The organism is Nesterenkonia sp. (assembly GCF_029265375.1).
Lineage (GTDB): Bacteria > Actinomycetota > Actinomycetes > Actinomycetales > Micrococcaceae > Nesterenkonia.
This window is the reverse complement of the sequence record NZ_JAJUJJ010000006.1, coordinates 55,896-112,694: the sequence shown is the minus strand read 5'-3', so window position 1 is coordinate 112,694 and position 56,799 is coordinate 55,896. Positions and strand designations below refer to the sequence as shown.

The window sequence follows — 56,799 nt, the reverse complement described above, 5'->3', positions numbered from 1 at the left end:
GAGAGCAGCACGATGGCCTCGGCGTCCTCCTCCAGCAGCACCGGGTAGTGGCTGGCCACCAAGCCGTGCTCAGGCACGTGGCTGATGAAGGTGGCCCAGGAATTGTCCCGGATGAGCTGCTTGACCGCCTCGGCGTCGTCGACCGCGAAGCTGGGATTGTCGCGCATGGATCCCACTATGGCACGGCAGGCCGGGGGTTGCAGTCAGCTCTGGGTGCGCAGCCGCTGGGCCAGCTGGTGGAAGGCGGGGCTGGGGTTGCCGAAGCGGTGCAGCGTCATAGACACTGCCTGCTCCTTGACCCAGTAGCGCAGCTCCACGCGTCCGGAGGCGGTGACCGGGTCGTCCAGCAGCGCGATCTCCGGATGCGGAGCCGCTGCAGCGAACAGCTGGGAAGAGGCGGTGCCCAGCACCCGGATCCGGGCGCTGCCACGGTGGGTGAACTCCCCTGCAGAGAGCTTCTCCGCGAAGGTCTCCTCGCTGTGGCGTCCGGTGCGTTCGGCCAGCTGGCCGGCGAGCTTGGCCGCCTTGGCTGTGGTTTTCTCCGCGTCCGGGTCAAGCGAGAGGTCGAAGGTGGTGCCTGCCCGCTGAGCCGCCAGCACGGCCCGGATCACATCGCGGGCCCGCGCATCGGCGCTGACCCGAAGCAGCACGTGCTGGGGGAGATAGCGGAAGATGTTGGCCTCGGCCTTCAGCCTTGTGTGGTCGGCTGGGCGTCCGAACTCGGCGTCCCACCAGGTGTCATCAGACCGGGAGGCGGTCTTCAGCCAGGCGTAGTCCTGCTGGGAGATCCACCCTTTCTCCAGGGCGGTGTCCATGATCCGGCGAGCCGTGCTTCCCTCCTCCGGCGGGGCGCTCTGAGCGGCCTGAGCGATGTCCAGCTGGTCCTCCCAGGTGCCGAAGAGCATCACGTAGTTGGGTCCGCCGGCCTTGGACCCGAGGCCCACAGAGGACTTCTTCCATCCGCCGAAGGACTGCCGCTGAACGATCGCACCGGTGATGCCCCGGTTGACGTAGGCGTTGCCGACCTCTACCTGCTCAAGCCACTGCTCCACTTCAGCGGCCTGCAGAGAGTGGATGCCTCCGGTGAGGCCGTAGTCCACCTGGTTCTGCAGCTCGATGGCCTCCTGAAGGTTCTTTGCCTGCATCAGTCCCAGCACCGGGCCGAAAACTTCGGTGAGGTGGAAGAAGCTTCCCGGGGCGACCCCGGTCTTGATGCCGGGGCTCCACAGGCGTCCGGTGTCGTCGAGCTGCCGGGGCTCCAGCAGCCAGGACTCGCCGGGCTCCAGGGTGGTCAGGGCCCGGCGCAGCTTCTCACTGGGCGGTTCGGTCAGCGGCCCCACGGTGGCTGAGAGGTTCTGCGGCCAGTCCACCACCAGCGACTTCGCAGCATCCACCAGCTGGCGGCGGAAGCGCTCGGATTCGTAGACGCTGCCCACCAGGATTCCCAAGGAGGCGGCTGAGCACTTCTGGCCAGCGTGCCCGAAGGCGGACTGCACCAGGTCTGCCACGGCCAGGTCCCGGTCGGCGGAGGGGGTCACCACCAGCGCGTTCTTACCGGAGGTCTCAGCGTTGATGGTCAGCTCCGGCTTCCAGGAGCGGAACAGCGCGGCGGTCTCGGAGGCCCCGGTGAGGATGACTCGGTCGATGCCGGGATGGGCGACGAGCTTCTTTCCTGCCTCCCCCTCGAAGGGGTAGACGCCGTGCAGCACCTCACGCGGCACTCCGGCATCCCACAGGGCCTGCAGAATGCCCATAGAGCAGTGCGGGGTGGGCTGGGAGGGTTTGTGGATGACGGAGGCTCCGGCGGCCAGGGCGGCGAAGGTGCCTCCGGCCGGGATCGCCAGCGGGAAGTTCCACGGCGGGGTGATCAGCACCAGCCGGTCGGGGGTGAACCGGGCGTGGCCCACCTCCTCCAGGCGCAGGGCGCTGTGAGCGTAGTAGCGGGCGAAGTCAATCGCCTCAGAAACCTCAGGGTCGCTCTGCTGGATGGATTTTCCCGCCTCGGCCGCCGCCAGCGAGATGAGGTGACCGCGCCGGGCGGCGAGCAGGTCGGCCGCGCGGTAGAGGATCGCGGCGCGCTCAGCTGCCGGGCGGGCGGCCCATTCTTCTGCGGCGTCGCGGGCCTGGGCGATCAGCGGATCCAGCTGCTCTACGGTGACAGTCTCAGGCACCGGCTGGCCCTCCAGCCAGTCCTCGGTGGCCCGTTCGATGACCTGCTCGGCCCAGCGCTGATTGGGCTCCAGCGCCGGATTGGTGTCCGGCTCGTTGCGGAACTCAGGCAGCTGATCTGCCGCGTAGTCGTCGTCGGGGTCGGCATCGGCGTCGGCATCCTCTTCGGCGAGCCGGTCCTGCCGGTGGTTGGGGCCCGGCGGGGTCTCGCCGTGTTCGGCCAAGATTTGCTGGAGGGTCTCCACAGAGGCGCGGAAGCGTGCCTCTTCGAGCCGGAAGGTCTCCCCGCCGTCGGTGAGGTCGAAGATTCCGGACATGAAGTTCTCCCGGTGGGCGTTCTCCTCCAGCCGGCGCACCAGATAGGAGATGGCCACGTCGAACTCTTCGGGACGCACCGCCGGCACGTAGAGCAGCAGCTGGCCGACATCGCCCCGGACGGCCTCGGCCTGCTCGACGGCCATGCCCTGGAGCATCTCGAACTCCAAGCGTTCGGTGTGCTCGGTGTTGTGCACGCCGCGTTCGATGCCCAGCAGGTGGGCGAAGGCGATGTCGAACAGATTGTGGCCGGCCACCCCGAGCCGCACCCCGCGCATCCGCTCTTCGGTGAGCAGCCAGTGCAGCACTCGCTTGTAGTTGGCATCGGTGGCCTGCTTGGACTCGCAGGTGACTACCGGCCAGCCGTGGATCTCCGCGTGGACCTGCTCCATGGCGAGGTTGGCGCCCTTGACCAGCCGGATCTTGATTCCGGCTCCGCCGGCGTCGACGCGGGCGTTGGCGAATTCGGTGAGCTCCTGGACCGCTGCCAGCGCATCCGGAAGATAGGCCTGAACCACGATGCCGGCCTCGTAGTTCTTCATCTCCGGCATCGACAGCAGCCGTTTGAACACGGCGATGGTCAGCCGCAGGTCGCGGTACTCCTCCATGTCCAGGTTGATGAGCTTGGTTCCGGCCGGGGCCGCTGCGGCCTCGGTGTAGAGGGGCACCAGCCGCTGCACCACATAGTCGACCGTCTCCTCGAAGCCCCACATGGAGATCTGGCTGGCGATCGAGCTGCCCTTGATGGAGACGTAGTCGACGTCGTCGCGACGCAGCAGGCGCAGAGTGTCCTCAAGGTGCTTGTCGGCCTCATCTTCGCCCAGGACGGCCTCGCCCAGCAGGTTGATGTTCAGCCGATTCCCCTGCTTGCGGATGGTCTGGACCGCTTTGCCGAACTGCTTGTCGCGGGCATCGACCACCATATGGCCGACCATCTGGCGCATGCGCCGGCGGGCGGCGGGGACCACGACGTCGGGCAGCATCCGGCCCAGCGCGGAGCCAGCCTGGATCTGAGCCAGATCCAGTGCCGCCAGAGTGTCCGGGGCCAGATCTCCCAGCTCGTGCAGGGCCGCGGCGGCGGCTTTGGTGTCTTCGGTGCGGATCACGCGGTCGACGAATCCCACGGTGAAGTCCAGTCCGGTGGGGTGGGACAGCACTGCGGAGAGCCGTTCGGCGGCCTTGCCGGCAGAGCCGCGACGGCGCGCGGGGGCCTGCTCGGTCTGCTGCAGCCATGCCGAGACCTGCTCCACGGCGGCGTCGGCGAGACGGTCCAGGTCTGCCTCGCCGGTGGTACGGCCGGTCGGTGCAGCGGTGGTGCTCTCAGTCATCGTCCTGCTCCTTCAGCGGTGGTCTGCGGTGCGGCGGCTGCGCGGCGGCTCCTCAGTGCCGGGCGGGCCTGCCCACGATCTGCCACCAGTGTGTGACCTTCGGCACGTCGGGGAGAAGCCCGTCAAGGTCTCTGACCGACGCGGTTGAGTCAAAATGCCATACTGGGGGGATGTCCCAGACTCCCCGCGGTCGCCCGCGTATGCAGGAGACCGCCGATGACATTGTGGCCAGCGTGCTGGCCACCGCCGGAGCCCGGGTGAGCACCGGGGACTTCTCGACCCGCCGGATCGCACAGCTGACGGGGCTGAGTCAGACCCTGGTCTCCCGGGCGGTCCGGCGTATCCGGGGCGGAGGAGCTCCGCAGCCCCCCGTCGGTGGCGGCAGCACGGTCCGGAGGCAGCTGGTGCGGCTGCGGGTGGAGTATCCGCGGATCGTGCTGGCTGCGGCTCCGGAGCCGATGAGCGGCGCGATGACCGGGGAGTCCCCGCACGCGGCAGGGCCCCGGCATGCTGTGCAGCGCCGGGCAGCCGCGGTGATGGCTGCTCTGTGGGTATCCGGTGCCGCGGCCTGGCGGGCTGAGGCCCAGGATGCTTCCCCGGAGCCGCTGAGACCGCCGACCCCGGGGGCCGCGCAGGTGGTCTGGGATCCGGCCGCTGGTCAGTGGGAGGACTTCTTGGCCGCAGCGGCAGAGCTGCTCCGGGACTGCACGTTCAGTGCTGAGGCGATCCCCGGGCAGCTGCTGGACCTGCTGGCGCGGCGTGCCGGACAGGGACTGCACGGCGTGGACTTCATCCGCAGCAGTGCGCAGCCGGGACGCTATGAGCAGGTTTTTGACTCACATCCTCTGGCGGTGGCGGAGTATCCGGCCCCCGGTCGCTCCGCGGCCAGCCGCTGGCTTCCGCGCACCGCGCTCTCTGCCACCGAGCAGATCGCGGTGGCGCTGCGCAAGGAGATGATCAGCCAGGGGTTCGGGGCCGGTGACCGGATTGTGCCGGCTCATTTCGCCCGGCGGCTGCGGCTGCCGGCGGGCGCGGTCCGCACCGCTATGCGTCAGCTCGCCGATGACGGCCTGCTGGACTCCTCCGGGTCTGGGTTCCGGGTTCCCAGCCTCTCCGGAACGGATGTGGTGGACCTCTATGCGGCGCGGCTGCAGGTCGGCACGGTGATCCTGCGCGGCTGTGCGGCTCAGCCGCGGCACCGGCTGCTGCCTGCCAGGCTGGCGCTGGGGGCGTTGGAAGCAGCCGCGCGGCAGGGCAGCCGGGCGGATGTGGGAGAGGCGGATCTGCGGTTCCAGCAGGAGCTGGCGGACGCGTCCGGTCTGCAGCAGTCGGCGCGCAGCTTCCACGCGCTGACGCTGCGGCTGCGCATGTTCATCTCAGTGCTGCAGCTGGACTACTCCCCTGCGGTGGACCGGCTGGTCGGCGACGGCAGACGGCTGCTGAGCGCGGTGCTGGAGCAGCGCGGGGAGGACGCGGTCAGGATCTGGCGCAGCAAGCTCGACGACGCGGTGCGGCACATGTCAGCCCTGGCCCCGGACACCTTCGACGCGGCGCTGTGGGCCCGGCTCACCCGCTGACCCGTGAGGCGGCCCAGGCTCCGGCGATGATCAGCCCGCAGCCGGCGAGCTGCCACACGGTGGGGATCTGTCCCAGCAGGGCAGCTCCCAGGATCAGCGCAAACACTGCGGTGAGCAGCTGCAGCGCACTGGTGAGGTTCTCCGGCAGAGACGTCATCGCAATGTTGAAGCACAGATAGGTGATCACCTGTCCGATCAGCGCAATCGCGGCGAACCACGCCAGGTCGGTGAGATTCTCCGGCGCCTGCAGCCGTCCGCTGAGCAGCGCGGCAACCAGGGTGGTCAGTCCTGCTGACAGGCAGACCAGTGTGAGCACCGCGCAGGGTGCCGGCCGTACCGCGGTGGGGGCCGATCGGCGGATGATGCTCAGGTAGAGCGCGTACCCCACCCCGGCGGCCAGGCCGGCGAGCACTCCGCCCCACTGCAGCGGTCCGGGGTCGAAGGCTCCGCCGGCCAGCGCAACACCCAGCAGCATCGCCGGAGCCACTGCGAGCATCAGCTTCGGCGGCCGGGTCCCTTCGATCAGCCACGCCAGCAGCGGGACCACCACAATCTGGATATTGATCAGCACCGTAGCCAGTCCCGCCCCGATGAGCAGGATGGAGGTGTTGTAGAACCCGTAGTCCACCCCCAAGGCCGTCCCGGCCAACACAGCCAGGATCACTGTGCGCGGCGGAAGTGCGGCGCGCACTTCGGTGCGGCGCAGCTCCCACACCACCACCGGGGCCAGCATGGGCACCGCCAGCAGGCACCGCCAAGCCGCGGTGCTCAGCGGGTCTGCTCCGAAGGCTGAGATCATCAGGGCCGCCGCGGCCAGGCTGAAGGTGCCCAGCAGCATCAGCGCTGTTCCGCGGGCGGAGGTGGTCACCCGCTCATCGTAGGACGCTGCCCGGGGCGCCGTCCCGGAATGCTGCTGTTAGTCTCACGGTATGGATATCCGGATCGCCGCCTACGCCGTGATCACCGATGAGGCCGGCAGAATGCTGCTGCCGCACTGGCGTGCGGAGGGAATCGGCGGCTGGACGCTGCCCGGCGGCGGACTCGACCCCGGAGAGGACCCGGCCGACGCGGTGGTGCGGGAGGTGTTCGAAGAGTCCGGATACCGGTGCCGGGTGGTTGAGCTGCTGGGGATCGACAATCTGGTGATTCCCGGGCACCGGCGGCTCGGCTCCTCAGGCCGGCAGGGTGTGGCCCTGCAGAATCTGCGCATCCTCTACCGGGCGGAGGTCACCGGCGGCAGTCTCCGGGTGGAGCAGGACGGCTCCACCGACGACGTCGGCTGGTTCACCGCTGATGAGATCGAGGATCTGCACCGAGTCTCCTTGGTCGATCTCGGCCGCCGGCTGGCCGGTCTGCTGCCTGCGCCCGCCTCCGCCCATACCGCCTGATCACCCGGACTGATCCAGCAGCGGCAGAATCGAGTCCAGGATCTCTGCGAGCACCGGCAGCAGGGAGACCACCAGCAGCGCGGCCATCACCAGATTGAAGATGCGCAGCTGCCGCGGTGTGGAGAGGAACCGGCCGGCACCGACTCCCAGCATCACCCACGTCAGGGTGCAGGGAAGCCCGACGGCGGCCGCCACGGCGGCGATGGTCAGCACCTCGGCCAGAAACGAGCTCCAGAATCCGGTGTAGGCGGTCAGGGCGGCGATCGCCAGTGTCCACGCCTTGGGGTTGACCAGTTGGAAGAACGCCATCTGCAGCACACCCGGGGGCCTGCCCTCCCGGCGAGCTTTCAGGTCGGTGGGGCCGGTGGCGATCTTCCACGCCAGCCAGAGCAGATAGGCCGCACCTACTGGCCGCAGCGCGTCCAGCACCCAGGGCCACTGGGCCAGCAGCCCGCCCAGACCCAGGCCGACCACCACAATCATGAGCGGAAACCCGGTGTTGATCCCGGCCACCGCCGGCAGGGTGCGCCGAAATCCGAAGGCGGCACCGGAGGCCAGCACAATGGTGTTGTTCGGCCCGGGAGTGCCGGAGCCGGCGATGATGAACAGGATCAGCGAGAGTATCGGCACAGTGTGAACCTACTCCTGAAGGCCCTCTGAGCGTGAAACGGCCCGCCATATGGACAGGGCCGTGGCCCCGAGCAGAGTCGCTGATTACGATGGCGGCATGAGGATCACACATCTGGGACATGCATGTCTGCTGGTGGAGGCCGCGGGCACGCGGGTGCTGATCGATCCTGGCAGCTTCAGCGACCAGTGGCACCGGCTGCAGCAGCTCGACGGCATCCTGATCACTCATCAGCATCCCGACCATGTGGATCCGGAGCATGCTCCGGCACTTGTGGAGGCCAATCCTGGTGCCCAGGTGGTCACCGCGGAGGATGTTCACCAGGCGGTGGAGCTGCCCGGCGCCCAGGCTCTGGGTCCCGGAGAGCAGTTCACGCTGGGCAGCTTCGAGGTGGAGACTGTCGGGGGCCAGCACGCGGTGATCCATGACGACATCCCGCGCATCCGGAACCTGGGCTATCTGCTGCGCGCCGCAGGCGAACCGGTGCTCTTCCACCCCGGGGATGCGCTGGATGCTGCCCCTGAGGGGGTGGATGTGCTGGCTCTTCCCCTGATGGGGCCGTGGGCGGCGATGAAGGAGCACGTGGATTTCGTCCGTGCGCTGCAGGTTCCCCCGCACAGCATCCCGATCCATGATGAGCTGCTCTCTGACCGGGGCCGGGGGCTGCTGAGCCGGCAGATCGCCCAGCTGACCGGAACCGAGATCGTCTCCCAGCGCGGAGGGGCGAGCCGGGAATTCTGAACCAGAACCCCGCTCAGCTGCGCGCTGCGGCGTCGGCCCTGCTGTGCCCGAAGCGGCGCAGGCGCAGCGAGTTCGCCACCACGCTCAGTGAGCTGAGCACCATGGCCGCTCCGGCGAGCATCGGGTTGAGCAGCCCCAGCGCTGCCAGCGGTATGGCAGCGGTGTTGTAGAGAAAAGCCCAGAAGAGATTCTCCCGGATGGTGCCCAAGGTGCGCCGGGCAAGCCGCAGCGCCTGGGGGACACTGCGCAGATCCCCTCGGATGATGGTGATGTCGGCGGCTTCGATGGCCACATCGGTGCCGGTGCCCATGGCGATGCCCAGATCGGCCTGGGCCAGGGCGGCGGCATCGTTGACGCCGTCACCCACCATTGCCACGGCTTTCCCCTCGGCCTGGAGCTGCTGGATGGCGGCGACCTTGTCCTGCGGCAGCGCCTCGGCGATGACCTCGGTGATTCCCACCGCTGCGGCCACCCGGTGGGCGGCCCCCGTGTTGTCCCCGGTCAGCAGCACCGGGGTCAGGCCCATCCGGCGCAGCTGGGCCACAGCCTCCCCTGAGGATTCTTTGACCGTGTCTCCGGCGATCAGCACGCCGGCGAAGTCGCCGTCGACTGCCACCAGAACCGGAGTGCTGCCCTGACGCTCTGCTCTGCTGAGCAGCGGTTCGATGTCGGCTGGGAGCTCAACTTCGAGCATCTGCAGCAGACCGCGGCGGCCTACGGCGACCTGGTGGCCCTCCACCACCCCGGTGACTCCGCGGCCCTGGTGGTTGGTGAACTCAGACGGCGTCGGCAGTGTGCCCCGGCGTGAACCCAGGGACTCACGCGCTGCGTTGGTGATGGACCGGGCCACCGGATGTTCGGAGGCTGATTCCAGGGCCCCGGCCAGTCGCAGCAGCTGCTCGTCCCGGTGGGTGTCCGTGATCGCCCAGGAGCGGGCCGAGTGGACTGCCGCCAGCTGCATCGCTCCGGTAGTCACCGTGCCGGTCTTGTCCAGCAGCACAGTGTCGATGCCGCGCGAGGACTCCAGCACCTCGGGTCCGCGGATAAGGATGCCCTGCTGCGCACCGCGGCCGGTGCCCACCAGCAGTGCGGTGGGCGTGGCCAGGCCCAGCGCGCAGGGGCAGGCGATGATCAGCACCGCAACGGCCGCGGTGAACGCGGACTCGGCCGGCGCTCCGGACAGCAGCCACACGCACAGGGTGACCAGTGCAATGACCAGCACAGCGGGCACAAAGACGGAGGAGATTCGGTCCGCCAGACGCTGCACCTCGGCCTTGCCGGACTGCGCCTGCTCCACCAGGGCCGCCATCTGCGCCAGCTGGGTATCGGCTCCGATGCGGGTCGCGCGGACTACCAGCCGTCCGGAGGTGTTGATGGTGGCTCCGGTCACCGCATCGCCGACGGCCACTTCGACAGGCACCGACTCCCCGGTGAGCATGGATACATCGACGGCCGATGCTCCGGAGACCACCACGCCGTCGGTGGCGATCTTCTCCCCGGGGCGGACCAGGAACTCGTCTCCGACTCTCAGTTCGGCGATGGCAACGCTGCGCTCTTCTCCCCCGCTGAGCACAGTGGCCTCCTTGGCGCCCATGCTCAGCAGGGAGCGCAGGGCCCGGCCGGCCGATGCTTTGGAGCGCTTCTCGAAGAACCGGCCCAGCAGCAGGAAGCTGGTCACCGCCGTGGCCACCTCGAAGTACACATTGGCCGTGCCGCTGCTGGTTCCGCCGAGCCAGTAGGGTTCGGAGAACAGGCTGAAGGCGTGCCGCATCTGGGGGTCTCCGGCCGGGCCGGTCAGCAGCGCGTAGACCGACCAGCCCAGGGCTGCGAGGGTCCCCAAAGAGATCAGGGTGTCCATAGTGGCGGTGCCGTGACGGGCGTTGAGCACCGCTGCACGGTGAAAGGGCCACCCGGCCCACAGCACCACCGGCAGGCTCAGCGCCAGGGACACCCACGTCCAGTAGTCGAACTGGGCAGCCGGCACCATGGCCCACAGCACCACCGGGACGGACAGGACCGCGGCGATGATGAGGCGTCGGCGCAGCAGCACCAGATCATGGTCGGCCTGCTCCTGGGAAGCCTCGGCCTGCGGGATCTCCGCCCGGTAGCCGGTCTTCTCCACAGTGGCGATCAGCTGCTCGACCAGCTGCTGACGGTCGGCCACGTCCTGCGCAGAGATCCATGCTTTCTCCGTGGCGTAGTTGACGGTGGCGCTGACCCCCTCAAGGCGGTTGAGCTTCTTCTCCACCCGCTGGGCGCAGGCGGCGCAGGTCATTCCGCCGATCTGCAACTCGAGGCGCTCGTCTGTGGGCCGCGCGGCGCGGGTCATGAGCGAGGCTGGGCCTGGTAGCCGGCTTCGTCCACCGCGGCGAGCACATCCGCCTCAGACACTGTCGCGCCGTCGGCGAGGGTGAGGACCAGACTGCCGTCGTCGGCGCTGACGGAGACCTCGGTGACACCCGGCAGCACCGAGACCTCCTCTCGGACGGCCGCTTCGCAGTGGGAGCAGGACATTCCGGTCACGGTGTAGTGCAGTGTCTGAGTCATAGCTGTGCGCCTTCGGTCATAAGGGTGCGGTGTGTGCGGCTTTCAACCGCCTGCGCACCACTATACCCCCATAGGGTATATTTCTGTCTATGGACTCCTCCCATGGCTATATGAGCGATAAGGACAAGTACCTGGCCCGCCTGCGCCGCATCGAGGGCCAGGCCCGTGGTGTGCACCGCATGGTGGATGAGGACGCCTACTGCATCGACATCCTGACCCAGATCAGCGCTATGACCTCCGCACTGGAGAATGTGGCGCTGGCACTGCTGGACGATCACCTCAAGCACTGTGTCGCCAACGCGGTCAGCAGCGGCGGTGAGGAGGCCGAGCAGAAGATCCGCGAGGCCAGCGCGGCCGTTCAGCGGCTGGTCAAGTCCTGAGGGGTCGGCCGGCAGGCGACCCTTGCCGCGCACAGACGATCAGTGGTTGTGGTCATCCTCGTGGTCGTGGCGGGACTCTTCGCAAGGGGGCCGCAGCAAGCGCGCTGCGACTACCAACCGATCCCCTCCTCGAGCTTCTGCCGCTGGGCGGTGAGCATCTCCTCCAGCTCTGCGGAGTCCACTTCCCCCTCGGCAATGATGAAGAGGTGGTGGTGCTGGTAGCTCTGCCCGCCCATGTGGATGTGCTGGCTCTGCCCGAACTGGCTCAGCACCACGCTGAAGCCTTGGATCGCCTCAATGGGGGTGAAGTCCATACGCATGCCCAGATTCTCCACGGAGGTGCCGCACTCCTGGATCACGGTGTCATAGTTGCTGCCGAAGAGGTCCTTCTCCTCCTCCGTGCTGGCCAGCGCCAGATTCACCGTGGCATCCCCCGCCGCCAGGGGGCTGACCACCATCCAGTCGACACTCTCCTGGCTGCCGTCGAATTCGGCGACGGCGGCCTCGCATTCGGGGCTGGAGTCAAAGCCGTCCATGGTCAGATTCTGGGAGATATAGCCGTCACCGGCGGGCCCGATGATGCCCACGCCCTCCTCGGTGATCTCATAGCCCTCCGCCCCATCGCCTGCCTCGGGGAACATGGCCTCGACCTGGCCGGCGTCCACTTCCCAGCCCTGCGGGAGTTCCTCGGCGGTGAGGATCAGCTGGCTCAGCTGCTCGCCCTCAAGCGGCTCGCTGAGCGGTTCGGCCTCTGCGGCATCCTCCCCGGTGGAGCCGGCCTGGGCATCTGGCGTGCCGGAGTCGTCGTCGAGCACGAAGGCGGCCCCTAACCCCAGCAGAATGATCAGACCGGCAGCAGCGGCACCTCCGGCAACCAGGACCAGCGCCCGGCGGCCGAAGCGCGGCCCGACTCTCACCGGCGGCTGGGCTGGAGCCGGCGCCTCAGAGTGCTGATGAGGCTCATGCCCAGCAGGCGGCTGGTGCGACGGCTGGGCCGGCCGTTGAGACTCGCCGTATCCAGCGGCTCCGCCGGGCTGCTGCGGGGGGCGATAGTGCTGCGGAGGCCCGGTCTGCGAATGTGCCTGCTGGGGATCCTGCGGGAGTCCCTGCGCACCGGGGTCCTGCGGGTTCGGCTGCTGGGGGTCGCTCATGACCTGTCACCCTTCCATGGTGTTTGCTTCTGCAAATGGTTATGGCGCCACAGTAGCGCTTAATGTTTGCAATTGCAACCCTTGGTGGAGTGTGGAAGGGAGAATATTGCGCCCCGTGTCAGCCGCCGTGGGAGCGGGGCGAGCGCGACTCTAGAATCGCCACCATGCTCAGTGCAGCCCAGCAGACCCTGTGGAATCCCGGGGACTATCTGAATTTCGCCTCCGAACGGACCCAGCCGTTCATCGACCTGCTCTCCCGCCTCCAGCTCCCTGATGTCCGGCGCATCGTGGATCTCGGCTGCGGCCCGGGGAACGGGATGCCGGTGCTGCGGGCGCTGTGGCCGCAGGCGGAGATCCTGGGTGTCGACTCCAGCGAGCAGATGCTGCAGCAGGCCGCGCGCACCACTGCCTCAGATACCGGCATCACCTACCTGCATGCCGACATCCGAGACCTCCAGCTGGATGAACCCGCCGATCTGATCGTCTCCAATGCGGCGCTGCAGTGGATTCCGGAGCACCGTCAGGTGCTGCCGCGGATTCAGCAGTTCGTCGCCGACGGCGGCGCCCTGGCGGTTCAGCTGCCGGGGAACTTCTCTGCTCCGAGCCATCGCCTGCTGGCCGAATTTGCCGGCGCTGAGCCCTACCGGGCGCATATTGACCCCCACTCACTGCTGCAGCCGACCGCGGAGGTCAGCGACTATATGCTCGATGTGGCAGGCGAAGGCTGGGATGTCACCGGCTGGGAGACGCGCTACCACCATGTGCTCAGCGGTGAGGATCCCGTCTTCGACTGGATCGCCTCCGCAGGCGCGCGTCCGGTGCTGCAGGCTCTGCCGGAGCCGCTGCTGAGCCGGTTCGTCCGTGAGTACAAGGCGGCGCTGCGTCAGGCCTATCCGCCCACTGAGATCGGTACCATTCTGCCGTTCCGCCGTCTGTTCTTCATCGCCGCACGCACCGGCTGAGGCCGAGGCGGTTCAGGGCCGGCGCAGGAACGTCAGGTCGAAGATCCGGCGTCCGGCCTGCAGGGCCTTGCGCTCAAAGTCGGTCTCCACCCGGGCGGCGAATCGCGGAGCCCAGCCGCCCTCAGCATCCAGGGCCTCGGCCAGCGGCAGCGGGCGGGCCTCCTTGCCCAGGCTGGCCGCATCCAGGTCTCCCAGGCGCACCTGCGTCAGCGGGGACTGCTCCCCGACCCGCTGCCCGGCGTGCGGATTCCAGAATTCCTCCGCTGCGCCGATGACCTCCCGCATCTGCACCGCGTAGTCAGACCAGTCGGTGGCCAGGCGCCACACTCCGGTGGGCGCAATGACCCGGGCGGCCCGCTGCACGAAGGGCGGCTGGATGAGCCGCCGCTTGGTGTGCTTCTTCTTATGCCACGGGTCGGGGAAGAACACCCAGAGCTCGGAGACGGAGCCTGAGGGCAGCAGCTTGTCCAGCACCTCCACGGCGTCCAGGCAGGCGATGCGCACATTGCTCAGCCCCTCGCGACGCACCCGGGCGGCCAGCTGCGCGGCTCCGGGCCGGTAGACCTCAATGGCCAGAAAGTCGGCGTCGGGGTTGCTGGCCGCCGCATGAGCCACTGCCTCGCCAGAGCCCGAGCCGATCTCCACGATCAGCGGCGCGGTGCGGCCGTACTCCTTCTCCCAGTCGATCTGGAAGCCTTCGGCCACTGAAGTGTCCCGCTCCCCGGTGGGAACGTCGAGCAGCTCCTGCCCCAGCGCCGCGTCCCAGGCGCGCTGGTAGCTGGGCTTGAGCCGGTTGCTGCGCCGCACGAAGGACAGCGGCTTGCGCAGGTGCTTTGCAGTCTCAGACACGGTGGCCCATCCTACCGGGGAGCGGGCCTCAGCCGTCCAGAATCTCCTGGGCGCCGGTGAGGAACTCGTGGAGCAGCGGGCCGTTGGTGGATCCGCCGAACTCGCCCTCCTCGAGGAAGATGGCCACAGCCAGGTCCCCCTGCAGAGCTATCACCCAGGTATGGGCGTAGACGTCGTCGCCGTCTCCGGCTTCTGCCGTGCCGGTCTTGGCGTAGACCGGGTCTCCCGGCACCGGCGCCATGGACTCCAGGGTGCCGTACTGCACGGTGCCCGCCATCAGCTCTCGCAGGTCCTCGGCCTCTTCTGCGGTGAGATCGCCCTCGTCGGCCCATTCGGGCTCTTCGTCCAGGGCGACGAGCCGGGGGTGGACGGTCTCCCCGGCACCGATGGAGGCAGCCACAGTGGCCATGCCCAACACGGAGGTCTCCACCACACCCTGGCCGAAGAGGTTGGCCGCGTGCAGGTTCAGCTCCGCCTCTTCCGGGACGGAGGCCTTCATCGCGTGCAGGCCGATGCCGATCTCATTGTTCAGTCCGAGGTCCAGCGCCGCCTGACGCAGATCTGCGGAGGTCACATCGTCCCAGGCTGCGGCGAACAGGGTGTTGCAGGAGACGGCGACCAGGTCTCGGAAGGCGTGGGTTCCCAGGTATTCCCCGGGGTAGCCGGGGACATTGGTGAACTGCTGGCCGTGCACTGTGGTGGACTGCGGGCACTGGACCTGCGAGTCGGGACTCAGCCCGTCGCGCAGCATCGCCAGGGAGGAGACCATCTTGAATGTGGAGCCGGGGGCGTAGGTGGCCTGCAGGGCCGAGTCGACGAAGGGAGAGTCCGGGTTGTGGCTCGCCGCCGCTAAGATGCCGCCGTCGGAGGGTCTGATGGCCACCAGGCCGGCGGTGACGTCCTGGTCCTCCACAATGGCCTGGCCCAGGTTCTGCAGTCGGGGGTTGAGATGGGTATGCAGGTCCTCGCCCGGCTGCGGTTCGATCTCATAGAGCGGGACGCCGTCCATGTGGATGCGCATCCCGGGGGTGCCCCGCAGGGTGTCCTCATGCAGGGCCTGCAGACCGGAGAGCCCCACCTGGTCGCCGACGCTCAGCGTCGGATCTTCCTCCAGGTGCTCTGCGGTGACGTCGCCCACCCGGCCCAGGATCAGTGGCGCGAAATCGGCGCTCTCGGCCAGCGGCAGCTGATCGGGATAGCTGGCCGCACCGGGGATCGACTCGATGTCGGCCGCGGTGACTTCGTCGGACTCCCGCCTGACGGTGATGGCCTCCACGAAGGCTTCCTCTCCGTAGGCCAGCACCCGCTCGGTGTACTCCTCGGTGCTGAGGCCGACGACTTCGGCCATCTGTGCGGCCGCCTGTCGATACAGCTCTTCGGCCGCCTCCTCATCATCGGCCACAATCTGGGACTTGTCGATGCCGATGCGGACCACATCGCGGTTGTAGACCATGGCCCGCCCGTTGTCATCCATGATGCGGCCGCGCTCTGCGGGGGTGGTGACGATGCCGATGGGCTCATGCCCGGCGTAGTCGGGCAGCAGCAGCTCGGTCTCCCCCTCCAGCAGCCAGACGTCGTCCTCGGCGCTGTAGGTGTAGTCGCCCTCGGTCTGGTAGGTCCACTCTTCGCCGTCGATGCCCAGCTCGGCCAGGTCCCAGCTGTGCTCGAAGGTGACCTCCGCTGTCGGGGCCCGCACGGAGTCTTCCTCGGGCTCGTCCACCACAACCTCGGCAACGGTGACCTCCGGGGTCAGCCCGTCGAAGGGTTCGTGGAGGTTCTCCGCCGCCTGGGCCAGGGTCTCCTGTGTTCCTGAGGCTAAGCTCACGCTGGAGAAGTCGCCGCTGCTCACGGCTGAGGCGGTGGTTTCGGCAGCCGCCTCAGCAGACGCGCGTTCCTCCTCGGCGCCGCAGGAGGTGAGCGCCAGGAGGCCGGCCGCGCCCCCGGCGGCCAGCAGTATGCGGGAGCGGAGACGGTGGGTGAGCACTCCCCCAGTATGCGTCAAGGCTGCGCTCAGGTCGAAGCGAAACCCCCGCTGCTTGTCCAGGTTGCATCCAGCTACGGCGGTGCTGGGCGCCCAGGAGAGATGCTGGCGCGCTGATCAGTGGTGGGACCGCCAGAGCACCAGCTCCTTGTTCAGCGGACGTGGCCGCTGCCCCCGGGCGACGGTCACCACGTCGCCCTGCGGCGCGACGGCGAAGACGCGTGTGCCGCCGGGGTTGCGCTCGGCCTCCCGCAGCTGGGTGCGCAGCCGATCGACGTGGTCTTCCAGCTCCTGCACGCGGTTCTGCAGCTCGATGATCCGCCGGATGCCTTCCAGGGAGACGCCCTCCTGGCTCAGCTGCTGGATCTGACGCAGCTGCTCGATGTCGTAGGGCGAGTAGCGGCGGTGCCGGCCGCCCTGGCGACGTGGGGTGACCAACCCCATCCGGTCGTACTGCCGCAGCGTCTGAGGGTGCATGTCTGCCAGTTCTGCGGCCACTGAGATGACGAACAGCGGCGCATGGCGGTGCTCAGCAGCCAGCATGCGCAGGTCTTCGCCGTCGTCGTATTCGGCGACGTTCTCCCGGACCCGCAGCCGGGTGTATTGGGCGGATAGTCGCTGTCTCGGCACTGCTGTGACACCTCCTCTCTGCCGCTTGTCCTCAACCGGTATGGTCAGGGTTCATCTGCTATAACGCTGCTTTGGCCTTCAGGTCTTCCCGGGGGTTGAAGTCAGCGGTGGCCTCAGCATAGGCCTGGACTGCGGCGCGGGCCTGGTCGCTGAGCTGGTCGGGAACCACAATGTCGAGCACCACCAGCATGTCGCCGCGGCTGTTCTTGCGGCGAATGCCGTGGCCTTTCAGGCGCAGGGTCTTTCCGGAGCTGGATCCGGCCGGGATGCGGATCCGCACGGTCTCCCCGTGGATGGTGGGGACCTCGGCCTGAGCGCCGAGCACGGCCTCGTCCACTGTGATGGGCAGGTGGATCCGGATGTGGTCGCCCTCGCGCTGGAAGAAGGGGTGGTCCTGGATGGAGACCTCCACCAGCAGGTCGCCTGCCCCGCCCGGGCCCTGCTGTCCCTTGCCTTTGACCCGCACCTTCTGGCCCTCTTTGATCCCAGCGGGAATGCGCACATCGATCACATTGCCGGATGCCTCGCGCAGACCCACTGTGGTGCCGCGGACCGCGCCCTTGAAGGAGATGGTGGTCTTCGCGGTGCGGTCGGCCCCCTTGGGGGCGCTCGAGAACCGGGTGCCGAAGCGGTCTCCCATACCGCCGAAGAGATCGGCGAAGTCGGGTCCGGAGCCGAACCGGCCGCCGGCGGTGCCAGGGGCCCCTTGCCCGAAGAGGCCTCCGAAGATGTCCTCGAACCCTCCGGAGGCTCCGCTGGAGCCGGAGAACCGTGCCGAGGAGGACCCCATGGCGCGGATGGCATCGTACTGCTGCCGCTGCTCGGGGTCGGAGAGCACCGAGTGCGCCTCTGAGATGTCTTTGAACTTCTGCTCGGCCGCCGCGTCACCGGGATTCTTGTCCGGGTGGTGCTGGCGGGCCAGCTTGCGGTAGGCCTTCTTGATCTCTTCGGCGGTGGCGTCCTGGGAGACGCCGAGAATGCTGTAGAAGTCCTTATTGATCCAGTCCTGTGATGCCATAGCTCATCCCGGGCTCGCGCCTCCCTCCTCTCTGTGACGTCTGGGCGTTCGGCGGTCCGGCCGCGGGGGGGTGCCCACCGCAGCCGGACCGCCGGACACGGATGCTACTGCTCGGTTCCGCTGGAGACGATGACCTGTGCCGGACGCAGCAGGCGGTCGCCGAACCGGTAGCCGGAGCGGACCACCACGGCGATGTGGTCCGCCTCGACCTCCTCGTGCGGCTGCTGCATGATCGCCTCATGCTCAGTGGGGTCGAACCGCTCCCCCACCGCCCCGACTGTGGCCAGACCCTGCTGGGTCAGCACCTGCTCCAGCCGGGAGGCGATTTGGGCGAAGGGCCCGTCCTCCAAGTCACCGGCCTGCCGGGCGGCGGCGATATCGTCCAGCACCGGCATCAGCTCGGTGATCAGCTGGCCTTTGACCCGCTCCTTCTCCACCGCCCGGTCACGCTCGACGCGTCGGCGGTAGTTGACGTACTCCGCCTGGACCCGCCGCAGATCGTTCTCCAGTTCGGCCTCGCGGTCGTAGCCCTGTGCCTCCAGATCCTCCTCGACGGCGTCGATCCGCTCCTGCCGCTCAGTCTCACCGCCGCCGACGGCTTCCCCGAGGGGCACCTCGCGCAGCTCAGGCTCCTCGGCGACCTCCGGATCAGTCGGGCCGGACTCTTCTCCGGCGACCTCCTGCTCGGCCACCGGATCGCCGGCGCCGCCGTAGACGGCCTCGCCGATCTGCTCAGTGTCCTCAGCGTCCTCGGCAGGGATGTCCCGCAGGATCCGTTCGGCCTCGGCCAACGGGTCGGCCAGCGGCTCGCCCCCGGCCGCCTCCCGGTCCTCAGCGGTGGCTTCGCCCTCACTGGAGTTCCGGGGCTCGCCGGTCTCCGGGTCCAGCCGACGCTTGTCGGTGAACCGGATGGGCTCCTCCGGGATGCCTTCCTCGCCCTGTTCAGGGTTGTACTTGTCCTCAGCCATCGCCTGGGACTCCTTTGCTGTTACTTCTTCTCGGCCTCGTCGTCCTCGTCCACGACCTCAGCGTCGACGATGTCTTCGTCCTCGCCTGCGGTCTCACCACCGGCGGGTGCCTCCTCAGCGCCGGGGGCACCCTCGGCGCCCTGAGCGTAGAGGGCCTCACCGATCTTGACCTGGGAAGCCTGCAGCTTCTCGAAGGCGGACTGCACCTCGTCGTCGTTGTCGGTGCCCTCCAGGGCCTTCTTCAGGGCGTCGACGTCGGCCTGGACCTCGGTCTTGACCTCTTCAGGGATCTTCTCCTCGTTCTCCTTCAGGAGCTTGTCCACCGAGTAGGCCGTGGCCTCGGCGGCATTGCGGCGCTCAGCAGCCTCGCGGCGCTTCTTGTCCTCTTCGGCGTGCTTCTCCGCGTCGGCGACCATCCGCTCGATGTCCTCCTTGTCCAGGGAGGTGCCGCCGGTGATGGTCATCGACTGCTCCTTGCCGGTGCCCTTGTCCTTGGCGGAGACGTGGACGATGCCGTTGGCGTCGATGTCGAAGGTGACCTCAATCTGCGGCACGCCGCGCGGAGCCGGGGCGATGCCGGTCAGCTCGAAGGTGCCCAGCGGCTTGTTGTCCCGGGTGAACTCGCGCTCACCCTGGAAGACCTGGATCGCCACCGAGGGCTGGTTGTCCTCGGCCGTGGAGAACACCTCGGACTTCTTGGTGGGGATGGCGGTGTTGCGCTCGATCAGCTTGGTCATCACTCCGCCCTTGGTCTCAATGCCCAGGGACAGCGGGGTGACGTCGATCAGCAGCACGTCCTTGCGCTCACCGGCGAGCACACCGGCCTGCAGCGCAGCGCCGACGGCTACCACCTCGTCCGGGTTCACCGACTTATTGGCCTCCTTGCCGGTGAGCTCCTTGACCAGGCCCGCCACTGCAGGCATGCGGGTGGAGCCGCCGACCAGGATGACGTGGTCGATCTCGGAGATGGAGACACCGGCCTCGGAGATCACATCGTGGAACGGCTTCTTGGTGCGGTCCAGCAGGTCTGAGGTCATATCCTCGAACTTCGCCCGGCTCAGAGTCTCGTTGACGTGCACCGGGGCGCCGTCGTGCTGGGTGGCGTAGGGAATGTTGATGGTGGCGGTGGAGGCGCTGGAGAGCTCCTTCTTGGCGCGCTCGGCCTCCTCCTTCAGGCGCGGGACGGCGATCTTGTCCTTGGAGAGGTCCACGCCCTCCTTGGACTTGACCTGCTCCACCAGCCAGTCGATGATCCGCTGGTCCCAGTCGTCGCCGCCGAGCCGGTTGTCGCCGGCGGTGGCGCGCACCTGGATGGTGGAGAACTCGTCCTCGTCCTTTCCGACCTCCAGCAGGGAGACGTCGAAGGTGCCGCCGCCGAGGTCGAAGACCAGGATGAGCTCGTCCTCCTTGCCCTTGTCCAGTCCGTAGGCCAGGGCTGCGGCCGTGGGCTCGTTGACGATGCGGGAGACCTTCAGGCCGGCGATCTCGCCGGCTTCCTTGGTGGCCTGACGCTCAGCGTCGTTGAAGTAGGCCGGCACGGTGATGACCGCTTCGGTGACGTCCTCGCCCAGGTAGGATTCAGCGTCGTGCTTGAGCTTCATCAGCGTGCGGGCGGAGATCTCCTGGGGGGTGTACTCCTTGCCGTCGATCTCCTTCTTCCAGTCAGTGCCCATATGGCGCTTGACCGAGGAGATGGTCCGGTCCGGGTTGGAGACGGCCTGACGACGGGCCACCTCACCGACGAGCACCTCGCCGTTCTTGGAGAAGGCCACCACCGAGGGGGTGGTGCGGGCGCCTTCTGCGTTTGCGATCACCGTGGGCTCGCCGCCCTCCAGGACGGTGACCACGGAGTTGGTGGTTCCCAGGTCGATGCCGACTGCGCGGGACATGCGGACTCCTTTCATCAGGACGTGTAAAGCGTCGTATCGCCGCAGTTGAGCGATTCCGGCTCAAGTCTGTTTCCTGAGCCGAGTCGTGTCAAACTCACTTGAGTCAACCTCGCTCAACTTTGCGTTCGAGGATTCCAACGACGGCGCCGCGCGGATCATTCCCGCCCGCCGGAAGCCCCAAGCACAGAACGTGTCGGATGAGCCCAAACTCCCCCTGTTTCAGCGCCAGTTTGGGCCTTTCCGGCACGTAAGTAGTGGGTGCGCCGACACGTAAGACGCGGGGCGGCCTGGGTGCGGGGGCGGCCCGGCTGGGTGCGGGGCGGCGGGGGCGGCCCGGATGGGTCGGGCGGCCTGGTTGCGGGCGGGCCGGGACCGCATCCGGCGGACCGCTCCCGGCCCGCCGGTCGAGCGGATGTAGCGACATATGACAGGCCCTCCGGGCTGGAGGGTGCTGTACATCACATCGCAAGAAGAGGACGAGCAGGACGTGAAGGGGCTATGACGAGCCAGACTCCGCCGCACAGCAGCGGCCATTCCCGGCCGGGGACGCGCCGGCTGATCGACCAATTCACCCAGCCGGCAGGACGCTTCAGCAGCCACCCTGCCCTGCTGCCGGGCATCGGAGTCGATCAGACACCGAAACGCTACGGACTGAACGTGCCGGTGTTCATCATCGCCGCCCTCAGCGTCTTGGGCGTGGTGCTGTGGGGGATGTTCGCCCCGCAGAACCTGGAGCTGGTCTCCGGCGAGGCGCTCGGATTCTTCACCGGCGAGCTGGGCTGGTTCTTCGTGATGCTCACGGTGGCGGTCTTCGGCTTCATGCTGTGGCTGGGCCTGGGACGGCACCGCCACAGCAAGCTCGGCGCCGACGACGAGGAGCCGGAGTTCTCCACCGTCTCCTGGATCGCCATGCTGTTCTCCGCCGGCATCGGAATCGGGCTGATCTTCTACGGCCCCTCGGAGCCGCTGACCTACTTCACCGACCTGCCGCCGATGTACTCCACACTTCCCGACGGCGGTCAGGAAGCGGTGCACGCAGCAATCAGCCAGACGCTGTTCCACTGGGGCCCACCAGCCTTCGCCTACTACGCCCTGGTCGGCGGAGCCGTAGCCTACGCCGCCTACCGCAAAGGCAGGGTTCCACTGATGTCGGCGCTGCTGGAGCCGATACTCGGCAAGCGCACCCGCGGTCCGCTGGGGGCTGTGGTGGACATCCTGGCGATCCTGGTGACGCTGTTCTCCACCGCGATCTCGCTGGGGATCGGCGCCCTGCAGATCGGCACCGGGCTGCAGATCATCGCCGGAGTAGGCCCGCTGGGCAATGCGGCGATCATCGGAATCATCGCCATTCTGTGCGTGCTGTTCGTCCTCTCGGCCGTCTCCGGGGTCAAGCGCGGCATCCGCGCGCTGTCCAATATCAATATGGTGCTGGCCGGCCTGCTGGGCATCTTTGTGCTGATCACCGGCCCGACCATTGTGCTGATGAACCTGATCCCCGGGGTCGGAATGAATTTCCTGGCCGATCTGCCGAGCCTGATGGGTCAGACCGCGACAGGTCCGGACACCTCCGGGGAGACGTCTGCCGGGGACTTTATGTCCACCTGGACCATCTACTACTGGGCCTGGTGGGTCTCCTGGACCCCGTTCGTGGGACTGTTCATCGCCAAGATCTCCCGCGGACGCACACTGCGCGAGTTCGTCACCGGAGTGATCATCGCCCCCAGTGCGGTCTGCCTGATCTGGTTCACCATCATCGGCGGAACCAGCCTGACCATGGAGCAGGAGACCGGCGGCATCTCAGCGGCTGAGAGCCATGAGGCGATGTTCTTCACCATGCTGGACGGGCTGCCGCTGTCGGCCCTGACCTCGGCGGTGGTGATGTTCTCGGTGATCATCTTCTTCGTCACCTCCGGCGATTCGGCCTCCATGGTGATGTCCTCCATCGCCGAGCGCGGATCCCCGGCGCCGAAGACGTGGAACACCGCAGTATGGGGTGTGGGCATGGCCGCAGTGGCCGCCGTGCTGCTGACCACCACCGGCGAGGCCGCACTGGGCCAGCTGCAGTCGCTGATGACGGTCAGCTCCCTGCCGTTCGCGGTGATTCTGGTGCTGATCATGATCGCCTGGGCCAAGGAGCTGGCACGGGATCCGATGACGCTGCGCCGGCGCTTCGAGAAGGAGGCGCTGCGCCAGAGTGTGGAAGCCGGCATCGCCGAGCACGGCGATGACTTCACCTTGGCCGTTGAGCAGGCTCCACAGGGGCAGGGCGCAGGAGCCTGGCTGGACACGGACAACCCGGTCTACACCGAATGGTGGGAGACGGCTACCGGGCCGGTGCCCACTGTGCAGCCGGAGGACGCCGGCAAGGGCAACGGCCGCCCGCGCAGCGCACAGAAGGGCTGAGGCCTCAGTCCATGGCAATACCGATGTACTTGGTCTCCAGGAACTCGTCGATGCCGGTGTCCCCGCCTTCGCGGCCCAGGCCGGACTCTTTGACGCCTCCGAAGGGTGCGGCCGGGTTGGAGACCACGCCCTGGTTGATGCCGACCATGCCGGACTCCACCTGCTCGGCCACCCGAAGCGCGCGGTTCAGGCTCTCGGTGTAGACGTAGTTGACAAGGCCGTACTCGGTGGCATTGACCCAGTCGATGACCTCCTCCTCGGAGTCGAATGGGGTGACCGGGGCTACGGGGCCGAAGATCTCTTCGCTCCACATCCGTGCCTCACGCGGGACATCGGTGAGCACCGTGGGCGGGTAGAAGTAGCCCTCACCGGCGGCGGGTTCTCCTCCCAGCAGGACACTGGCACCGGAGCGCACGGCGTCGTCGACCAGCTCCTGAACCTTCTTCTGCTGCTTCTCATCGATCAGCGGGCCGACGGCGACCCCGTCGTCCACACCCCGTCCCACGCGCATCTGGCGCAGCCGCTCCGCCAGACGGCGGGAGAACTCCTCGGCGATGCTGCGGTGGGCGAAGATCCGGTTGGCCGCAGTGCAGGCCTCACCGGAGTTGCGCATCTTCGCCAGCACCGCACCGTCGACTGCCTTGTCCAGGTCGGCGTCGTCGAAGACGACGAAGGCCGCATTGCCGCCGAGCTCCATCGAGGTGCGCATCACGGTGGAGGCGCACTGCTCCAGCAGCATCTTGCCCACCGAGGTGGACCCGGTGAAGGAGAGCTTCCGGGCGATGCCGGAGCGGATCAGCGGCTCCATCACGCCCCCGGAGTCGGAGGTCACCAGAATATTGACCACTCCGGCGGGAACCTCGGCCTCATGCAGGATCTGCGCCAGCGCCAGCATGGACAGCGGCGTCTGGGAGGCCGGCTTGAGCACGCTGGTGCAGCCGGCTGCGATAGCCGGGCCGAGCTTGCGGGTGCCCATGGCCAGCGGGAAGTTCCAGGGGGTGATGAGCAGCGAGGGTCCCACCGGCTGGCGGGCCACCAGGAACCGGGCATTGCCGGCGGGGGCCACCTGGTAGTTGCCGCTGATCCGGGTGGCCTCCTCGGCGAAGTGGCGGAAGAACTCTGCGGCATAGGCCACCTCACCGTAGGCCTCGGTCAGCGGCTTGCCCATCTCCAGGGTCATCAGCAGGGCCAGATCGTCCTTGCGCTGGTGCATCAGCTCGAAGGCGCCCATGAGCATCTCTGCCCTCCGCCGCGGGGGCACCGCTGCGAACTCGCGCTGCGCCCGCTGCGCGGCCCGCAGGGCGTCCCAGCCGTCCTCCTCGGACGCATCCGCCACAGTGCACACCACCTCGGCAGTGGAGGGATCGACCACCTCCAGGGTGCGCCCGGAGCGGGCGGAGCGCCACTGGCCGTCGATGAACAGCTGCTTCGGAGCGTCCTGGATCACCTGAGCTTCGCGCTGGGCGGCTGGTGCAGTCATAGTGTCCTCCTCGGATTGGGCCGTGCTCAGCGCAATCAGCGCCGGGCACCTCACCCGCCGTGGGCAGCGCCCGTGATCGACGGGACCTGTTCTCGGTGTGTAGCCTATACCCGCATTCCGATTGTCAACAATCTGACAGGAGTTCTTCGTGGCTCAGCTTTCTCCGCTTCTCAAGCAGGCAACACCGGTGGTGGCCACTCATGGTGAGGGCGTCTATCTCTATGACACCTCAGGCACCCGGCATCTTGACTTCACCGCCGGCATCGGAGTCACCAGCACCGGGCACTGCCACCCGAAAGTGGTGCAGGCAGCCCAGGAACAGGTGGGGCGGCTGATCCACGGGCAGTACACCACCATCATGCACCAGCCGCTGCAGCAGCTGACCGAGCGTCTCTCCGAGGTGCTTCCGGCAGGGCTGGATTCGCTGTTCTTCGCCAACTCCGGCTCGGAGGCGGCCGAGGCGGCCCTGCGACTGGCCCGCCAGGCCACCGGGCGGCCCAATATTGTGGTCTTCCAAGGCGGGTTCCACGGCCGGACGGTGGCCGCGGCGTCTATGACGACCTCCGGCACGAAGTTCAAGACCGGGTTCGCCCCGCTGATGGGCGGGGTGGTCGTCGCCCCGTTCCCGAACCCTTCGCACTACCGCGCCTACGGATGGGATGAGGACCAGGCCACCGACTTCGCGCTCAACGAGCTGGACCTGCTGCTGCAGACCCAGTCCAACCCTGCTGACACGGCGGCGTTCCTGGTAGAGCCGGTGCTCGGCGAGGGCGGCTACGTGCCGGGCAATACCCGATTCTTCGCCGGACTGAGGGAACGCGCCGAGCGGCACGGGATCCTGCTGATCGTCGATGAGGTGCAGACCGGCTGGGGCCGCACCGGCCAGTTCTGGGGCCAGGAGCATTTCGGGCTGCAGCCGGATGTGATGATGACGGCCAAGGGCATCGCCTCCGGCTTCCCCATCTCCGGGATCGCAGCCCGTCCGGAGATCATGGAGAAGGCCTGGCCCGGGTCCCAGGGCGGCACCTACGGCGCCAATGCTGTGGCGTGCGCCGCCGCGCTGGCCACTATGGATGTGATCGCCGAGGAGAACCTGGTGGCCAATGCGGCCTCCCGCGGCGAGCAGCTGCGCAGCCGCCTGGCCGAGGTGACCAGCGAGACTGAGCAGGTCGTCGACGTACGCGGCCTGGGCCTGATGGTGGGGGTGGAGTTCGCCGACGCCGAGGGCCGGCCCGACGGCGAGACGGCATCCGCGGTGCAGCAGGAGGCGGCCCGGCGCGGCCTGCTGCTGCTGACCTGCGGGCCGTGGACCGAGGTGGTCCGGTTCATTCCTGCTCTGGTGGTCACCGAGGAGCAGGTCGACGACGCCGTCGGGATCTTCGAAGAGTCCCTGGCGGCGGTGCTGCGCTGAGCAGGGTCACCAGATGCGGCTGGTCAGCTTCGGATACTTGGGGCTGAAATTGTCCCCCGAGGAGGTCCGGGTCACCCGGCGCTTCACCCAGGGGTAGAGGTAGTCCTTGGTCCACACGGCCTCAGCCAGTGCGCGCTCCGGCAGGGAGGAGACCGCCGGCTCGTCCAGCTCCGGCTGGGGAATCTCGTCGCGCTCCCCCAGCACGGCGAGCACCTCCTTGGCCATGGAGATGTGGCCCTCGATGCTCAGGTGCATCCGGTCCACGTCCCAGTAGCGCCAGTCCTGGAAGTGCTTCATGTGCCAGAAGTCCACCAGCTCCAGGTCCAGGTCGGCCGCGATCTTGCGCACCGCCTCGTTGTAGATCGCGGTGCGGCCGCGGGTCAGGCGGAACATCGGCGCCTTTCCGGAGTCGAATCCGGTGAACAGCACCACGCGCGCTCCGGTGTCCACCAGCTTCTGCACCGCCCAGCGGTAGCGCTCCATCAGGCCATCGAGGTTGACCACCGGGCGCAGAATGTCATTGCCTCCGGCGTAGATGGTCACCAGTGTCGGCTCCAGGGCGATGGCGGCATCGAGCTGCTCGTCGATGACCTGCTGGAGCTTTTTGCCGCGGATAGCCAGGTTGGCGTAGCCCCAGGAGCTGTCATTGTCGATCAGCTGGGCGGCAACCCGGTCCGCCCATCCGCGCACGCCGTTGGGGCTGGAAGGGTCGATGTCTCCGACACCTTCGGTGAAGGAGTCGCCGAGCGCCACATAGCGCTTCTCAAAGGGCCCGTCGAGTTCATCCGCTGCCGACATACCTCCACCCTACAAGCGATGCGGCGGGTTCGCTCCGGGGCCGCCGCTCAGCGATACAGCGGGTTCGCTCCGGGGGGTCTCTCATGCTCGGCCACCGGGCCCGGCGCGGTCCCCTCCCCGAAGGGTGAGCCGCCCAGAGCGTCACGTCCGTGCTCGGAGAGCCAGGAGTCCAGCTCGGGGCCCTCCGGCACAATCTGGGTGGGGTTGATGTCCTCATGGACCACGTAGTAGTGCGCCTTGATCTGGTCAAAATCCACCGTGTCGCCGAAACCCGGGGTCTGGAACAGGTCCCGGGCGTAGTTCCACAGATTGGGGAACTCGGCCAGCTTCTGCCGGTTGCACTTGAAGTGCCCGTGGTAGACCGGATCGAACCGCACCAGGGTGGTGAACAGCCGGACATCGGCCTCAGTGATGGTCTCTCCCATCAGGTAGCGCTGGCGCGCCAGGCGGTCCTCCAGCCAGTCCAGCGCGTCGAAGAGCCGGTGGTAGGCCTCCCGGTAGGCGCGCTGGGAACCTGCGAAGCCGGCCCGGTAGACCCCGTTGTTGACCTCGGTGAAGATCCGTTTGATCACCGGGAGCATCTCGTCGATGAGGTGTTCGGGGATCAGGTTCGGGGCGCCGTCGCGATGGTGCTCACGCCACTGGGTGGAGAAGTCGAATGTCAGCTGCGGGTAGTTGTTGGTGACCACCTGTCCGGAGGGGACGTCCACCAGCGCCGGCACGGTGATCCCACGCGGATAGTCCGGGAACCGGGCGAAGTAGTTCTCCTGCAGCCGCTCAGTGCCCAGCACCGGATCCCGGCCCTCCTCGGTGAGATCGAAGGTCCAGGAGCGGGCATCGTGGACCGGACCGGGGGTAGCCAGCGAGATCGCGTCCTCCAGTCCCAGCAGGCGGCGAATGATGATCGACCGGTGCGCCCAGGGACAGGCGCGGGCCGCCACCAGCCGGTAGCGCCCCGGCTCCACCGGCCAGGCCTCGGCGTCCGGGGTGAGGCCCTGGATCCGCGGATCGCCGATGCTGGAGGACTCCTCCGGCGCAGCGGAGCGGACGGCGTCGACGTCTGCCACCACCCGGTCCTCGATGTAGTTGGTGTCCCGGGTGAATTCCTCACCGGTCACATAGGCGCCCTTGGTGGAATGCTCGGTCCCGACGGTCTTCTGCGGCTCACTCATCTGCGGCTCCCTTCAGCCTGGGCTGCTCGGCTCACCGGCGCGGGGCCGGGTCCGGCGCCGCGGCGGCGGCGCTGGCTCCACAGTATCGAGCCGGCCCGCTCGGCGGCCAGGGTTCTACTGTAGGGGTATGAGCTTGTCGACCGCGATGCCTCCGTCTGTGCAGATGATCACCTGCGACAACCCCTCACCGATGACGCTGGAGGGAACCAATTCGTACCTGATCGGCTCCCCCGACGCCGATCAGGTGTGCGTGGTGGATCCGGGTCCGCAGGACCATCCGGAGCATGTGGAGGCGCTGCTGTCGGCCGCCGGATCCCGCACCGTGGCCATGGTGGTGCTCACCCACCGGCACCGCGACCACCAGGGGGCCGCCGCCGAGTTGGCCCGGCGCGCCGGTGCTGCGGTGCGGGCCTTCGACCCGCGGCTGTGCCTGGGCGCTGAACAGCTGCACGACGGCGAGCGCCTCCTCGCCGCTGGAGTTGAGCTGGAGGTGCTGCACACGCCCGGGCACACCTCGGATTCGGTGTGCCTGTGGCTGCCGGAGGCGCAGGCGATGATCACCGGGGACACTGTGCTGGGCCGCGGCACCACCATGCTGGACTTCCCCGACGGCACGCTCACCGATTATCTGGAGACTCTGCAGCGGCTGGAGGCCTACCCCGGGGCCATGCTGCTTCCGGCCCACGGGCCGGCAGGTGCCGAGCTGTCGTCGGTGGTGGCCCAGTACCGACGGCACCGGCTGGAGCGGTTGGAGCAGGTGCGGGCCCTGCTGCACGAGCACGGGCCACTCGATGCAGCCGCCCTGGGAGAGCTGATCTACGGCCGGCAGACGGCGGTCCGGCCGGAGGTGGTGCGCAAGATTGCCGGCGCGCAGCTGCATCATCTGGGTCTTCCGGCGGATTAGCCGGCCGCCTGCAGCGGCTGCGGGCTGCCTCGACAGCGGGCGCCTCAGAAGGGGCGAGTGACGTAGGGCCTCTCGCTCCAGCGGATGGCCTCCACCGCTACGCCTTCAGCCTGCAGCTCATCCACCAGGGTCCCGGCGGCGCGGGCCAGGCGTTCGAAAGCATCGGGGCTGGACTCTCCCTCTGGGCCGGAGGCGTAGAAGGTCACCTCCAGCATCCGTCGGCCCCAGGTGTCGGTGGCGATCTGATGCGCCACCGCCAGCTGCCCGTCGGTGACTCCGGTCAGCGGTGCGCCGTCGATATCAGCCCGGAAGAAGTCCATGAAACCGGTCAGCTCCTCAAGCACCTGCTCAACCGCCTCAAGGTCTTCGGCCAGGATCTCGGCGCGCAGCGGCGCCCACTGATCGGATCCGAGCCGCGGCGCGCCCCAGCTGCTCAGCTTCTTCCAACGCATGGACTCTACGATATCCCTCATGAGCTCACGCACTGCCTCACACACTGCCCTGATCACCGGTTCGACTGCAGGCCTGGGGTCCGCCTTCGCCCGCCAGCTGGCAGCCCAGGGTTATGACGTGGTGCTCGCCGCACGCAGCGACGACCGCCTGGAGTCCCAGGCAGAGACTCTGACGTCGCGCTACGGTGTGCGCGCGGAGGTCATTGTGGCGGACCTGACCACCGACGACGGCGTCGGCGCGGTGCAAGAGCGGCTGGCTGATACTGCCCACCCGGTCCACCTGCTGGTCAACAACGCCGGTCACGGTCTGGCCGGCAGCTTTGTGGACAACGAGCTCGACGCCGAACGGGATCTGCTGCGCCTGCATGTGCAGACCACCATGGAGCTGACCCACACCGCAGCTCGGGCGATGACGGCGCAGCGGGCCGGGCGGATCATCAACGTCGCCTCGGTGGCCGGCTATACGCCTACCGGCACCTACTCTGCTGCCAAGGCCTGGGTGATCAACTTCTCCAAGGGGCTGCACAGCCAGCTGAAGCCTGCCGGGGTCACCGTCACCGCGGTGTGCCCGGGGCTGGTGCGCACAGAGTTCCACCAGCGGGCGGGGATCACCGCTCAGGGGGCGAAGCGCTGGATGTGGCTGGAGGCCGAGGATGTGGTGCGCCAGGCGCTGACGGCCAATGCCCAGGGAGCGGCGGTATGCGTCCCCTCGCGGACCTATCAGGCGCTGACCGCGTCCCTGAAGTTCATTCCGGACTCGGTGGTGCAGTGGGCCGCGGACCGGGGACTGGGAGTTCCGGGCCAGGACGAGGATGCCCAGCGGCAGCTCGCCGCCGGATCCGAGGACGCGTCCGATGACGGCACCGCCGCCGCGGACGCAGACTCGTCCGAGACGGACTCGGTCAGTTCAGCACGTCAATGATCAGCCGGGGGCCCTCTTCATGCTCCCAGACCGAGACCCGGTATTCGCGTCGCTCATCCAGCCCGATGTAGTAGCTGGCCGCGCCGTGGTGCACGAAGGTGGTCAGCACGCCGCGGAAGACGGTGCCGGGGTGGTCGATGGGCCCGGAGATCTCCAGCTGGCCCTGTTCTGCGCCGGCGTTGCCGGGCACCAGTCCCACTACCGAGACGTAGAGGATGGCCTCGCCGTGGACCTCCAGCGGGAAGCCTGACCCCGGCTCCACGGCGTCCTCCACATACTCGGCGTACCAGCCGGGGGCGCCCTGACCTGTGTGCTCGAAGACGATGCGGTCGTAGCCCTCGTGGTGACCGACCCGGACTTCTTCCAGCAGCAGCTCTTCGCCGTCCTCGGGAAACTCGGTGATCATCTCTGGGAAGCCCCTGGATTCCTGAGCCTCGGCGCTGAACTCGGTGGCGTCGAGCACCGCGGAGCTGGAGTCCTCCTGGTCGTCTCCGGCACTGGCTGAGGGGCCGGCCTCTTCTGCTGCCTGCCGAGCGGCCTCCTCCTCGGAGTCCTCCGACGTGGATTCGGCGGAGCCGCTGGCCGGGCTGCCCACCTCCTCGGCGGCGTCGTCCGACTCTTCGGGGTCTTCGCCCTGGTCTGCATCCTCCTGCGTCGTTTCGCCGGATTCGCCCTCCTGCTGGACTGAGGGGGAGTCCTCGTCCGGCTCCTCCAGCGGCGGGATCTCCTTCACCGCGGCCTGCTGGTGCTCGTCCTCAGGGGAGCCGCCGCAGGCCGCCAGCCCCAGCAGCAGGATCCCGGCCGTCCAGGCGCGGGGTGCCCAGAGCCTGCGCGCGGCAGGCACCGGGTGCGTCTGGACGGTCATGGCGGTCTCCTCTTCGGCGGGCTGCGGGCAGGGGTGAGCCCCCGGCCCTGGTCCACCTGCCTACGCTAGTGCCCCGCGCAGGCAGTGCCCACCGTCAGCGGGTTTCTGTGTCCGCATTGCAACACACCTGTTGCCCGACTGTGACCTGACGTGTGCCTGCGACCGCGTGGTCTGCAGTGCGCCGCTCACTCCTCGTCCTGCCGGCTGCGGCGCTCCCGGTAGGCGTCCTCTCCTGGGCCGGAAAAGTCGCGGTTGCGCTCCACGGCGGCCATGGAGCCGGTGAACAGTCCTTCGTCGACGGCGATCTCCGGTTCGGATGACTCGCCCGGGGCCGCGGTGGCCCCAGGCTGCTGCTTCGCCGCCGCCGGCTGCTCGGGCGGCTCCACGGCTCCGAACTGCCCGGTGGCCACCGGTGCAGGCTCCTGGCCGAGGGCTTCTTCGGTGGTCAGCAGCATGCGCTGGGTCATCACCGCGTAGGGGTGCTCGGAGCGCAGGTAGTTCACCAGGTCCTCCCGGACCAGGCAGCGCAGATCCCACAGCTCCCCGGAATTGCGGGCCGAGACCACCACGCGGGCCTGCAGATGGCCGCCGGTGGCGTCGGTGACCTGCAGGGCGCCGGTCTGGCCGTCCCACAGGTCGGTGCTGGACAGCAGGCGGCTGAGCCGGGCGCGCAGCGCGTCCATCGGCACCCGCCAGTCGACGTCGAGCTCCACAGTGCCCATCAGCTCAGTGCCCACCCGGGTCCAGTTCTCAAACGGGGTGGCGACGAAGTAGGAGCTGGGGTAGACGAACCGGCGGCCGTCCCAGGATTTGATGACCACGGTGGAGAGCGTGATCTCCTCGATCGTGCCGAAGTTCCCTTCGATCACCACGACGTCGCCGACTCGGATCGAGTCGGTGAAGGCCAGCTGGATCCCGGCGAAGACATTGGAGAGGGTGGACTGCATCGCCAGGCCGGCCACCACCGAGACAACACCTGCCGAGGCCAGCAGTCCGGCGCCGAGGCCTCGGACGCTCTCATTGAGCAGCAGCACCGCGGCGACTGCGAGGGTGATGATGATCGCCGCGAGGATGCGGCCGATCAGGTCTACCTGGGTCTGCACACGGCGGCCGCGGCGATCCTCCACATCGGGCTCCCCCTCCCCGATGTACTTGGAGAGGATGACTGCCTCCACGATCTTCACCACTCTCAGCGCCCACCAGGCGACCGAGATGATCACCGCGATCAGCAGCGCCACATAGACCGGCCCCTGCCACCAGGCCTCGGCCACGGCGTACTGAACGGTCAGCGCGGATCCGACGAACAGCAGGATGCAGAACAGGGCGGGGCGAGTGCGGTTGACCGCACGTTTGACTTGAGCTCTGCGGCGGAAGATCTGCGTCACGATGGCCGAACTGATCAGCGTGACCAGCAGTCCGACCACCACGGAGATGCCCACCCCGATGAGCAGGCCCATCAGTGGTCCGGATTCGGAGACGATCTGCTCGAACTCGTTGGGAATGTGGTTCTCCACCTCGCTGGTGATCCTTTCGGCGGGATCGCTGCCGACGGTGCTCTCAGAGGTCGGCTGGGCGGACAGTGCACGTGTCAACACAGTGAGGCCACTCATGGGGGCCATGATGGCACGCGGGTCTGAACAGCGATCACTCACTGGGGAGTGGGTTTCGCCACAGCTGCAGCGTCATGAATCGCCGGGCGGGCCGGTGACGGGGAACAATGGGATGCATGCTCACGCTCACTGATCTTCGAGGCCGCCGGGTTCAGGCCCGTTCGGTGCTTCCGCGCGCCGCCGTCGACATCTCCACCACGGTGGAGGCGGTCACTCCGATTCTGGAGCAGGTCCGCACCACGGGGGTGCCGGCCCTTCTTCAGCTCGCCGAGCGGTTCGACGGCGTACGTCCAGCCGCTCTGCGAGTGCCGCAGGAGGTGATGGACCAGGCGCTTGATCAGCTGGATCCGCAGGTGCGCACGGCTTTGGAGACGCTGATCAGCCGAGCACGGGAGGTGCACACAGCTCAGCTTCCGGCCGCTTCGGTGGTCTCCCCCGGACCGGACGCGCGGGTGACCAACCGGTGGGTGCCGGTGGACCGGGTGGGACTCTATGTCCCCGGAGGGCAGGCGGTCTATCCCTCCTCCGTGGTGATGAATGCGGTGCCGGCCCAGGTGGCCGGAGTGGGTTCTCTGGCCATCGCCTCCCCCCCGCAGCGGGACTTCGGCGGCTGGCCCCATCCCACCATCCTGGCTGCGGCCCGGCTGCTGGGTGTCGACGAGGTGCTCGCCGCCGGCGGCGCGCAGGCGATCGGAATGTTCGCCTACGGCGCCCGGGAGGAGACCGGGGAGCTGACGGTGGAACCGGTCTCGCTGATCACCGGTCCGGGAAATATCTATGTGGCCACTGCGAAGCGTGCAGTGCAGGGCACTGTGGGCATCGACTCTGAGGCCGGCCCCACCGAGATCATGGTGTTGGCGGACGAGGCAGCCCCTGCGCATCTGATCGCTGCCGATCTGATCTCCCAGGCCGAGCACGATGTGCTGGCCGCCGCAGTGCTGGTGACCGATTCGATGGATCTGGCCCAGCGCGTGCTCGCCCACGTGGAGGAGCAGGCGGCGGCGACCGAGCATCTGGACCGGGTGAAGCAGGCGCTCTCAGGCGCCCAGTCGGCGGTGCTCGTGGTGGACACCATGGACCAGGCGGTGGAGATCGCCAACGCCTACGGCGCTGAGCACCTGGAGATCATGACTGACGACGACGCCGGGCTGGCCGAGCGGATCACCAATGCCGGGGCGGTCTTTCTGGGCCCCTACACGCCGGTGTCGCTGGGCGACTACGCGGCCGGATCCAACCACGTGCTTCCCACCGGCGGGGCTGCGGCCTACTCCTCGGGCCTGAACGTGACCAGTTTTCTGCGCTCCCAGCAGGTGGTTCACTACGGCAAGGACGGACTCGCCCAGGTCAGCGACCACGTCCGGGCCTTGGCCAGCGCAGAGGGACTTCCGGCCCACGGCCAGGCGGTGGCCGCCCGGTTCGCATAGCGGATCCGCGGACCGGGCGTGCCCTCGGCTGAGGCGACCTCAGCTGCCTCCGCTCGAGCGCGCCTGCCTGAGGTGAGCGCGTCTGCCGCAGGCTGGTGCGCCTGCCCTCACGCGGTGGTCACGTAGCGGGTGTTCACCCAGCCGGTGAGGGTCTCCCCCTCCTGCTGGTACTCCACCTCGATCCAGCTTCCGCTGCGCTGTCCGGTCTGCAGGACTGCTCCGCGGGGGATCTGCGCCAGCCGGTCGGACTGGGAATCAGGCTGCTCACGCAGCGGCACCGAGTAGACCGCCGTCCACTGCCCGGCAGAGGTCTGCGCGGAGGCCGACTGGGTGCCTCCGTGGACCTCGAAGTAGCTGTCCCCCCAACCGCCGGGGTCTCCGGAGAGTCCCAGCTGGGAGGAGCAGGAGGGCCAGGCGCCCCATCCCTGCCGCTGCCACAGTTGGTAGGCACGCTCGATCTGCTCCTGCTTGCTGGCCTGGTCGGGCCGGCCCGAGCCGCCCACCCACTCCCAGGACTGCTGGGAGAACTGCAGGCCGCCGAAGTAGCCGTTGCCGGTGTTGATGGACCAGTTGCCGCCGGACTCGCACTGGACCAGCCGGTCCCAGGCCCGGCTGTAGGGGCCGTGCTGACTCTGGGCATGCTGTCCGGAGCTGGGACCGCTGCGGCCGCTGGAGCTGCCGGAGGATGAGCCGCCGGAGCTGCTGGAGCCGGAATTGCTGGAGCTCGATCCGCTGGAGCTGCTGGAGCTGGAGCTGCTGGAGCTGCCCGAGGAGGAATCCTGCGAGCCGCTGGAGGACGACCCGGAGGAGCTGGGGGCTCCGGAGACCTCGAGGAACTCCTGCCATATCCATCCGGTGCTGACGTCGCTGCGGACCTGGTACCAGCCGCCCTGCTCGTCCAGGACTCTCAGGGTCTGCCCGCCGGCCACAATCTGCTCGACTCCGTAATCCAGCCCCGCGCCGGAACGCATATTGACCGCCGTGGTGGTCTGGGCGCGCCAACCAGTGCTCGGGGACTCGTCAGACCCGGATCCGGAGCCCGAAGAAGACCGGCTGCTGCCCGATGAGGAGGACTCAGTTTCGGAGGAGTCGTTAGCATCCGGCTGGTCGCTGGCGTCCTCAGCATCCTCGTTCGGCTCCGGCGTTGGCTCCGAGCCAGTGCTGTCCGAGGAGGATCCGCCCGCATCCGAAGCTGCGGCGGAGGCCACCGAGTCCGGCAGGTCCAGGAACTCTCCCCACATCCAACCGGTGCTGCCTCCGGCCCGAACTTCGAACCAGCCGTGGGACTCGTCGAGGATCTCCAGGGATTCTCCGGCAGGCACAGCACGCGTGACCGGATGGTCCAATCCTGCTCCGGAGCGCATGTTCTGCCACATGGTGGTCCGCGCGGTCTCGTCGGAGTCGGTCTGCTGGGAGTCTTCCGGCTCGGGAGCAGGCGCAGCGCTCTGCGCGGCCGGAGGCTCCTCAGCCGATTCCGACTCGGTTGGTTCCTCCGTCTCCCCGGACGAGGCCTCGGGTGATTCGGCCTGCTCGGCTGAAGAGCCGCCCTCAGAAGTGGATCCCTCCGAGGAGGCGTTCGGCGAGGAAGAGCCTTCCGAGTCGCCGGAGTCCTGGGCCTGCTCACCGCCGCTGAGGTAGTCGGTATAGACCCACAGGGTGCGGCCCTGGTGCTGGATCTGCGACCATCCGCCCTCGCTGCCGGTGACCTGAACGCCCGTCTCCGGTGCCAGGACGGTGACCACCGGATGGTCCACCCCCGCTCCGCTGCGTGCGTTGAGGTAGACGCCGTCGACGGTGTGCGTGGGCTCCCCGCCGGAGCTGGAAGCCGGAGCGTCGGTGGCTGCCGAATCGGAGGCGCCTTCAGCCTCGCCTGAGGCTCCTTCAGCGCCGGAGGCCTGTGATGAGCCGGAGGCTGACGCGGCGCTGGAGCTGCCGGCACTGGATGAGTCCGCTTCCGCCGAGGTGGGGGCGTCTGACTCGGCGGCGGTGTCGGAGGAGTCTGCGGATCCGCCGCCGGAGAGGTAGGCGCGGTGGGACCAGCCTTCCTGCCCGTTGGCCCGGCGGATCTCCGCCCAGTCGCCGCGGGTGCTCAGCACCGTGACCTGCTCTCCGGTGGGCATTCCGCCGACCACTGCGTTCTCAGTGCCCGGCCCGCTGCGGAGGTTGAGCGGCTCTGTGACGCGCAGCGTCTGCGCGCTGGAGCTGGAGGCGGCTGATGCTGCCTCGGTGCTCTGGCCGGAGTCGGCGGGCGCCAGGTATGCGCTGTGGGACCAGACCTGCTCGCCTCGTCGGGTGAACTGGACCCAGTCACCGGAGCGTGCCGTCACAGTGATCTCCTCACCGGTGGGCATTCCCTGAACGATCTCATGCTCGGTGCCTGGGCCGCTGCGTGCGTTCAGCGGCTCGGTGACCCGAAACGTGCCGGAAGCCGCTGCGGCGGGTTCTGCCGTGCTGGTCTGTTCGGCGGGCTCATCGGGGGCGAGCAGGCTCTGCTGGACCCATCCGGTCCTGCCTTCGTGCTGCACCCGCAGGAACCCGTCGGAGGCGTCCCCGGGGGCGGCGGTCAGCTCTGCTCCGCGGGGAAGCTGGGCCAGCACGTCCGCGGAGGCCGCGGCGGAGGCACGCAGCTGCGTGGGCGCGGCGGTGTAGTAGTCACACGTCTGGGGGACCTCGCGCTGCAGGACGCCGTCGGCTGCGCCGCGCAGGTCTACACCACGCTCGGCCAGCCATTCGGCGGGGTTCAGCGCGGTGCCGGTCTGCCACGCTCCGCGCCAGAGCTCCAGGTGCAGGTGGGGGGTCACCGTGGGTCCGGAGTCGCCGACTTCGGCGATGATGTCCCCGGCAGAGACAGTGTCCCCGAGGCTGACGTGGGACTCAGCGTCCCACAGGTGCACGTAGCCGGAGTGGTAGACCTCCCCGCCGATGTTGTGCCGCAGCACCACGTATCCGGACCGACCAGGGGTACCGTCGAGGGTGCGCACTACAGTGCCGTCAGCGATGGCGGCGATAGGAGTGCCCTCCTCGGCGATCAGATCCTGGCCCAGGTGGTAGGTGGAAGTGCCCTGGACGGAGATGCACCGGGGGCCCGGTTCGGTGGAGAAGGTGTAGCTCTCTGCGGCCAGCGGCGCGGCAACATTGCCGGCCCGCTGGGTGCTGATGCTCACCCCGGAGGCCAGTGTGCTGGCAGGCCCTGCGGCTCCGCTGCCGGTGACCGGCCCCTGCGGCGGCTCGGAGTTGGAATCGGCGGCTGCCTGCGCTGCGGCGGCAGTGGCGGGCAGGGTCAGGCCGACGGCTAGTGTGCCGGCGACCGCTGACGAGAGTTTCTTCGGCACGGGTACATCCTCACTGGTCGTGCTCTCCGGTCGTGCTTAGGACGACTCCTTCAGCTGCGACGGGACCTTCCGCGCGATGGGATGCGAAGCGACAAGCTCCGTTTCAGCCTGGCGCTACTGTAACGAGCAGGTCACGCCCAGCGGGAGGCAGTGCTTCGACCTGAAGTTGAACCTGTGAGGAAACTATGAGCCCGGATGCGGCGAGGGCAGCGCCGTCCCGCGTTCGCTGCCACTACCGCAGGACATCGAACGGACGTGCACTGCCCTCTCGACCGTCTACTATTCCAGGCTTGGGCGCGGCCCACAGCCTCTGGCCGACCGTGTGAGCACCATTGTGACCAGACCGTTATCGCCGCATACGCCAGGGGCCCCCTCGGCCTCTCCCGGGCGGGAGGATCGAGGGGGCCCCTGGGGTTGTTGCGGCCGGGCTCTCCGGCGGCAGCACTACTCCTTGTAGCCGACGGTCTCGGTGGTCTCCTTCTTGGTGACCACCACCATGTCCTCCGGTCCCGGAATGTATTCCGGGTCCTCCATAAGACGGCCGGCCCGCCGGTCGGCGAAGTACTGCTCCATCTCCTTCTTGACCACCGGCGCCAAGATGCACAGTCCGATGACGTTGATGAAGATGCACAGGAACAGCGCCGAGTCGGCGAAGTCGATGATGTTGGAGAAGGACACCACACAGCCGATGACGATCATGATGCACACGATCACGCGGAAGATGGTGTCGGTGTTCTGAGCCTTACCGAACAGGTAGCGCCAGGCCTGGATGCCGTAGTAGCTCCAGGTGATCAGCGTGGAGAAGGCGAACAGCGCCACGCAGATCGCCAGCACCACAGAGAAGCCGGGCAGGAAGGTGTCGAAGGCGTTGGCGGTCAGACCCACCGGGTTGTCGTGACCCTCTCCGATCGCTGCGTCGTAGTCGGCCGGCCAGGCGAAGATGATCACCAGGGCAGTCATGGTACAGACCACCACAGTGTCGATGAACGGCTCCAGAGAGGCAACAAAGCCCTCGGAGACCGGACGGCGGGTCTTCACCGCGGAGTGGGCGATCGGCGCCGAACCGATGCCGGCCTCGTTCGAGAAGGCTGCACGCTGGACACCAACGATGATCACGCCGACCACACCGCCGCCGATTCCCTCAGGGCTGAAGGCACCGGAGAGGATCGCGCCGAAGGCGTCGCCGATGTTTCCGATGTTCGCACCGATGACGATCAAGCAGGCCACCACGTAGACAATCGCCATAGCTGGCACCAGCTTGCCGGTGACCGAGCCGATCGACTTGATGCCGCCGATGATCACCAGCGCGACCAGACCGGCGAAGATGATGCCGAAGATGAAGGCGGTCAGCTCGCTCTCCAGGAAGCTGAAGGCGCTGCCGCCGGTCTGCTCGTCGATCGTGGCGCCGGCCGAGGTGATGGCGCCGTAGGTCTGGTTGGCCTGGAACATGCCGCCGCCGATGATTCCAAACAGCATCACCGAGATGGCGAAGACACCGGTGATGATGGCCACCGGAATGCGGCCCAGCCGGCTGAACGCCACCGGCAGGTACTTGAAGGGACCGCCGTGGACCTCACCGTTCTCATCAATGGTGCGGTACCGCACGCCCAGGGTGCACTCCACGAACTTGGTGCACATGCCGAACAGACCGGCCAGGATCATCCAGAAGGTGGCCCCGGGCCCGCCCAAGGAGATCGCCGCAGCTACACCGGCGATATTGCCCAGACCCACAGTTCCCGAGACCGCGGCGGTCAGCGCCTGGAAGTGGGTGACCTCGCCGGGGTCGTCGTCGCGGGTGTACTTGCCGCGCACAACCTCCAGCGCGGTCTTGAATCCCGTGAACTGCACCGCTTTGAAGTAGATGGTGAAGGCTACGGCGGCCACCACTGCCCAGAGCACCACCAGGGGCCCGTCCCACAGGGTGGTGCCTTCGGGGAAAGGATTCCCCAGCGGCACAGTAACCTCAGTGCCGAAGATCAGATTCACGAAGAATTCGGTGGCATAGCCGAACCCCTCATCAATGGTGTCGGCGACCTGCTGGACTCCGGACACCTCCTCCTCGCCGGCCTCCATGGCCACGAGTTGCCCTATTGGACTCATGTCATTCTTCCCCTCACGTGGGTGCATAGTGTGCGAACTGCAGGTATCTCTTCCCCAGGGCGCGCCCCAGAATAGTGAATAAGCTACTCCACATCTGTTTCAGACAGTTTGCCGAACGTAGGATGAAATGTAACAGGAATGCATCTCTGCAGGGAATATTTATACTCAGATTGGCGTGTCGCAGATCACACCGGTGAGTGCAGACGACGACGGCGCCTGACTCACTCGGTACGAAGTCCAGGCGCCGTCGTGGAACGCGGAAGCGGGCCGCTCAGCCCTCGATGCCCAGCTTCTGCAGGACGATCTCCCGGACCCGGGCGGCGTCGGCCTGGCCGCGGGTCTCCTTCATCACCGGGCCGATGAGCGCGCCGATGGCTTTGAGCTTGCCGCCGGCGACCTTCTCGACCACATCGGGGTTCTCCTCCATGGCCTTCTCCACCGCCGCGGTGAGTGCGCCGTCGTCGGAGACCACCTCCAGACCGCGGTCCTGCACGATCTGGGCGGGGCTGCCTTCGCCGTCGAGGTGGTGCTCGAGCACCTGGCGGGCGATCTTGTCATTGATGCGCCCGTCCTCGATGAGCTGATTGAGCTCCACAATGGTGGCCGGCTCCACGCCCAGCTCCGCCGGTTCGACCGACCGCGCATTGGCCAGGCGGGAGATCTCTCCCATCCACCACTTGCGGGCCACCGCCGGGCTGGCGCCCTGAGCCACGGTCTGCTCGATCTCATCCAGCAGGCCGGCGGCGACCACGTCGCGGAACTCCGGGTCGGTGTAGCCCCAGGCTTCACGCAGTCGGCGTCGGCGCTGTGCCGGGGGCTCCGGCAGTTCGGCGCGCAGCTTCTCGATCCACTCGGACGTGGTGACGATCGGCACCAGATCCGGCTCCGGGAAGTACCGGTAGTCATCGGCATCGGACTTCGGGCGGCCTGAGCTGGTGGTGCGGGTTGTCTCCTGCCAGTGCCGGGTCTCCTGGACGATGCTGCCACCGGCGGAGAGGATCCCGGCGTGGCGGCGGATCTCAAAGTGAACGGCATGCTCAACCGCACGCATGGAGTTCACGTTCTTGGTCTCGCTGCGGGTGCCGAAGACCCCGCTGCCCTTGGGGCTGAGCGAGACGTTGGCATCGCAGCGGACATTGCCGCGCTCCATGCGGGCGTCAGAGATGTCCAATGCCTTCACCAGGTCGCGGATGGCGCTGACATAGGCGCGGGCCAGCTCCGGGGCGCGGGCGCCGGCGCCGGTGATCGGCTTGGTGACGATCTCGATCAGCGGCACCCCGGTGCGGTTGTAGTCCACCAGGGAGTAGTCCGCTCCCTGGATCCGCCCGGAGGTGCCGGCGTGGGTGAGCTTGCCGGCATCCTCCTCCATATGTGCCCGCTCAATCTCCACGCGGAAGATCTCGCCGTCGTCCAGCTCAATGTCCAGCCAGCCGTCGTAGGCGATCGGCTCGTCGTACTGGGAGGTCTGCCAGTTCTTCGGCAGGTCCGGGTAGAAGTACTGCTTGCGGGCGAAGCGGCAGTACTCGGCGATCGAGCAGTTCAGCGCAAGCCCCAGCTTGATGGCCGACTCCACGGCCTTACCGTTGACCACCGGAAGGGTGCCGGGCAGCCCGAGATCCACCTCATTGACGTTGGTGTTGGGCTCATCGCCGAAGGCATTGGGGGCCGAGGAGAACATCTTGGAGGCGGTGTTGAGCTCCACATGGACCTCGAAGCCCATCACCGGATCGTATTTCTGAAGAGCTTCCTCGAAGCTCAGCGGGGCGGCGTCTGCGCCGGCGGCGTTGATCACGTCACTCACTTCGAGACCTCCTCAAGGTCGGGGACCTGCGCCCACAGGGGCTGGGACTCCGCCTGCAGCAGATGCTCCAGTGCTCCGGCGGCCCGGTAGACCCGCGCGTCTTCGGTGGCAGGAGCCAGGAACTGGATGCCCACCGGCAGCCCCTCGGAGAGCCCGCCGGGCACCGAGATGCCGGGGACCCCGGCCAGGTTGGCGGGAATGGTGGCGATGTCATTGAGGTACATCGCCAGCGGGTCGTCGAGCTTCTCCCCCAGCGGGAACGCCACGGTCGGCGCCGTCGGGGAGATCAGCACATCGGCGGCGGAGAAGGCGGCGGCGAAGTCCCGCTGGATCAGGGTGCGGATCTTCTGGGCCGAGCCGTAGTAGGCGTCGTAGTAGCCGGCCGAGAGCGCGTAGGTGCCCAGCATGATGCGGCGCTTGACCTCATCGCCGAAGCCGGCTGCGCGGGTGGCGCCCATGACCCGTTCGATGGTCAGCGGGCCGTCCTCGGGCAGCACCCGGGTGCCGTAGCGCACGCCGTCGTAGCGGGCCAGGTTGGAGGAGGCCTCCGACGGCATGATCAGGTAGTAGGCCCCCAATGCGTAGTCGAAGCTGGGGCAGTCGACCTCCACGATCTCTGCTCCTGCCGCGCGCAGGGCCTGCAGCGATTCTTCGAACCGGGCCAGCACCCCGTCCTGATAGCCCTCACCGCGCAGCTGGGAGATCACGCCGATGCGCAGCCCGGACACACTGTGCTCACCTGCGGCCTCGGCGAAGTTCGGCACCGATCCGCCGGGGTAGTGGGTGTCCGGCAGAGAGGTGGAGTCCTTGGGGTCGTGGCCGGCGATGAGCTCGTGCAGCATGGCGGCGTCGGGCACGGTGCGGGCCACCGGGCCGATCTGGTCCAGCGAGCTGGCCATAGCGATAGCCCCGTAGCGGGAGACCCCGCCGTAGGTGGGCTTGGTCCCCACTGTTCCGGTGACTGCTCCGGGCTGGCGGATGGATCCCCCGGTGTCGGTGCCCAGGGCCAGGGGCGCTTCGAACGCGGCGACGGCGGCCGCTGAGCCGCCGCCGGAGCCGCCGGGGATGCGGTCGGTGTCCCAGGGATTGCGGGTGGGGCCGTAGGCCGAGTGCTCGGTGGAGGATCCCATGGCGAACTCGTCCAGATTCGTCTTGCCCAGGATGGGCAGCCGGGCGGCGCGGATCTTCTCCACCACCGTCGCGTCATAGGGGCTCATCCAGCCGTGCAGCATCTTGGACCCGGCGGTGGTGGGCTGGCCTGTGGTGACGATGAGGTCCTTGATCGCGATCGGCACTCCGGCCAGCGGGTGCAGCGCCTCGGCCTCGGCGCCGCCGGCGGAGCGGATGGCGTCCACCTCCGCGGCCACCGCCAGAGCCTCCTCGGTGTTGACGTGCAGGAAGGCGTTGAGCCTGCCGTCCACTGCGGCGATGCGGTCCAGGTGGGCCTGGGTCAGCTGCACAGAGGTGATCTCGCCGGCCTGCAGCTTCGCCGCCATCTCGGCGGCGGTGAGCCTGATCAGCGCAGCGTCGCCGCCGGCTTCGGTAGGTGTGGTCGTCATCGGGCTACTCCTCATCCAAGATGGCCGGAACCTTGAAGCGGCCGTCCTCGGCCTCGGGCGCGTTGGCCAGCGCCTGCTGGGCGGTGAAGACGTGGCCGACCTTGTCCTCGCGGAACACATTGGTCAGCGGCATCGGGTGGGATGTGGCCGGGACGTCGTCGCCGGCGGCCTGCTGGACCTTCTTCACGGAGTCGACGATCACGCCGAGCTCTCCGGTCATCTTCTCCAGCTCGGCGTCGGTGAAGGTGATATGGGCGAGTGTGGCAAGATGCTCGACGTCGGCGCGCGAGATCTCAGACATGCAGCTCCCTCGGGGATCGGCGGAATGTTCTCGGAACGTCATCCTATCGGCCGCGGACACCCCCGCGCCCGGCCAAGTCGGTTCAGTCGCGGACGTCCACCAGGATCACCGTCACATTGTCCCGGCCTCCGTGGCGAAGCGCCTGGTGGATCAGCCAGTCCACGGTCTCCTGTGCGTTGCGCCCGGCATTGAGGATCTGGGCGATCTGCTCATCGGTGAGCTCTCCGGTGAGCCCGTCGGAGCAGACCAGCAGCCGCTGCCCGGGCGAGACTGTGGCGGTGGTGAAGTCGGCCTCCCACATATCTCCGGCGCCCAGGGCGCGGGTGATCACATTGCGGTGGGGGTGGCTGTGCATCTCATCGGCGGTGATCATCCCGGAGTCGACCAGCTCCTGGACCTGGGAGTGGTCCCGGGTGAGTCGGATCAGGGCACCGTCGTTGAGCAGATAGGTGCGGGAGTCGCCGACGTTGAACACCAGCCACTGCCACTGGACGCAACTCTCTGAGCCGGCGTCGGCGCGGACCACGCAGGCGCCGGTGAGCGTGGTGCCGGCCTTGGAGTTGGTGGCCCGCCGAATGCGCGCGTCGGCCTCGTCCAGGAAGTTCTGGATCTGCGCCCGGCCGACCTGGCCGCCGGCGCTCTCCCACCCTTCGGCCAGGGCCTGCACCGCCAGCGAGGAGGCGACTTCCCCGGCTTCGTGCCCGCCCATTCCGTCCGCGACGGCGAAGAGCGTGTCGGTGACCACGTAGGAGTCCTCATTGAGCTCGCGGCGCAGGCCCACGTGGGAGCCGTAGCCGTAATCGGCATAAGGCTCTTCCGGTGTGTTGGGACTGTCTGCGCTGGAGGTCACGTGACCATCTTGTCACGAAAGCGCGACAGATTCGTGACCGTATTGTGCTCAAGCTGTCACACAGCCCATGCAGGGTCAAGCATGATGCCTGTGCCCGTTCGCTCGCCGCCCCACCCGCCGGAGCCGGGCGGGGGCCCTGCTCACTCACTCACTGCGCGGCACAGCTTAAGCAGGATCAAGCATGATACCTGTGCCGCTGGCGCGCAGGAGCATATGCGGGGCGATCTCCCCGAACCCGCGGACCAGCCGGGGCGGCTGCGGCACCAGCAGATAGTCGTCGCTGCTCTCCAGCGCTTCGGCGGTGGCTGCATCCACCAGAATGGTCCCGGGATCGGCCAAAGAGGTCAGCCGGGCCGCCAGGTTCACTGTGGGTCCGTAGATATCGCCCATGCGGGAGAGCACCCGCCCCCACACCACGGAGACCCGCGCCTCGGGCAGCACATCGTCGGCAGCGATCGCCTCGGCCAGGGCCAGGGCGATCTCGGCCCCGGCCTCGGGTGTCTCCGCGTTGTAGAGCACCTCATCGCCCACGGTCTTGACCAGTCGGCCCCCGCCGATGCTGATGATCTCGGCGCATTTGGATTCGAACCGCTGAACCATCTGGGCCAGGGTGCGTTCGCTCATCTGCCGCGATAGTGAGGTGTAGGAGACCAGGTCGGCGAATCCGACGGCCCGGGCCAGCGGCAGCGGCGAATCAGCTTCTGAGCCGTCGCGGCCCCGGGAGACCGAGGCCAGCCCGGACTCGACGCGCACGGTCAGCCGCTGCAGGGCGGCCGAGAGTTGGCGCCTCCAGGCGTAGCCCATCAGCTGCTGCAGCGGCTCCACCAGCCGGGGCAGAGCCTCCACCACCTGACTGCGCGCCTGGGCGTCGGTGAGCCGTTCATTGGCGATCTTGTCCTCCACCAGGGCCTCGATCTGCCAGACCACCATGCGGTCGGTCATCTGCCCCACCGACCGGGTCAGTGAGATGGCGGTCTCCTGGTTCAGGTGGCCCTCACGGACCAGCTGGACCATCTGCGCCAGCGCCTCGGCGTCGGCCTCGGTGAAGGCGGTGACGTCGTCGTCGAGGTTGGGGAACCCCAGTGCCCGCCAGAGTTTGCGTGCCGCGTGGGTGGAGACCCCCATTCGGGCAGCCATCTCGCGGTAGGTCAGGGTCCGTTCGGCCCCCAGCAGCCGATGCTCGAGCTCGCGGATATGGCGGTGCCAATCGCGCTCCTGCTGACCGGGAACCGGGATGGCCGCGGTGGCCGGGTCGCGCTCAGCGGTGGGTGCGCCGTCCTCCGGCACGGGCGCGAACCCGCGGTCCGTGGGGGATGGGGTGGAGGAGGCCGGCGTCGTCGATTTCGCCGTGGGGAAGTCTGACCAGTCTGCCCGGGCCTCAGCGAGTTCCTCATCGGTGTAGTCGCGCTGCGGAGCCCCGGGCCTGGGCACTTCGGAGGTTTCGTCGGCCATATAGTCGGTAGCCCCGAAGCCGCGTCTGCGGGCGCGCTCCCATGCTTTTCGCCCGGCATCCTCCTCGGCGGTCACAGTCCGCCTCCGAAGCTGGCGCCGTGCACATCGCCGCGGGCTATGTCATGCGGGGCAGGGTGCTGGGCTCGCCGCGCCTGGGCTCGGGCACGGTAGGCGGAGAGCTCCTGGGCGAGCAGCGTGTTGAACTGTTCGGCGTCGGGCATATCGCGAAGCCGGGTGCGCTGGTGCTGCCCGAAGGCCCCGTGCACCACTGCCACATCGCCGGCTCCGGCAAGTTCCTGCATGCGGCTCTGCTTCACCTCGGTCTGGGCGACCAGCGCCAGCGGGATCACTGTGGCCTGGGCAGCCCCCACCAGGTTCTTCTGCACAATCCGCTCAGTGGTGAGGTATGTGTAGCGGTTCATCCAGGTCATCACCGGTTTGACGGTGCCGAAGGCGAGGCTGAGCAGCCCGGCCGCCCAGATGAGGAAGACGAAGATGTGGCTGTAGTGCTGGATGAACTCCGGCTGGGTGTCACGGGAGACGTAGCCGAGCAGAAAGCTCATCAGGGCCATGGTCACCAACAGGTTCACCACGGCGGGTATCAGCGCCCGGGGGTGGGCGCGGGTGCGAACCACCACCTGTTCGCCGTCCACCAGCTTCAGCAGCATATGCCGCCACACCTCCTGACTCGGGCTCCGGCCCTCCAGTCTACTGACCGTCTACCCGGCCGGGCGCAGGTGCACGACGTCGCCTGCGGAGAAGCTGCGGCGGTGGGCCTCCACCGGCTCCCAGAGGCTTTCGGGTCCGCCTCCGTCCTCGGGGCCGAGAACATGGCGACGCCGGGCAGTGACCTCCAGCTGCAGGGATCCGTCGGTCTCCAATCCGCTGGCCCGGCCGCGGACCGCGGTGCCGTCGGGCAGCTCGAGCCGCACCTGTCGGCCGATGGTGCCCAGCGCCGCGACCGCCTCATCGCGCAGCGGGTCCACGCCGCCGGCGTCCTCGGCCCGCTGCAGCAGTGCGGCGACCTCCTGGAGCCAGTCGCCCAGCAGCGCAGTGCGCAGACCCGCCGCTTCAGTACTGCCCAGTACCGCGGCGTCGGGATCCGGAGCGTCAGCGGCCTGGGGCCGTTCCGCCGCGGCATCGGTCTGCTGGATCTGCAGCAGAACGGAGGTGGCCTCCGGGGTGGGCAGCTGCTCCCGGGTCTGCAGCACATTGATGCCGCACCCGATGATCAGGCACTGCGGATGCAGCGGGGGCACGGCCGCCAGAATCCCGGCGACTTTTCGCCCGGAGACGCAGACATCATTGGGCCATTTCAGCTCCGCGGCGATTCCCCTGCGGCTCAGGGCGCGCACCAGCGCCAGTCCGGTCAGCAGCGGCAGCCAGGCCCGCTGGCCGGAGGGCAGGCGGGGCTGCAGCACCAACGAGGTGGACAGTGAGGTGCCCGGCGGTGAGCTCCAGGACCGGCCCAGCCGACCCTTCCCGCCGGTCTGCTCCTCCGCGGTGAGCACACTGATCTGCGGCCAGGCCTCGGCGAAGCCGCGGTCCTCAGCCTGCTGCAGCAGATCCGCATTGGTGGATGCGGTGCTCTGCACCACCTCCAGGCGCGCCAGTGCTTCGGTATCGACCAGCCGGTGTCGGAGCACCTCGGCGTCCAGTCGGGGCGTGGGGGCGTTCATGGACTCACGCTACATTCACGGCTCGTGCACGGGCCGCAGGCTCAGAGGAAGATATCCGCCAGAGGCTCCACACCGGGGGTGACGGCGTAGCCGGAGAGGTCCTCGACGCCAGCGGCGGCCAGCACCTGCTCATCAGTGAGGCTGGTGCAGGTCTCCACGCTGACCGTCCCAGTCACCAGCGCGGCGACAGCATCGGCCATGATCTGCGGGCTGCGGGCCGCCTGGGCCATCTTCTGTCCGCCGGGAAGAGCCCGGATGGCCGCGGTGTCGATCAGCGTGGCCGGCCACAGGGTGTTGACCTGCACTCCCGCTTCAGCCATCTCCATCCCCAACCCCAGAGTCGCCATCGTCATGCCGTACTTGGAAAGGGTGTAGCCGACGTGCTTGCCCAGCCATTCCGGGTTGAGCCGGCCGTCTGTGCCGGCCACCGGCGGCGAGAAGGAGAGCATCTGCGCCCGGCGGCCGGCCTCGGCGCTGGCGATCAGATGCGGCATGGCGGTCTTGCCCAGCAGGAATGTGCCGCGCACATTGATGTCCTGCATCAGGTCATAGCGCTTCATATCCAGTCCAGCGGCCGGCGAAAGATCAATGGCGGACGCATTGTGGATCACCACGTCGATCCCGCCGAAGGCCTCCACCGTCTGCTCCACCGCGCGGGCGACGTCGTCGTCGCTGCGGACATCGCCCACCACCGCCAGTCCGCGGCCGCCGGCCTCCTCCACCGCCTCCACGGCTGTGTGGACGGTTCCCTCCAGCTTCGGATGCGGGGTGTCCGTTTTGGCCAGCAGCGCCACATCAGCGCCGCGGGAGGCCAGTTCCACCGCGACGGCGCGGCCGATGCCGCGGCTGCCGCCGGAGATGAGGACAGTGCCGGGGGACTTCTCTGTGCGCTGTTCAGCCATGCCCCTACCCTACCGGGGAGTAACCCGTTGTGTGCAGTCCGGATCACACTTCCGGAGCATCGACCTGGGGCGCGACGGGGGCCCTCGCAGAACTGGACACTGACGTTGTAGAGATTCCACAACTGCCCGGCCGTCCTCGGCGTCTACACTGACGCAAAGATTGTGGAGTTCCTCCAGCCCCATAGGAGGGGCCAGCGACGCCGACACAGGAAGACTGGATGACAGACACACCGGATCTGCACACCACTGCGGGCAAGATCGCCGACTTCCGGCAGCGTCGCGACCAGACCCTGGCCCCGGCGGGCCAGGAGGCGATCGCCAAGCAGCACAACCGGGGCAAGCACACCGCCCGCGAGCGCATCGAGATGCTGCTGGATGAGGACTCCTTCGTGGAGTTCGACGCTCTGGCGGTCCACCGCACCCACGCCTTCGGCATGGAGAAGAAGAAGCTGGTGGGCGACGGCCTGGTCTCCGGCTACGGCACCGTGGACGGCCGCCTGGTGGCTGTCTACGCCCAGGACTTCACCGTCTTCGGCGGCTCGCTCTCGGCAGTCAACGGGGAGAAGATCGTCAAGGTCCAGGAGTTCGCCGCGCGCAACGGGTGCCCGGTGATCGGGATCAACGACGGCGGCGGTGCCCGCATCCAGGAGGGCGTGGCCTCGCTGGCGATGTTCGCCGATATCTTCCGCAACAACGTCCACTCCTCCGGCGTGGTCCCGCAGATCACGCTGATCATGGGACCCTCAGCCGGCGGTGCGGCCTACTCCCCGGCGCTGACGGACTTCGTGATCATGGTGGACAAGACCTCCCACATGTTCATCACCGGTCCTGATGTGATCAAGTCGGTCACCGGCGAGGACGTGGACATGGAGTCCCTCGGCGGTGCGCGGTCCCATTCCACCACCACCGGCACGGCCTCCTATATGGCCTCCGATGAGGAGGACGCCATTGAGTTCGCCAAGGAGCTGCTGGAATTCCTGCCGCTGAACAACCTGGCGGAGGCCCCGGTGGAGCCGGCTGAGCCGCGGGCCAAGATTGAGGCCGAGGATGAGGCGCTCAACGAGCTGGTTCCCGATGCGGCCTCGGCCCCCTATGACATGACCACGCTGATCGAGCAGCTGGTCGACGACGGCTATTTCCTGCAGCTGCAGGCCCTGTATGCGCCGAATATCATCATCGGCTTCGCGCGCGTGGAGGGACGCTCGGTCGGTGTGGTGGCCAACCAGCCCAGCCAGTTCGCCGGCACCCTGGACATCGCCGCCAGTGAGAAGGCCGCCCGGTTCGTGCGGTTCTGCGATGCGTTCAACATTCCGATCCTCACCCTGGTGGACGTCCCGGGCTTCCTCCCCGGCACGGACCAGGAGTGGGGCGGCATCATCCGCCGCGGCGCGAAGCTGCTCTACGCCTATGCCGAGGCCACTGTTCCGAAGATCACCGTGATCACGCGCAAGGCATTCGGCGGCGCCTATATTGTGATGGGCTCCAAGAAGCTGGGCGCGGATGTGAACCTGGCCTGGCCCACCGCGCAGATCGGGGTGATGGGGGCCCAGGGCGCGGTCAACATCCTGCACCGCCGTGAACTGGCCGCTGTGCAGGCCGACGGCGGAGACGTCGAAGCCCGGCGCGCCGAACTGATCGACGAGTATGAGAAGAAGCTGCTGAACCCGTACCAGGCTGCCGAGCTGGGTTACATCGACGCCGTCATCGAACCGGCTGAGACTCGCTGGCACATCACCAAGGCGCTGCGTGCCACCTTCCACAAGCGCGAGGCCCGCCCCGCGAAGAAGCACGGCAATATTCCGCTCTGATATGGCACAGACGACCACACACACCGCCCCAGACCACAGGGCCCCAGGTGAGGAACCGGCCGCTCTGGGCATCTCCGGAGCCGCCCTGTCCGAGGATGAGACCGCCGCCGTAGTGGCGGTGCTGGCCCGGCTGGCCTCCGCCGAACCTGACAGCAGCGACGCCGGGGGAACCGGACCGGCGGACCGGACTCTGCAGCGCCGCCATCGGCTGCAGCTGAAGCAGCACGGCCTGTGGGGCCGGCCCGGACCAGACTCCTGGCAGATGGCGGGAGGACTGCGATGAGCACCCTGATCCTCGCCTCCCAGTCCCCCAGCCGCCGGGCCATCCTCACCCAGGCCGGCATCCGTTTCAGCGTGGAGGTCTCCGAGGTGGACGAGGCCGCCGTAGTGGAGGCCGCCTCCGCGGAAGGAGAGCTCTCCCCCGCTGAGGAGGCCCTGCTACTGGCCCGCGCCAAAGCCGAGGCTGTGGCAGCGCTGCCGAAGGCCCGCGGAGCCCTGGTGCTGGGATGCGACTCGGTCTTCGAACTCGACGGCCGCAGCTACGGCAAGCCCTATGAGGTTCCGACCGCAGTGCAGCGCTGGCAGCAGATGCGCGGACACACCGGCGTCCTGCACACCGGCCACTGGCTGGTGGATGCGGCGACCGCCTCCGCCACCGCCCGGCACTCCTGGCTGGGCTCCGGCGCCCTGCCCTCCGGACCGCTGGGAGTGCCGGAGAACTCACTGGTCTCCGCCGGGGAGACGGTCTCCTCTGCAGTCAGCTTCGCCGAGCCCACCGATGAGCAGATCCGCGCCTATGCGGAGTCCGGCGAACCGCTGCACTGCGCCGGGGCGTTCACCCTGGAGGGCCGCGCCGCCGCTTTCATCCACCGGGTGGAGGGCGACCCCAACGCGGTCATCGGACTTTCGCCGGCCGCCCTGACCCGACTGCTGGACCAGCTGGGCCACAACATTGCAGACCTATGGGAGAAGACACGATGACAGAGTTTTCGAAGGTGCTCATCGCCAACCGCGGGGAGATCGCGGTGCGCATCATCCGCGCGGCCCGCGACGAGGGCCTGTCCACTGTGGCGGTCTACGCGGAGCCCGACCGGGACGCCGTTCACGTGCACCTGGCCGATGAGGCCTATGCCCTGGGCGGGGAGACCGCCGCGGACTCCTACCTGGTGGCGGAGAAGCTGCTGGAGGCCGCCGCGGCCACCGGCGCCGATGCGGTCCATCCCGGCTACGGGTTCCTCTCGGAGAACGCGGACTTCGCCCGCGCTGTCATCGACGCCGGCCTGGTGTGGATCGGCCCCTCCCCGGAGGCCATCAGCCTGCTGGGGGACAAGGTCTCGGCCCGCCGGCTGGCAGAGAAGGTGGGCGCCCCGCTGGCCCCAGGCACCAAGGAGCCGGTCACCGACGCCGCCCAGGTGCTGAAGTTCGCCGAGAAGCAGGGGCTGCCGATCGCGATCAAGGCCGCCCACGGCGGCGGCGGACGCGGCATCAAAGTGGTGCGTGAGCATGATGAGATCGTCGAGCTCTACGAATCCGCGGTGCGCGAAGCCACTGCGGCCTTCGGACGCGGCGAATGCTTCATCGAGAAGTACCTGGACAAGCCCCGCCACGTGGAGACCCAGTGCCTGGCGGACGCGCACGGCCACGTCGTCGTCGTCTCCACCCGCGACTGCTCGCTGCAGCGGCGGAACCAGAAGCTGGTGGAGGAGGCTCCTGCCCCGTTTCTGACCCGTGCGCAGAACCGGCAGCTCTACCGGGCGTCCAAAGCCCTGCTGAAGGAGGCCGGCTACACCGGAGCCGGCACCTGCGAGTTCCTCATCGGCGCCGACGGGACCATCAGCTTCCTGGAGGTCAATACCCGGCTCCAGGTGGAGCACCCGGTCAGCGAGGAGGTCACCGGGATCGATCTGGTGCGTGAGCAGTTCCGGATCGCCCGCGGCGAGAAGCTGGGCTATGACGATCCCGAAGTGCGCGGGCACAGCATCGAGTTCCGCATCAATGGGGAGGATCCGGGCCGGCACTTCATGCCCGCCCCGGGTGCTCTGGAGCGCTTCGAGATGCCCACCGGTCCGGGGGTGCGGGTCGATGCCGGAGTCCGGGCCGGGGAGACCATCTCCGGGGCCTTTGACTCGATGGTCGCCAAGCTGATCGTCACCGGAGCCGACCGTCGGCAGGCGCTGCAGCGGGCGGCCCGCGTGCTGGGTGAAACCAGGATCGAGGGCATGCCTACGGTGCTGCCCTTCCACCGGAAGGTCGTCACCGATCCCGCTTTCGCCCCGGAGCTCTCCTCCCGCCGTGCCCAGCGCTTCGCGGTGCATACCCGCTGGATCGAGACCGAGTTCCACAATGACATCGCCCCGTTCAATGCGCTGACTGCCCACCCCGGCGCCGGCGAGTCCGAGGGCCGGGAAGAGGTGGTGGTGGAGGTCAACGGCAAGCGCGTGAGGGTCAACGTGCCCGCTGCGCTCTCAGCCGGGAGGCTCACTGGGGCGGCCCCGGCCCGCAAGCGCCGCAAGAAGCGCACCGCCGCGGCCGCCGCGGCCTCCGGAGACGCCCTGACCTCCCCGATGCAGGCCACGGTGGTCAAGGTGGCGGTCAAGGACGGCGCCAAGGTGGCCGAAGGCGACCTGGTGGTGGTGCTGGAGGCGATGAAGATGGAGCAGCCGGTGACCGCGCACAAATCCGGCAAGGTCAAGGGGCTGAAGGTATCCCCCGGCACCAGCGTGAAGGCCGGCCAGACGCTGGCGACCATCGTCGACTGATCGCCTCCTCCGTGACTCACACTGTTCAAGCCGCATTCGAGGCGGTGACCCAGCGCTGGGGAGTACAGGCCGCCCCGGAGCCGAAGGCCGTGGCGCTCATCACAGGGGCGGTGGTGCTGCTGACCGCAGTACCGGGCATCTGGCGGGTGACCCGACAGGCCGCGACCATCGTGCACGAGATGGGCCACGTCTTCGCCTCGCTGCTGAGCGGGCGGCGGGTCTCGGGCATCCGGCTGCGCACCGACACCTCCGGGGTGACGGTCTCCCGCGGCAGGCCGCAGGGGCCTGGGCTGCTGCTGACTTTCCTGGCCGGCTATCCGGCGCCGGGGCTGCTGGCCCTGGGGCTGACCTGGCTGGGCGCCTCCGGTCACGCCGGAGCAGCGCTGACGGTCTACCAGGTGATCCTGCTGCTGGCCCTGCTGCTCTCCCGCAACCTCGTGGGGATCGTCTCCTGCCTCGCCGCGGTCCTGCTCACCGGTGTGATCTGGTGGCAGAACGACCCGCAGCTGGTGGGCTATACGGTGGTCGCGCTGGGGGTGTTCTACGCCCTGGCCGGGGTCCGCGGCACCCTGGATGTATGGCGGGTGCACCTGACCGCCCGGCGCCGGCCCCGGGCGCAGGTGGCTGGGACTGACGCATCCCGGGCGGCGAGGGCCTGGGGCTTCCTGCCGTTGCCGGCCCCGGTCTGGCTGCTGCTGTTCCTGCTGATCAGCCTGGCCAGCGCGACCGCTGTCTTCTGGCTCCTGTTCGCCTGAGCCGCTAGCCAAAGTCTAGTTAGACTAACCGCTCTTAGACTGACTGCACCGTGGTAGAGGAATGAGGTGTGAACTCATCAGGGGGCGGGGAATGGCGCCTATGGGGCGGGTGTTGGTCAGTGGTATGCGCCTGTTTGTGGGGTTCTTCCTGCCTGAGCATGTTCGAACTCACCTGGGGATGGCTGTGGACTCAGTTCACGACGGCGTCTCTTCCCCTGCCGCTGGTCACAGTAGGCCCGCACTTCGTTGGGTTCAGCCGGAGGACCGACACATCACCCTAGCCTTCTACGGGGAGGTGCCGGCTGGGGCGGTGGATGATCTGACCGAGCATCTGCACGAGACGCTGTGCGGGGTGCCCCCGCTGACTCTGCGACTCAGAGGCACAGGAGTGTTTGCCGGACGTACTCTGTGGGCCGGGGTCCAGGAGCAGTCAGCAGCCGAGCACTCCAACGGCTCCAACCCCCTGATCGATCTGATGCGTGCCGTGGAAGAAGTGGGCGTGCACTATGCCCGCAGCCCGGAAACGCCCACGGTCCGCGAACGCCGACGCGCCCATGTCACTTTGGCGCGGGCAAGAGACCGGAGGAAGGGGGAGGCTGAGATCCGACGCCTCACCGAAGCCCTGGCCATCTACGAGGGACCTGAGTTCTGCGCTGACACGGTCCACCTGGTCCACTCCGAATTGGGCGGCGGGAAGTCCGGCGCCCCGCTCTACGCCTCTTTGGCAGCGCTGCCCCTGGCGGGGAGCTCAGAGCCGGAGTGAGACCTCCTCGGCCCAGCCGTCGATCAGCACAAGGTCCACGCTCTCGGGCACTTCGGGTCAGAGACCATCTGGGAGAGGAAGGGGGATGGCATAGGGTCTCTTTCTTTCAGTAGTAGACGGCCAGGGGCCCGCCGGGCGCGTCGATGACCGATACCTCGGTATTGAAGATCTCCGAGAGAATCTCATCGGTCATGATCTCCTCCGGTGTGCCGTGCTGAACCACCTGGCCGTCCTTCATTGCCAGGATCTTGTCCGAGTAGCGGGCGGCAAAGTTGATGTCGTGCAGCACAATCACCACGGTGCGGCCGAGTTCATCGGCGGCGCGGCGCAGCTGCTGCATCATCTGCACCGCATGCTGCATATCCAGATTGTTCAGCGGCTCGTCCAGCAGCACGTAGTCGGTGTTCTGGGCCAGCACCATGGCCACATAGGCGCGCTGCCGCTGACCTCCGGAGAGCTGGTCCAGGTACCGGTTCTCCAGGTCGGTGAGGTCCAGGAAGTCGATCGCCTCGGAGATGTACTTCTCATCGCCGAGGGTCAGCCGACCCCGGGAGTGGGGGTAGCGGCCGAAGCCGACCAGCTGACGCACTGTCAGTCGGGTGACGAAGTGATTCTCCTGCCGCAGGACTGAGAGGATCTTCGCGATCGCCTTGGAGGGGGTGTTGACCACATCATGGCCGGCGACGGTGATCTGCCCGGAGTCGATGTCCAGCAGACGTCCGATCATGGTGAGGATGGTGGATTTTCCCGCTCCGTTGGGCCCCACCAGCGCGGTAATGCCTCCGGCCTCGATCTGTGTGGTGACCGGACCGATCGTGACCTTCTCAGAGTAGTCCTTGCTGACCTCGGTCAGGCTGATCACAGGCGCCCCTTTCGCAGCAGGAAGATGAGGAAGGCGATGCCTCCGATGAGCTCCACGATGACGGTGACCGCTCCTCCGGCGTCCCAGACGTGGCGCAGGATGAAGTAGCTGCCGGTCAGGATGGTGTAGCCGAAGAGGAAGCCCATCGGAAACAGCAGCCGGTGGGAGTAGGTGTCTGCGCACTGGTAGGCGAGCATGACGGTGAGGAAGCCGAGGAACATCATGGGTCCCACCAGAGCGGTGGCCATGGAGATCAGGATGGAGACCAGCGCCAGGATCTTGATGACTTCCCGCTTGTGGTTCAGCCCCAGATTGGTCGCGGCAGTCCGCCCCAGTGACAGTGCGTTCAGCCGGGGTCCCCAGAGCCAGAGCACGGCGGTGACGGCCAGTGCGATGGGGATCGCATAGGGCAGGTACTCGGCCCGGGCATTGGAGATATTGCCGAACAGCCGGGCGGTGAGCACATCAAACTCGCTGGGGGTCAGCATGCGCTGCATGAAGTTCGACAGCGAACCCAGGGTTCCGCCGAGCACGACGCCGACCAGCAGCATGATGTGGATATTGGAGAACTTCCCGCTCAGCAGCCAGGTGTAGAGGACTGTGGCCACCAGCATCATCACGGCCATCTGCAGGAAGAACTGCGGCACTCCCACCAGCATGGTCACCCCGGCCATGCCGAAGACGTAGACGAATCCGGTCTGGATGGCGGTGTAGAGCGACCCGAAGCCCATAATTCCCGGGGTGATGATGCGGTTGTTCACCGCAGTTTGGAAGGCGATGGTGGCCATGGTGTGACACAGTGCCACCACGGCGATGGTCAGCAGCGACTCCGAGCGCATCTGCAGGATCACCCACCACCCCTCCGAGCCGAACTCGGTGGGGTTGCTGTAGAAGATCACCGCCAGGGTGAAGCCCACGGCCAGCAGTCCCAGCAGACTCATCACCAGCACATAGGTGCGCAGGTGCTTGCGGTCGGTCAGCGGACCGGAGCGCCGCTGGGCCGCCGGAGACTCCGGTGCGGATGCGGCGCCGGGGTTCTCCCCGGAGGGGCCAGCCGCCGTCGTCGGAATGGCCTGCGGATCGGAGGGGTCCCGGCGGCCCGGAAGCGGCGGAGTGCGCCGCTGCGCAGCGGATCCCGCCTGCTCAGTCTGCTCGGTGGTCTGCTTCGTCATGCTGCCAGGCCGCCCTTCCGCCGCTGCCGCAGAAGCAGGCCGATGAAGACCATTCCGCCGACCAGCCCCAGAACCATGGCCACCGGGATCTCAAAGGGCGCGATGATGACGCGGCCGATCAGATCGCAGACAGTGACGGTGCAGATGCCCACCAGGCATACCCAGGGCAGGTTGCTGCGCAGGTCATCCCCGCGGAACAGGGCCACGATATTGGGCACCACCAGGCCCAGGAAGGGCAGAGTTCCCACCACGGTGGCTGTCACTCCTGTGGCGACGGCGACCATGGCTGTTCCCATGAACAGCACCAGCGCGTAGTTCAGTCCGACGTTGACGGCCATGTCCTTGCCCAGCCCAGCCACTGTGAACTGGTCGGCCACCAGGAAGACCAGGAAGGTGACGATCAGCACGATCCACATCAGCTCATAGCGTCCGGAGATCACCCCGGTGAAAGAGCCTTGGAACCAGATTCCCAGGCTCTGCAGCGTATCGGTCATCAGCGCCAGGTAGGTGGTGAAGGAGCTGACGACCGCGCCGAGCATGATGCCGATGATCGGCACGATCAGGCTGGATTTCAGCGAGACCCGCCTGAGGAAGAGGAAGAAGACCATCGTGCCGATGAACGCCATCAGGGTGGCCACCGACATGCGCGCGAAGAGGCTGGCGGTGGGAAAGAGCCACATGGTCAGGATCAGTCCCAGACCGGCCCATTCGGTGGTGCCGGTGGTGGTCGGCTCCACGAACC

General features: G+C 67.9%; 47 protein-coding genes and 3 pseudogenes (2 of these 50 running past the window's edge). 16 read left to right on the top strand and 34 right to left on the bottom strand.

The features are described 5' to 3' along the window. Together Q1K09_RS04175 and Q1K09_RS04170 are read right to left on the bottom strand one after the other, a co-directional pair. On the bottom strand, positions 1–167 hold the start of the coding sequence (locus Q1K09_RS04175; protein ID WP_300343512.1) for an FMN-binding negative transcriptional regulator. It extends 487 nt beyond the left edge of the window; the window shows 167 of its 654 coding nt (coding positions 1–167); its start codon is at positions 165–167; the stop codon falls past the left edge of the window. Between the two features lie 36 nt (positions 168–203). Next, on the bottom strand, positions 204–3,812 hold the full coding sequence (locus tag Q1K09_RS04170) for a bifunctional proline dehydrogenase/L-glutamate gamma-semialdehyde dehydrogenase (RefSeq protein ID WP_300343510.1): 3,609 nt from the start codon (positions 3,810–3,812) through the stop codon (positions 204–206). Between the two features lie 170 nt (positions 3,813–3,982). Here Q1K09_RS04170 and Q1K09_RS04165 point away from each other — a divergent pair, with 170 nt between their 5' ends. Next, positions 3,983–5,389, top strand: coding sequence for an FCD domain-containing protein (locus Q1K09_RS04165; protein WP_300343508.1), 1,407 nt, complete (start codon positions 3,983–3,985; stop codon positions 5,387–5,389). Here Q1K09_RS04165 and Q1K09_RS04160 read toward each other — a convergent pair. After that, positions 5,379–6,257, bottom strand: a complete 879-nt coding sequence (locus Q1K09_RS04160) for a DMT family transporter (RefSeq protein WP_300343506.1) — start codon at positions 6,255–6,257, stop codon at positions 5,379–5,381. The genes Q1K09_RS04165 and Q1K09_RS04160 overlap by 11 nt on opposite strands. A gap of 61 nt (positions 6,258–6,318) precedes the next feature. Here Q1K09_RS04160 and Q1K09_RS04155 point away from each other — a divergent pair, with 61 nt between their 5' ends. Continuing rightward, positions 6,319–6,777, top strand: a complete 459-nt coding sequence (locus tag Q1K09_RS04155; protein ID WP_300343504.1) for an NUDIX domain-containing protein — start codon at positions 6,319–6,321, stop codon at positions 6,775–6,777. Here Q1K09_RS04155 and Q1K09_RS04150 read toward each other — a convergent pair whose 3' ends face one another. After that, positions 6,778–7,407, bottom strand: a complete 630-nt coding sequence (locus tag Q1K09_RS04150) for a LysE family translocator (RefSeq protein WP_300343503.1) — start codon at positions 7,405–7,407, stop codon at positions 6,778–6,780. 97 nt (positions 7,408–7,504) lie between these two features. On the opposite strand from Q1K09_RS04150, the gene Q1K09_RS04145 reads away from it, so the two are divergent. Then, entirely contained in the window at positions 7,505–8,146 is a 642-nt protein-coding gene (locus Q1K09_RS04145; protein ID WP_300343501.1) for an MBL fold metallo-hydrolase, read from the top strand. Positions 8,147–8,159: 13 nt separating this feature from the next. Here the strand turns inward: Q1K09_RS04145 and Q1K09_RS04140 are convergent, their stop codons facing one another. Both Q1K09_RS04140 and Q1K09_RS04135 read right to left on the bottom strand, forming a co-directional pair. Then, positions 8,160–10,475, bottom strand: coding sequence for a heavy metal translocating P-type ATPase (locus Q1K09_RS04140; protein WP_300343499.1), 2,316 nt, complete (start codon positions 10,473–10,475; stop codon positions 8,160–8,162). Beyond that, positions 10,472–10,693: a heavy-metal-associated domain-containing protein gene (locus tag Q1K09_RS04135; RefSeq protein WP_300343497.1), complete on the bottom strand. Its 222-nt coding sequence runs from the start codon at positions 10,691–10,693 to the stop codon at positions 10,472–10,474. Before Q1K09_RS04135 ends, Q1K09_RS04140 begins: the two co-directional genes overlap by 4 nt. Before the next feature lie 89 nt (positions 10,694–10,782). Here Q1K09_RS04135 and Q1K09_RS04130 point away from each other — a divergent pair, with 89 nt between their 5' ends. Continuing rightward, positions 10,783–11,073, top strand: coding sequence for a metal-sensitive transcriptional regulator (locus tag Q1K09_RS04130; protein ID WP_300343496.1), 291 nt, complete (start codon positions 10,783–10,785; stop codon positions 11,071–11,073). 110 nt (positions 11,074–11,183) lie between these two features. Here the strand turns inward: Q1K09_RS04130 and Q1K09_RS04125 are convergent, their stop codons facing one another. After that, the gene (locus tag Q1K09_RS04125; protein WP_300343495.1) at positions 11,184–12,224 is read right to left on the bottom strand and encodes a hypothetical protein; all 1,041 of its coding nucleotides are present in this window, start codon (positions 12,222–12,224) and stop codon (positions 11,184–11,186) included. Positions 12,225–12,388: 164 nt separating this feature from the next. Between Q1K09_RS04125 and Q1K09_RS04120 the strand changes: the two genes are divergently transcribed. Beyond that, positions 12,389–13,186: a methyltransferase domain-containing protein gene (locus Q1K09_RS04120; protein WP_300343493.1), complete on the top strand. Its 798-nt coding sequence runs from the start codon at positions 12,389–12,391 to the stop codon at positions 13,184–13,186. A 12-nt stretch (positions 13,187–13,198) separates the two neighbouring features. On the opposite strand, the gene trmB is transcribed toward Q1K09_RS04120, so the two are convergent. The 6 genes from trmB to dnaK all read right to left on the bottom strand — a co-directional run bounded on the left by trmB (position 13,199) and on the right by dnaK (position 20,521). Continuing rightward, complete coding sequence (gene trmB / locus Q1K09_RS04115) at positions 13,199–14,035, bottom strand: tRNA (guanosine(46)-N7)-methyltransferase TrmB (RefSeq protein WP_300343492.1); 837 nt, start codon at positions 14,033–14,035, stop codon at positions 13,199–13,201. A 28-nt stretch (positions 14,036–14,063) separates the two neighbouring features. Further along, the gene (locus Q1K09_RS04110) at positions 14,064–16,019 is read right to left on the bottom strand and encodes a penicillin-binding transpeptidase domain-containing protein (RefSeq protein ID WP_300343490.1); all 1,956 of its coding nucleotides are present in this window, start codon (positions 16,017–16,019) and stop codon (positions 14,064–14,066) included. Positions 16,020–16,133: 114 nt separating this feature from the next. Further along, a complete protein-coding gene (locus Q1K09_RS04105) occupies positions 16,134–16,559 on the bottom strand; it encodes a helix-turn-helix transcriptional regulator (RefSeq protein WP_300343523.1) in 426 nt (141 codons plus the stop codon). 145 nt (positions 16,560–16,704) lie between these two features. Further along, on the bottom strand, positions 16,705–17,664 hold the full coding sequence (locus Q1K09_RS04100; protein WP_300343488.1) for a DnaJ C-terminal domain-containing protein: 960 nt from the start codon (positions 17,662–17,664) through the stop codon (positions 16,705–16,707). A 104-nt stretch (positions 17,665–17,768) separates the two neighbouring features. Continuing rightward, the gene (gene grpE / locus Q1K09_RS04095; RefSeq protein ID WP_300343486.1) at positions 17,769–18,632 is read right to left on the bottom strand and encodes a nucleotide exchange factor GrpE; all 864 of its coding nucleotides are present in this window, start codon (positions 18,630–18,632) and stop codon (positions 17,769–17,771) included. A 20-nt stretch (positions 18,633–18,652) separates the two neighbouring features. After that, complete coding sequence (dnaK, locus tag Q1K09_RS04090) at positions 18,653–20,521, bottom strand: molecular chaperone DnaK (RefSeq protein ID WP_300343484.1); 1,869 nt, start codon at positions 20,519–20,521, stop codon at positions 18,653–18,655. 498 nt (positions 20,522–21,019) lie between these two features. On the opposite strand from dnaK, the gene Q1K09_RS04085 reads away from it, so the two are divergent. Then, positions 21,020–22,924 (top strand): BCCT family transporter, encoded by a 1,905-nt coding sequence (locus Q1K09_RS04085; RefSeq protein WP_300343482.1) that lies wholly within the window; start codon positions 21,020–21,022, stop codon positions 22,922–22,924. Between the two features lie 4 nt (positions 22,925–22,928). On the opposite strand, the gene Q1K09_RS04080 is transcribed toward Q1K09_RS04085, so the two are convergent. Then, positions 22,929–24,404: an NAD-dependent succinate-semialdehyde dehydrogenase gene (locus Q1K09_RS04080; RefSeq protein ID WP_300343481.1), complete on the bottom strand. Its 1,476-nt coding sequence runs from the start codon at positions 24,402–24,404 to the stop codon at positions 22,929–22,931. 148 nt (positions 24,405–24,552) lie between these two features. On the opposite strand from Q1K09_RS04080, the gene Q1K09_RS04075 reads away from it, so the two are divergent. Further along, positions 24,553–25,815, top strand: a complete 1,263-nt coding sequence (locus Q1K09_RS04075; RefSeq protein WP_300343479.1) for an aminotransferase class III-fold pyridoxal phosphate-dependent enzyme — start codon at positions 24,553–24,555, stop codon at positions 25,813–25,815. A 6-nt stretch (positions 25,816–25,821) separates the two neighbouring features. Here the strand turns inward: Q1K09_RS04075 and Q1K09_RS04070 are convergent, their stop codons facing one another. After that, entirely contained in the window at positions 25,822–26,613 is a 792-nt protein-coding gene (locus Q1K09_RS04070; RefSeq protein WP_300343477.1) for an SGNH/GDSL hydrolase family protein, read from the bottom strand. 47 nt (positions 26,614–26,660) lie between these two features. Beyond that, on the bottom strand, positions 26,661–27,785 hold the full coding sequence (locus Q1K09_RS04065) for a glutathione S-transferase C-terminal domain-containing protein (protein ID WP_300343475.1): 1,125 nt from the start codon (positions 27,783–27,785) through the stop codon (positions 26,661–26,663). A 127-nt stretch (positions 27,786–27,912) separates the two neighbouring features. On the opposite strand from Q1K09_RS04065, the gene Q1K09_RS04060 reads away from it, so the two are divergent. Beyond that, positions 27,913–28,689 carry an MBL fold metallo-hydrolase gene (locus tag Q1K09_RS04060; protein ID WP_300343474.1) on the top strand — a complete coding sequence of 259 codons (777 nt, stop codon included), beginning with the start codon at positions 27,913–27,915 and terminating at the stop codon, positions 28,687–28,689. Positions 28,690–28,733: 44 nt separating this feature from the next. Here Q1K09_RS04060 and Q1K09_RS04055 read toward each other — a convergent pair whose 3' ends face one another. Beyond that, positions 28,734–29,141 (bottom strand): hypothetical protein, encoded by a 408-nt coding sequence (locus tag Q1K09_RS04055; protein ID WP_300343473.1) that lies wholly within the window; start codon positions 29,139–29,141, stop codon positions 28,734–28,736. 19 nt (positions 29,142–29,160) lie between these two features. Between Q1K09_RS04055 and Q1K09_RS04050 the strand changes: the two genes are divergently transcribed. Further along, entirely contained in the window at positions 29,161–30,063 is a 903-nt protein-coding gene (locus tag Q1K09_RS04050; protein ID WP_300343471.1) for an SDR family oxidoreductase, read from the top strand. Here Q1K09_RS04050 and Q1K09_RS04045 read toward each other — a convergent pair. Next, entirely contained in the window at positions 30,044–30,928 is an 885-nt protein-coding gene (locus Q1K09_RS04045; RefSeq protein ID WP_300343469.1) for a hypothetical protein, read from the bottom strand. The two genes, Q1K09_RS04050 and Q1K09_RS04045, sit on opposite strands and share 20 nt — an antisense overlap. Before the next feature lie 185 nt (positions 30,929–31,113). Beyond that, the gene (locus Q1K09_RS04040) at positions 31,114–32,520 is read right to left on the bottom strand and encodes a mechanosensitive ion channel domain-containing protein (RefSeq protein WP_300343467.1); all 1,407 of its coding nucleotides are present in this window, start codon (positions 32,518–32,520) and stop codon (positions 31,114–31,116) included. A 134-nt stretch (positions 32,521–32,654) separates the two neighbouring features. Between Q1K09_RS04040 and hisD the strand changes: the two genes are divergently transcribed. Next, positions 32,655–33,962, top strand: a complete 1,308-nt coding sequence (gene hisD, locus Q1K09_RS04035) for a histidinol dehydrogenase (protein WP_300343465.1) — start codon at positions 32,655–32,657, stop codon at positions 33,960–33,962. Positions 33,963–34,069: 107 nt separating this feature from the next. Here hisD and Q1K09_RS13065 read toward each other — a convergent pair. The 12 genes and pseudogenes from Q1K09_RS13065 to Q1K09_RS03980 all read right to left on the bottom strand — a co-directional run. Next, positions 34,070–34,228, bottom strand: a pseudogene (locus Q1K09_RS13065) (SH3 domain-containing protein); the annotation flags it as partial. 111 nt (positions 34,229–34,339) lie between these two features. Continuing rightward, positions 34,340–34,567 (bottom strand): annotated as a pseudogene (locus tag Q1K09_RS04030) (transglycosylase family protein); the annotation flags it as partial. Positions 34,568–34,801: 234 nt separating this feature from the next. After that, a pseudogene (locus tag Q1K09_RS04025) lies at positions 34,802–37,126 on the bottom strand (SH3 domain-containing protein); the annotation flags it as partial. A gap of 612 nt (positions 37,127–37,738) precedes the next feature. Next, complete coding sequence (locus tag Q1K09_RS04020; protein WP_300343463.1) at positions 37,739–39,394, bottom strand: alanine/glycine:cation symporter family protein; 1,656 nt, start codon at positions 39,392–39,394, stop codon at positions 37,739–37,741. A 271-nt stretch (positions 39,395–39,665) separates the two neighbouring features. After that, positions 39,666–41,195, bottom strand: a complete 1,530-nt coding sequence (gene gatB / locus Q1K09_RS04015; protein ID WP_300343461.1) for an Asp-tRNA(Asn)/Glu-tRNA(Gln) amidotransferase subunit GatB — start codon at positions 41,193–41,195, stop codon at positions 39,666–39,668. Then, entirely contained in the window at positions 41,192–42,754 is a 1,563-nt protein-coding gene (gene gatA, locus Q1K09_RS04010) for an Asp-tRNA(Asn)/Glu-tRNA(Gln) amidotransferase subunit GatA (RefSeq protein WP_300343460.1), read from the bottom strand. Before gatA ends, gatB begins: the two co-directional genes overlap by 4 nt. A gap of 4 nt (positions 42,755–42,758) precedes the next feature. Further along, complete coding sequence (gatC, locus tag Q1K09_RS04005; RefSeq protein ID WP_300343458.1) at positions 42,759–43,055, bottom strand: Asp-tRNA(Asn)/Glu-tRNA(Gln) amidotransferase subunit GatC; 297 nt, start codon at positions 43,053–43,055, stop codon at positions 42,759–42,761. A gap of 82 nt (positions 43,056–43,137) precedes the next feature. Then, the gene (locus Q1K09_RS04000; protein ID WP_300343457.1) at positions 43,138–43,905 is read right to left on the bottom strand and encodes a PP2C family serine/threonine-protein phosphatase; all 768 of its coding nucleotides are present in this window, start codon (positions 43,903–43,905) and stop codon (positions 43,138–43,140) included. A gap of 165 nt (positions 43,906–44,070) precedes the next feature. Continuing rightward, positions 44,071–45,432 (bottom strand): adenylate/guanylate cyclase domain-containing protein, encoded by a 1,362-nt coding sequence (locus Q1K09_RS03995; RefSeq protein ID WP_300343455.1) that lies wholly within the window; start codon positions 45,430–45,432, stop codon positions 44,071–44,073. Continuing rightward, positions 45,429–46,025 carry a hypothetical protein gene (locus Q1K09_RS03990; RefSeq protein ID WP_300343453.1) on the bottom strand — a complete coding sequence of 199 codons (597 nt, stop codon included), beginning with the start codon at positions 46,023–46,025 and terminating at the stop codon, positions 45,429–45,431. Before Q1K09_RS03990 ends, Q1K09_RS03995 begins: the two co-directional genes overlap by 4 nt. Positions 46,026–46,076: 51 nt before the next feature. Continuing rightward, on the bottom strand, positions 46,077–47,036 hold the full coding sequence (locus Q1K09_RS03985; RefSeq protein ID WP_300343451.1) for a biotin--[acetyl-CoA-carboxylase] ligase: 960 nt from the start codon (positions 47,034–47,036) through the stop codon (positions 46,077–46,079). Positions 47,037–47,077: 41 nt separating this feature from the next. Beyond that, complete coding sequence (locus Q1K09_RS03980) at positions 47,078–47,938, bottom strand: SDR family oxidoreductase (protein WP_300343449.1); 861 nt, start codon at positions 47,936–47,938, stop codon at positions 47,078–47,080. 218 nt (positions 47,939–48,156) lie between these two features. On the opposite strand from Q1K09_RS03980, the gene Q1K09_RS03975 reads away from it, so the two are divergent. From Q1K09_RS03975 to thpR, 6 genes are all read left to right on the top strand, one after another. Continuing rightward, a complete protein-coding gene (locus tag Q1K09_RS03975; RefSeq protein ID WP_300343448.1) occupies positions 48,157–49,746 on the top strand; it encodes an acyl-CoA carboxylase subunit beta in 1,590 nt (529 codons plus the stop codon). Position 49,747: 1 nt separating this feature from the next. Next, positions 49,748–50,029: a hypothetical protein gene (locus Q1K09_RS03970; RefSeq protein ID WP_300343446.1), complete on the top strand. Its 282-nt coding sequence runs from the start codon at positions 49,748–49,750 to the stop codon at positions 50,027–50,029. After that, positions 50,026–50,727, top strand: coding sequence for a Maf family protein (locus Q1K09_RS03965; protein ID WP_300343444.1), 702 nt, complete (start codon positions 50,026–50,028; stop codon positions 50,725–50,727). The genes Q1K09_RS03970 and Q1K09_RS03965 overlap by 4 nt, the downstream gene beginning before the upstream one ends. After that, complete coding sequence (locus Q1K09_RS03960) at positions 50,724–52,505, top strand: biotin carboxylase N-terminal domain-containing protein (protein WP_300343442.1); 1,782 nt, start codon at positions 50,724–50,726, stop codon at positions 52,503–52,505. Before Q1K09_RS03965 ends, Q1K09_RS03960 begins: the two co-directional genes overlap by 4 nt. A gap of 11 nt (positions 52,506–52,516) precedes the next feature. Further along, on the top strand, positions 52,517–53,260 hold the full coding sequence (locus Q1K09_RS03955; RefSeq protein WP_300343440.1) for a M50 family metallopeptidase: 744 nt from the start codon (positions 52,517–52,519) through the stop codon (positions 53,258–53,260). A 100-nt stretch (positions 53,261–53,360) separates the two neighbouring features. Further along, on the top strand, positions 53,361–54,023 hold the full coding sequence (thpR, locus tag Q1K09_RS03950; protein WP_300343438.1) for an RNA 2',3'-cyclic phosphodiesterase: 663 nt from the start codon (positions 53,361–53,363) through the stop codon (positions 54,021–54,023). A gap of 106 nt (positions 54,024–54,129) precedes the next feature. Here thpR and Q1K09_RS03945 read toward each other — a convergent pair whose 3' ends face one another. The 3 genes in view from Q1K09_RS03945 to Q1K09_RS03935 are tightly spaced (each overlapping or abutting the next) and all read right to left on the bottom strand, a layout consistent with a single transcriptional unit that may run on beyond the window. Then, positions 54,130–54,885: an ATP-binding cassette domain-containing protein gene (locus Q1K09_RS03945; RefSeq protein ID WP_300343436.1), complete on the bottom strand. Its 756-nt coding sequence runs from the start codon at positions 54,883–54,885 to the stop codon at positions 54,130–54,132. Then, on the bottom strand, positions 54,882–56,057 hold the full coding sequence (locus Q1K09_RS03940) for an iron chelate uptake ABC transporter family permease subunit (protein WP_300343434.1): 1,176 nt from the start codon (positions 56,055–56,057) through the stop codon (positions 54,882–54,884). The genes Q1K09_RS03945 and Q1K09_RS03940 overlap by 4 nt, the downstream gene beginning before the upstream one ends. Then, positions 56,054–56,799, bottom strand: partial view of an iron chelate uptake ABC transporter family permease subunit gene (locus Q1K09_RS03935; RefSeq protein ID WP_300343432.1) — the 3' portion only. Its footprint extends 286 nt past the window's final position; 746 of the gene's 1,032 nt are visible here — the last part of the coding sequence; its start codon lies beyond the right edge, outside the window — the gene reads right to left on this strand; the stop codon is at positions 56,054–56,056. Before Q1K09_RS03935 ends, Q1K09_RS03940 begins: the two co-directional genes overlap by 4 nt.

Bases quoted from the DNA above. Each gene is read 5' to 3' on its own strand.
- Q1K09_RS04170 (WP_300343510.1), bottom strand. From the start codon at position 3,812: ATGACTGAGAGCACCACCGCTGCACCGACCGGCCGTACCACCGGCGAG.
- Q1K09_RS04165 (WP_300343508.1), top strand. From the start codon at position 3,983: ATGTCCCAGACTCCCCGCGGTCGCCCGCGTATGCAGGAGACCGCCGAT.
- Q1K09_RS04155 (WP_300343504.1), top strand. From the start codon at position 6,319: ATGGATATCCGGATCGCCGCCTACGCCGTGATCACCGATGAGGCCGGC.
- Q1K09_RS04145 (WP_300343501.1), top strand. From the start codon at position 7,505: ATGAGGATCACACATCTGGGACATGCATGTCTGCTGGTGGAGGCCGCG.
- Q1K09_RS04140 (WP_300343499.1), bottom strand. From the start codon at position 10,475: ATGACCCGCGCCGCGCGGCCCACAGACGAGCGCCTCGAGTTGCAGATC.
- Q1K09_RS04135 (WP_300343497.1), bottom strand. From the start codon at position 10,693: ATGACTCAGACACTGCACTACACCGTGACCGGAATGTCCTGCTCCCAC.
- Q1K09_RS04130 (WP_300343496.1), top strand. From the start codon at position 10,783: ATGGACTCCTCCCATGGCTATATGAGCGATAAGGACAAGTACCTGGCC.
- Q1K09_RS04125 (WP_300343495.1), bottom strand. From the start codon at position 12,224: ATGAGCGACCCCCAGCAGCCGAACCCGCAGGACCCCGGTGCGCAGGGA.
- Q1K09_RS04120 (WP_300343493.1), top strand. From the start codon at position 12,389: ATGCTCAGTGCAGCCCAGCAGACCCTGTGGAATCCCGGGGACTATCTG.
- Q1K09_RS04105 (WP_300343523.1), bottom strand. From the start codon at position 16,559: ATGCTGGCTGCTGAGCACCGCCATGCGCCGCTGTTCGTCATCTCAGTG.
- Q1K09_RS04100 (WP_300343488.1), bottom strand. From the start codon at position 17,664: ATGGCATCACAGGACTGGATCAATAAGGACTTCTACAGCATTCTCGGC.
- grpE (WP_300343486.1), bottom strand. From the start codon at position 18,632: ATGGCTGAGGACAAGTACAACCCTGAACAGGGCGAGGAAGGCATCCCG.
- dnaK (WP_300343484.1), bottom strand. From the start codon at position 20,521: ATGTCCCGCGCAGTCGGCATCGACCTGGGAACCACCAACTCCGTGGTC.
- Q1K09_RS04085 (WP_300343482.1), top strand. From the start codon at position 21,020: ATGACGAGCCAGACTCCGCCGCACAGCAGCGGCCATTCCCGGCCGGGG.
- Q1K09_RS04080 (WP_300343481.1), bottom strand. From the start codon at position 24,404: ATGACTGCACCAGCCGCCCAGCGCGAAGCTCAGGTGATCCAGGACGCT.
- Q1K09_RS04070 (WP_300343477.1), bottom strand. From the start codon at position 26,613: ATGTCGGCAGCGGATGAACTCGACGGGCCCTTTGAGAAGCGCTATGTG.
- Q1K09_RS04065 (WP_300343475.1), bottom strand. From the start codon at position 27,785: ATGAGTGAGCCGCAGAAGACCGTCGGGACCGAGCATTCCACCAAGGGC.
- Q1K09_RS04060 (WP_300343474.1), top strand. From the start codon at position 27,913: ATGAGCTTGTCGACCGCGATGCCTCCGTCTGTGCAGATGATCACCTGC.
- Q1K09_RS04055 (WP_300343473.1), bottom strand. From the start codon at position 29,141: ATGCGTTGGAAGAAGCTGAGCAGCTGGGGCGCGCCGCGGCTCGGATCC.
- Q1K09_RS04050 (WP_300343471.1), top strand. From the start codon at position 29,161: ATGAGCTCACGCACTGCCTCACACACTGCCCTGATCACCGGTTCGACT.
- Q1K09_RS04045 (WP_300343469.1), bottom strand. From the start codon at position 30,928: ATGACCGTCCAGACGCACCCGGTGCCTGCCGCGCGCAGGCTCTGGGCA.
- hisD (WP_300343465.1), top strand. From the start codon at position 32,655: ATGCTCACGCTCACTGATCTTCGAGGCCGCCGGGTTCAGGCCCGTTCG.
- Q1K09_RS04020 (WP_300343463.1), bottom strand. From the start codon at position 39,394: ATGAGTCCAATAGGGCAACTCGTGGCCATGGAGGCCGGCGAGGAGGAG.
- gatA (WP_300343460.1), bottom strand. From the start codon at position 42,754: ATGACGACCACACCTACCGAAGCCGGCGGCGACGCTGCGCTGATCAGG.
- gatC (WP_300343458.1), bottom strand. From the start codon at position 43,055: ATGTCTGAGATCTCGCGCGCCGACGTCGAGCATCTTGCCACACTCGCC.
- Q1K09_RS03990 (WP_300343453.1), bottom strand. From the start codon at position 46,025: ATGCTGCTGAAGCTGGTGGACGGCGAACAGGTGGTGGTTCGCACCCGC.
- Q1K09_RS03985 (WP_300343451.1), bottom strand. From the start codon at position 47,036: ATGAACGCCCCCACGCCCCGACTGGACGCCGAGGTGCTCCGACACCGG.
- Q1K09_RS03980 (WP_300343449.1), bottom strand. From the start codon at position 47,938: ATGGCTGAACAGCGCACAGAGAAGTCCCCCGGCACTGTCCTCATCTCC.
- Q1K09_RS03975 (WP_300343448.1), top strand. From the start codon at position 48,157: ATGACAGACACACCGGATCTGCACACCACTGCGGGCAAGATCGCCGAC.
- Q1K09_RS03970 (WP_300343446.1), top strand. From the start codon at position 49,748: ATGGCACAGACGACCACACACACCGCCCCAGACCACAGGGCCCCAGGT.
- Q1K09_RS03965 (WP_300343444.1), top strand. From the start codon at position 50,026: ATGAGCACCCTGATCCTCGCCTCCCAGTCCCCCAGCCGCCGGGCCATC.
- Q1K09_RS03960 (WP_300343442.1), top strand. From the start codon at position 50,724: ATGACAGAGTTTTCGAAGGTGCTCATCGCCAACCGCGGGGAGATCGCG.
- thpR (WP_300343438.1), top strand. From the start codon at position 53,361: ATGGGGCGGGTGTTGGTCAGTGGTATGCGCCTGTTTGTGGGGTTCTTC.
- Q1K09_RS03940 (WP_300343434.1), bottom strand. From the start codon at position 56,057: ATGACGAAGCAGACCACCGAGCAGACTGAGCAGGCGGGATCCGCTGCG.